Here is a 55,373-nt window from a genome sequence, read left to right on the forward strand (position 1 = left end):
ATCTGCCGGTGTGGTGCGACGGCTATGCCGCGCCGCCGTCGGTCGCGGGCCTGACCTTCGTCGGCTGGGGCGAGCCGATCGGCTGCGGCGGCGTTGCCGTTTTCCCGAATGACATTGTGGTCGCCGACCAGGACGGCTGCGTGCTGATCCCGCAGGCGATGCTCGAGCACGTGCTCAACGAGGGCGTCGAGCAGGAGCGGATGGAAGCCTGGATCGTCAACGAGGTGAACAACGGCGCAGCGTTGCCCGGCCTCTATCCCATGAACGCCGAAACCAAGGCGCGCTACGCCGCCAGCAAGAAGTAACAGGCAAGGAAAGAGGACCCCATGGACATCACGCTCGCAGGCAAGCGGCCGACCCGCCGCGCGCCGAAGGAAAATTTCACCGGCACCGTGCTGCAGGATCCCATCAACATGGCCCCCGCGCCGGCGCGGCTGAACGTCTCACGCGTCGCGTTCGAGCCGGGCGCCCGCACCAACTGGCACCATCATCCGCTCGGCCAGACACTCTACGTGATTTCAGGCGTCGGCCGCGTCCAGACCAAGGGCGGCCCGGTGCAGGAAATCCGTCCCGGCGACACCGTCTGGATTCCGCCAGGCGAAGTGCACTGGCACGGCGCCTCGCCTGAAAACAGCATGTGCCATATCGCCATGCAGGAAGCGCTCGACGGCGTCTATTCGACCTGGCTGGAGCCGGTGACGGACGCGGATTATTCGGCGCCGCTGGGCTGAGGCTGCGTGTCCCCGGACAAGACGCATCGCCTTCAGGCGATGCGTCGCCGATCCGGGACCCAGAGCTGCCTTGCATGAAGAATGCTGGGTCCCGGCTCTGCGCGGCAGCGTTGCACGCTGCAGCGCGTCCGGGACACGGCTCCTACATCTTCTCCGCCGTCCACGTGCCCGTGCACAGTGCGCCGCGCCACGTGCCGGAGCCGGACGAGCCGCTGAGCCGGCCGAAGCCGACGGCGCGCTTGATGCCGGTGCTCAGGGTGACGTTGATGCTGCCGGCGTCCGCCACGCGGCCCGATGCCGACACGGCCGAGCTGCTCGAGGCGATCTGTCCATTGTTGATGCCGATCGCGACGGTCGCGCCGTTGCCGCAGGTCTCGCTCGACGAGGAGATGCGGACATTCCATGCGCCATCGAAACTGCTCGTCGCAGCATCAGCCTGCGCGAGCGGGATTGCGATGGCGGCGAGAGTGGCGAAGAAAGCTTTGCGACAACCGTTCATGACACGCCCCTTTGGGTGACCGTGCGGGGAACGTGCCACGGGTCCGGGACCGGCGATGTGAGGGAACTCACGCGAGCCGGTAGCTCTGTGAGGCCGCGCACGTCGCAGCGGATCGCGGGGCAAAAGCAAAGGGGCCCGGATCGCGGGCCCCTTTCAACGGAAGTCGGTGTCGAAGCTCAGTTCACCCGTGTCCAGGTCTGGCCGCCGCAGAACATGCCGCCGAAGGCGCAGCCCTGCACGCGCAGGCGATCCGTCCCCTTCATCGCGATGGTCGAATCGTAGGTCGAGCCGGAGTTGGGGTCGAGGATGCGGCCGGACCATTTCTGGTCCTTGCTGGGCTTCATGTTGATCAGAACCTGCTCGCCGTTCTGGTTCGACTTGCTGTCGACCGAATAGCCGCAGAGATTGCTGCCGCATTGCTCGATCCGGACCTTGCCTTCCTTCTCCTCGGTGAGCCAGACGCCGAGCGGTGAATTGAGATCGCGTGTCGCCCCTGTCGCCGGGGCAGGCGGCGCGACGGCGGCTGCCTGGACCGGGGCGGGCGCCGGGGCCGGAGCGGGCGGCGGAGGCGGTGCCGGAGGGGCCGCGGCCACGGTGGGGGCCGGCGGCGGTGCCACGGCGGGAGCGGCCTGCTGTTCGGCTGGAGCGGGCGCAGGAGGAGGCGGGGGCGGCAGCACCGCGGTCTCGGCCGGCGCATTGCTGGCGGTCGCCGCCGGGGGCGGAGCAGGCGGAGGCGCGACGGCCGCGGGGGCAGGCGCCTGCGCGGCCGCTGGCGGCGGGGCGGCCGGCGCTGGTGCGGGAGCAGCGGGAGCCTGCGGCTCGACGGTGGCCTGCTGCGGCGGCTGGCCCGGCGCCGTTTCGTTCTTCTTGGCCTTCTTGGCCTTGGGCTGGCCGGTGTTGTCGTAGACGCCGGGAATCTGCACCGTGCCGCGGTCGGGATCGATCCGGATGGTGCGCCCGCCATACTCGAAAGTGTACTGCGCCTCGGCAGCTGTGCTCGCCAACAAAAGCAATGCGGCCGTAGCCAACAGCTTCCTCATGTCGCATCTCCTGAACAGATGGTCCCCGCACCGACGCATACGCATCGGATCGATCCCCAAAAGTGATCTAGATCACTGTTGTCCGTATGAGTCGTGCTTCGGTAGCTCCGGGTTCAATACGCCCGGAACCGGTCCACAATTTGGCGTGTCAATGGGACACTCGAAGTCCGATCACGCGTGGATCGGCGGCTTACCACGCGTAGCGTATCACGCCCTTGCCGGCGTATGAGCGCGTGAGATTTGAGAACTCGCCCTCAAAGATTCCCGCTGCCGACCAGCCGTTCAGCCATCTTTTCTCAACGGCTGCGGTCACGAGCGCGGAGTCGGACGCCATCGCTGCGCCGTTCACGACAAAGCTCGCGCCGGGTAACGACTGGAAGGTTGCGCCGATGGCGCGGCCCGGATTGAAATCATGTGCCCAGGCCACCCGGCCGCGCAGCGTCACGATTCCATCAGTCTGGGCGAAGGCCTTGTCGGTGCGCAGGCCGAGCTCGGAACGGCTCTCGGTGATGCTCCTGGCGCCATAGGCCAGCGCAAACTGGTTACTGCCCGCGACCACCTGCTCGGCGTAGGCGGGCAGGTCGAATGTCGTGAACTGCGCGGCAGCGTAGGGCGTCCAGCCAAAGCCTTGCGTGACCAAACGATAGCCGCCCTCGAGCCGGCCAGAATAGGCGTTGGCATTGAACTCGGCGCGCAGCCGGTCGCTGCCGGCGACCGTCACGGTGCGATCGGTGACGATGTCCTGCCAGCCATAGGCTAGGGCGCCCGTGATGTAGGCGGGGCCGGCATTGTGCCGGAAGAACGCGCCGGCCTGGAACAGGTCCGAGCGGCCGCCGCCGAGCGCATTCGCCACCGTGAAATTGGTGCCGCCGCCCGCGAGCGCAAAACCAACCAGCGTGTCGCGCGAGATTCGATAATCGGCACCGACGGCGGTGCTGTAGAGATTGCTGGTCGTATTGCTGGAGCCGATGACGCGATTGCCGTCGGTCTGCTGCGCGCCGCCGAAGCCGGCCGCCCAGACGCTCCAGCGCTGCACGAAAGCCGGCTGGGCCGGCGGCGCCTTGGTGTAGAGCGCAGCATAGGAATCGCGCGCGCCGATTGATCGGCCCGCATCCTTGGCGGCGAAGGCCAGGCTCTCATCCGCGAACGCGTTCGGCACGCCGCCTGCGCTGATGGGATCGCCGCGCCCGGAGATGAAGGGATCGGTCATCAGGCCCAGAAACTGGTTCATCGCGTTGAACGTGGCCTGCTGCGGTGCGCTTCCGACCTCGCCGGAGAGCTGCGTCAGACCCGCCGGGGTCAGCGCGCCGAACACCAGCGGAATGCCGCCGGTGCCGTTGAAGAAATTGACCAGCGTGTTGGCGACGTTCTGCTGGTTGACGGACAGTCCGCTGCCGCTCGGCGCCAGGAAGGACAGCGACAGGTCGAGATAAGCGTGGGTGGCGTCATAGCTCAGGCCTGTCTTGAAGTTCGACGGCAAATTGGTGCTCGCCACCGCCGGGTCGAAGGTGCCGCTGATGCTGCCCGCGGTGAGGATAGTGTACTTCTTCTCGACATAGCTGCCGCTGGCGAATGTCGCGCCGACGGTCGCCCCACCGAGCGTTGCGTTGCCCGTCACATTGGCAAAGCTCGACGTCGCCGGATTGATCTGCACCTGGTATCGCGCACCCGCTTGCAACGTCAGGCTCGCCAGCGTCATCGTGGTCCCTGGCGTGCCGTCGCCGGGCGCAATCGCGCCGCCTGCGTCGATTTGCGTGGCACCGACCGTGCCGGTGCCCGTCAGCACGCCGCCGTTGTTCACGGTCAGCGCCGACGAATTGATCGAGCCCAGCACCTCTAGCGTGCCGCTCACAATGGTCGCGCCGCTGTAGGTCTCGTTGCCGGCGAGAATGACCCTGCTGGCCGAGGCCTGCGTGATCAGCAGCGAGCCGCCGGCGCCTGAAATGTTGCCATCCAGCCGCAGGTTGCCGCCACCGCCGACGCCGGAGCTGAGCGTCAACTGGTTCGCACCGAGATCGACTGCGTTGGCGATCGTTACGCTGGTTCCGCCGGTGTTGGAGAGCGTCGCGTTGCCTGTCACGGCCACGGAGCCGCTTCCGAGCGCGGTGTTGTTGCCGACTGCAATGGTGCCGGCCGCGAGCGTCGTGCCGCCGGTATAGGTGCTCGCGTCCGTGAGCGTCACCGTTCCGGCCGTGGTCTTGCTGACTGCGCCAGCGCCGGTAAGGGTGGCGCTCACCGTTCCGCTCTGGAGGTCAAAGGTTCCGGACGACGCCAACGTGCCGTTCTGGATCGTGCCGCTTTGGAGCTGGAGGCCGCCATTCTGGGTGACTGTAAGGCCGCCGAGATCGAGCACGCCGCCGGCCACCGTGACAGTGTTCGAGCTGCTGCCGAGCGCGGCGGCATTGCCGAGCGTGAGCTGGCCGGCGGTGACCGACGTGCCGCCGGAATAGCTGTTGGCTCCATTCAGCGTAACGGCACCACTGGTCGTGAGCGCGCCAGCCCCCACAAGAGTGTCGCTGACGGTCACGCCGCTCAGGTTGAACGCCGTCGCCGCCGATATCGTCACGCCTGTTGCCGTGCCGCCAGTCATCGTGAAGGTATCGACGTTGAGCAAGCCGGATCCTGTCAGTGTGCCGGCCGATTGCTGGAAAAGCCCCGTTTGCCCGCCGCCCGTCGCGACGTTGAGCGTGCCGCCTGCCTGAATGGTGAGCGTATTGGCACCGGTCATGCTGACAGCGCCGACGCTCAGATTCTCGCCGCCAAGAACGGTCGGCTGATTGGCGCCGCCCGCACCCGTCAAGCTCGCGCGGTCACCCGTGAGCGGTGCTGTGGGGGTGGTGTCCCAGTTTGCGCCTGCGCTCCAGGACGTGCCAGCAGTGCCCGTCCACGTGGCGTCGATAGCATAAGCCGGCCCGGACGCGGCCAGCGCGACCAGCGCAGTGCTGCCGAGCAACAGGCCGATGCGGCGCTTGCCCAACCCGCGGCTCACCATCGTCGAGCGTTTGAACGTTGCCTCGGCGCGCCGCAGTGCGCCCACCGTCTTTGCCATCAGCGATCCAGTCCCATTGCGCGCCGATCGCCCGCGTCACGCAGTTCGCGGACGAACATGCGCTGGGCGTGCGAAAGGCCATCGGGAAGGGTAGCGAGCGGTATCCGGCTGCGCCTCAACCATACGGTTGAAGACAGCACGTTCGGTCAAAAAGTGTGTCTGGGCGGACACATGTCGCGTATGGGCGTCCCGTCTCAGTGCCTGTCGGTTTCGCCGGGCCGCCTGCTAATCGAACCAGGCGGCGTAGATCTTCCTGTAGCTGCCGTCTTCCATGGCGATGTGCAGCCACTGGTCGACGAAAGCCTTCAGGGCCATGTCGCGCTGGAGCCAATAGGCCTTCTCGGAGAAGTCGAACGGCTTTTCGGGATGCACCGCGCAGAGCACGCCCTGATGCTGTTTCTGCTGGTAGCGCGTCTCCGAGGCGTCGGTCATCATCAGGTCGGCGTTGCCCTTGGCGATCTCGTCGAAGATCACGGTGTTGTCGGGGAAGACGTTGATCTCGGCGTCCTTGATGTTGGCGCGCGCGAAGCGCTCGTTGGTGCCGCCGGGATTGACGATCACGCGGGTGCCCTTCTTGTCGATGTCGGCGATGCTCTGGTACTTGCCGACGTCGGCGCAGCGGGCGATCGGCGTCTTGCCCTCGCGCATGATCGGCGTGGAGAAGAAGCCCTTCCTCTGCCGGTCGAGCGTGACCGAGACGCCGCCCATGGCGATGTCGAACTGGTCGGCCTCGAAATCCTTCATCAGCTTCGGCCAGGCCGTGGGCACGAACTCGACCTTGACCCCGAGGGCCTTGCCGAGCGCTTCGGCCATGTCGACGTCGAAGCCGGTGAATTTCTGCGTCGTCTTGTCCAGATAGGTGAAGGGCTTGTAATCGCCGGTCATGCCGACCCGCAAGGTGCCGCGCTTGACGATCTCGTCCAGGCGCGAGGCCGCCTGCTGGGCATGGGCCGAAATGCTAGCCGACAACGCCACGGCCAAGGCTAACGCGATTCGCGAGATCATCTCTTCTCCACCCCTGCGCAAGCTGTCATTGTGCAGCTCTATACGGCGTGGATTTAGACCAGATGCGCGCGTCTGGCGAGGCGGAATTGGAGGGAATTGCGACGTGACGATCTCGATGCACGAGGCCTCGGTCGGCCTCTTCGTACCGTATTTGCGTAACCTGTCGGTCCTGCTCGACAAGGGCGTCGCCTATGCGGAAGCCCGCAAGTTCAACCCGACGGTGCTGCTCGGCATGCGCCTTTCCCCGAACATGTACGATCTGGCGCAGCAGGTCGGCGAGGCCTGCCGCCATGCCGTGGTCGCGCCTGCCTTGCTGGCCGACTGCGAGCCGGCGGCGCTGCCCCCGCTCGAGCACGACATGGCCGGGCTCCAGGCGCGCATCGCGACGTCGATCGAGTTCATCGAAAGCCTGCCGCGCGCCGAAATCGACGCGGCGGCGGAGCGACATGTCTTCTTCAAGCTGAAGAACGGGACCGAGCTGCCCTTCACCGGGCGGACGCTGCTGCTGACGTTCAGCGTCCCGCAATTCTTCTTTCATGTCACGACCGCCTACGACCTGTTGCGGCACGCAGGCGTCGAGCTGGTGAAGCGGGACTTTTTGGGAAGGAAGTAGTTGGCGGGGCTCGATGCTCACCTCTCCCCGACGGGGAGAGGTGTAAAGCAATCCGACTTGATTACGCTTCGCCCTTGCGCTCGTAATCGGCCAGCGAGCTGCGGCCGGCAATCTCGCTGCGCAGCAGCTCGAAGCGCCTTTGCGCCTCGCCCTGCTGGGTGTCGACGAAATGCACCGCGGCCTCGCTCGTCATGGGGCCGCTGACCACGGGGGCGGATTGCTCGCCGATGGTCTCGTGGACGTAGAACTGGCCGTCGTCGCCGCGATGGACCGTCCATTTGAGGCGGATCGCAACCATGGGGCCGGGCCCGACCTTGCTGTATCCGTCGGCATCGGTGTGCTCCGGGACCAGCGGCTGCTCCTCGACGACAGGATGCTCTTCCAGAGCCGGATGCTCTTCGAGCGCCGGATATTCGTCCACGACCTGATGCTCGTCGGCGTCAACGTGATCGCGCTCTCCAGCCACCACGATCTCGGTTTCGGTCTTGCGAATGACCAGAACGGGCTCGGGGCGCTCCAGAATGCTGGCGATGGTCGCCAGCGCGTGGTCGGTCGGGTCGATCTCTGACAAGGTCCATCCTCCAGCTCGACGCGGCTCGCTAGTTTGTCCCACTGCCGCCCCGCCAGGGAACATTAGGCGCGTTCGATTAAGGCTGAGTTGGGGCTCGATCTGCACCAAAATGGGACGTATTCTGGCCTTCCGAAGGCGGGCGGATTGCCCGCCCGCCTCGGGTCGCGTCAGGCCAGCACATCCTGATTGATGACGTTCTGCGTGATGGGATCGCCGTCCAGCACACTCAGGATGTTGCGCGCGGTCTGCTCGCTCATGCGCTGGACCGCCTCGACCGTGACGCCGGCGACGTGCGGGGCGATGATGACGTTGGGCAGTGCGAACAGTGCGTTGCTGACCGGCGGCGGCTCCACCTCGAACACGTCGATGCCGGCGCCGGCAAGCCTGCCGGAAGTGAGCGCGTCATGCAGCGCGGCTTCCTTCACGATGCCACCGCGCGCGGTGTTGATGAGATAGGATTTCGGCTTCATCCGACCGATCCGCGCGGCGTCGAACAGGCCGACGGTTTCCGGCGTCTTCGGGCAGTGGATGGTGACGAAATCGGCATGGGGCAGCGCCGCGTCGAGGTCGGTGACGGGCTCGCAACCGGCAGCCTTGATGTCGGCGGCAGGTTTGTAGGGATCGTAGACCTGCACCTTCATTTCCATGGCGAGGCACCGCTTGGCGGTGCGGCTGCCGATGCGGCCGAAGCCGATGATCAGCACGGTCTTGCCGTAGAGATCGAACGGCAGCATGCCGAGCCGGTCGGCCCATTTGCCGTCCTTGACGCAGGCGTGCAGCTCCTGCGCGCGCTTGGCCAGCGTCAGCATCATGAACAGGGCCTGCTCGGCGACCGAGGGCGAGTTGGCGCTGCCGGCGACCATCAGCGGCACCTTGCGGCGGGAGAGGGCGGGCACGTCGACGGCGTCGTAGCCGACGCCGATGCGCGTCACCACCTTCATGTCCTTGGCGGCTTCGAGCTCGGTCTCGCCGAAGGCGGTCGCGCCGAGCGCGACGCCATGGACCGGCGCATGGCTCTTCAGCAAGGCCTCGAAGTCTTTCGCCGAGATCAGGTTCGCGAACTCGACGAGCTCGATATCGTCGCGCTGGGTGAGGAGGGCGCGTGCCCCTTGCGACAAAGTTTGCGTAACGAAAATCTTCTTCTTGTTGGTCGCCATCGTCCCCTGCCTGCGCGAGTTTCTTGAGCCGGCGTCATAACACGACGCCGGTCGCCTCGTTTAGCAGGTGCATGTTGTTGAGGTCCATCGCCAAACGCATGGGAGCCCCGTCCGTAGCGCCGGCATTGGGATCGACGCGGCCGCAGACCGGCGTGCCCTCGAGCCCGAAATAGACCAGGGTCTCCATGCCCATCGGCTCGGTGACGTCGAGCACGGTGTCGAAGGATTCGACGCCAGGTCCGAGATGCGCATGCGACTCGGTGAGATGCTCGGGGCGGATACCGAGCAGCAGCTTCTCCGTGCGCGGCAGCGCGTTGTAGCGCGCGGCGCGGGCCGGCGGCAGCGCAAACGCGATGCGGTCGGCGAGGCGGATCTGCAGCGCGCCGCCGACGTCCTCGAGCCGGCACGGGATGAAGTTCATCGCGGGCGAGCCGATGAAGCCGGCGACGAAGCGCGTCGCAGGCTTGTGGTAGAGTTCGTTGGGCGTGCCGATCTGCTCGATGCGGCCCTTGTTCATCACCACGACGCGGTCGGCCAGCGTCATCGCCTCGACCTGGTCGTGGGTGACGTAGACGGTCGTGGTGCGCACCTTCTGGTGCACCTTCTTGATCTCGATGCGCATCTGCACGCGGAGTTTCGCGTCGAGATTGGACAGCGGCTCGTCGAACAGGAAGACCTTCGGGTTGCGCACGATGGCGCGGCCCATCGCGACGCGCTGGCGCTGGCCGCCTGAGAGTTGCTTCGGCTTGCGGTCGATCAGGTCGGTGATGTCGAGGAGGCGGGCGGCTTCCGTCACCCGCGCCTTGATCTCCGCCTTGGGATAGTGCTTCAGGCGCAGCCCGAACGACATGTTCTCCGCAACCGTCATGTGCGGGTAGAGCGCGTAGTTCTGGAACACCATCGCGATGTCGCGATCCTTCGGCGGCACGTCGTTGACGACGTCGCCGCCGATCATGATGTCGCCGTCGCTGATGTCCTCGAGGCCCGCGATCATGCGCAGCGTCGTGGACTTGCCGCAGCCGGAGGGGCCGACCAGCACGATGAACTCATGGTCGGCAATGTCGAGGTCGATGCCGCGCACGGCCTCGACGTCGTCGTAACGCTTGACTACCTTCCGCAAAGCAACGTCAGCCATCGAACTTCAGCTCCTCGCCATCAACCCTTTGTCGCGCCGGCGGTCAGGCCGGCAATGTAGTAGTCCATCAGGAAGGCGTAGATGATCAGCGGCGGCGCCGCGCCGAGCAGGGCGCCGGTCATGATCTGTCCCCAGTTGAAGACGTCGCCCTTGATCAGCGTGGTGGTGATGCCGACCGGCAGCACCAGCTGGTCGACCGATGTCGTGAACACCAGCGGATACAGGAACTGGGCCCAGGATACCGTGAAGGCGAAGATGGTCGCGGCGATCAGCCCGGGCAGCGCGACCGGAATGAAGATCCGCGTCAGCGTCTGCAGCCAGGAGGCGCCGTCGATCAGGGCGGCCTCATCCAGCTCCTTGGGGATCGAGGCGAAATAGCCGATCATGATCCAGGTGCAGAACGGCACCGTCAGCGTCGGATAGATGAACAGCAGCACGTACCAGCGATTGAGCAGCGTGATGCCGGTGATGTCCTGAAAGACCGCGAGCATCTTGAACAGCGGAATGAACAGCAGGCTGTCCGGGATGAGGTAGGTGAGGAACACTCCGGTCGCGAGCGTGGTTGAGCCCCAGAATTTCATCCGCGCCAGCGCGAACGCCGCGGGAATGCTGATCAGCATCGTGATCGTCACCACCACGATGGAGACGATCGCGGAGTTCCAGAAGAAGCGCAGAAACTGGTTCGAGGTCAGAAGCTCGACATAGTTCGCCAGGGTGGGATGAAACACCCACCAGGGATTGGTCGCCGCCGAAATCTCCGCGCTGCTCTTGAGCGATGTGATCAGCATGTAGATCGGCGGTGTCAGCGAGAAGATCGCAAACAGCACCAGGAAGAAGTAGGACCAGCGCAGCGCCCAGGCGCGATCCCGGCTCATGCTCCGGTATTTGACCTTGCGCGTGGGGCCGCCCTTGTCGATTGCCAGCGTGCTCATCAGGCTTCGTTCCCACGTTTGTTGACATCGCGCAGAATGAAGATCGCCGCGACTGCGAGGATCGGCACCATGAACAGCGAGACGCAGGCGCCGAGCGGAATATCGCTGCTCTGGATGCCCACCTGGAACGCCCAGGTCGCGAACAGATGCGTCGAATCCAGCGGGCCGCCGGAGGTCAGGATGCGCACGATGTCGAAATTGGCGAAGGTCACAATCAGCGAGAACAGCGTGGTGATGGCGATGATGTTGCGCATCATCGGCAAGGTGATGTGCCAGATCTTCTGCCACCAATTGGCGCCGTCGATCGACGCGGCCTCGTAGAGCTGGTCAGGCACCGATTTCAGCGCGGCGAGGTACATGATCATGAAAAACGGCGCGCCGTACCAGACGTTGACGAGGATGACGGAGAAGCGCGCCCAGAATGTGTCGCCGAGCCAGGGAATGGGCCCGATGCCGAAGAAGGACAGGGTGTAGTTGAAGGCGCTGTAAGAGGGGTCGAACAGCCACAGCCAGGCCAGCGTGCTCATCGCCGGCGGGATCACCCAGGGCACCAGCAGCATGCCGCGCCATTTGCGCTGGCCCTTGGCCGGAAGGTTGTGGACGAAATGGGCGACGATGAAGCCCATCAGCGCCTTGAAGAACACGGCGGTGAGGGCAAAAATGCAGGATTGGCGGACCACCATCCAGAACGTGTCGCGTTTGAACAGGAACGTGAAGTTGCCGAGGCCGACGAACTTCTGCATCGACTTGTTCAAGGTCGCCAGATGCATGGAGTAGAAGGCGGGATAAAGCACGAGCAGCGCGATCAGGAGGATCAGCGGCAGCGTCAGGAAGAACGCCATCGTCGACTTCCGCCTGAGCGCATTGCGGAGGCTTGTGCGCTTGCGCGGGGCAGCAACCCGGATGGAGCGACCTTGCTCAACGACGACATCGGCCATGGTCAAACTTTCTGACGGAATGTTCAACGGAAGCCGGCCGCACGGGTCGGCTTCGTCGGAGCGGACGGAACGGGGAATCCCCGGCGGCTCACGCGCGAACGCGTGAACCGCCATGGCATTGACCCGGCATCAGCTCCGCATGAAGCCTTCGCACTCGCCCTCGGCCCAGGAGAGCGCCTGCTCCATGGTCTCGCCACGGGCGTAGCGCAGCGCCAGTTTGGTCAGCGTCGCCTGGTTGTAGATCTGCTGCGCGATCTTGGGCGGCGCCGGCGAGGCCGCGATCGACATGGTCTGGCGGCCGTGCGGGTCGGGATAGCTATAGAGCGTGCCCTTCGGCGGCCCTTCCTCGGCCCAAGTCTTCAGCTTCGTCATGTTGGCGAAGGCCGGGAGATCGTAGCCACCGCTCGCCGCGACGAACTTTTCGATCGACGAGGGTTGCGACAGATGGGTCAGCAGGCTCTTGGCGGCTTCCTTGTTCTTGCCGAAGGCCCATACGCCCCAGAAATAGGGCAGGAACGGTGCGAAGCGGCCCTTTGGACCCGCCGGCATGCCGTGAGTCCAGCATTGCTCGGCGACCTGGGGGGCGTCGCGCTTGGCAACGGCCCACGAGCTCGGCGGATTCAGGATCAGTGCACCGCGACCCGAGATGAGCCATTTGTTGTTGGACGCGTCATCCCAGGAGGGCGCGTCCGCCGGAAGCACCGCGATCAGCTTCTTGTAGAATTCGAGGGCCTGACGCACGTTATCACTCTTCACGGTGATGTCGCCCTTGGAATTCACGAGCTCGGCGCCGAAGGACTGGAAGATCGCGCCGGCGGTATCGACGCTGTCGGTGGTCTCGCCGAGGCCGATCCCGAACGGGAAGCCGGCCTTGTTGCAGGCTTCCGCAGCCTTGAGAAAGACGTCCATCGTCCAGTTCTCGTCCTTGGGCGTGCTGCCCGCCGGATACATTTCCTGGACGTCGATGCCAGCATGCTTCTTCATCAGGTCGATGCGCGAGCAGGGGCCCTTGATCTGGCTGCCGACGGTGGCGGGAACGGCAAGCCATTTGCCGCCGGACTGGCCGAGATATTTGGTCGTGCCGTTCACCTCGCCGTTCTGCTTGACGATCGCCTCCATGATGTCGCTGACCGGCTCGAGCTGGTCCGCATAGGCGTGCGGCCACCAGGTCGGCATCTGGAGAATGTCGTGGCCGGATTTCGCTTGCGCTTCGGCGGCGACCGTCAGTTCGAGCTTCTTGTTGTTGCTGGTGATGTAGTCGATCGAGACTTCGACCTTCTCTTTCGCAGCCCATTCGTTGACGAGGTCGGTCGAGGCCTTGTTGGCGCCGGGGACCCAATGGTCCCAGAAACCGATCGAGAGCTTGCCGGCGGCGTAGGCGCCCCGGACGTAGGGCGCCGTGATCAGCGCCGCGGAGGACATTGCAGTGGCAGCTACAAATTGACGTCGCGTCAGTGCCTTGCGTGACATCTCGTTTCCTCGCTTGGGTGTTTGTTGTTGGAGTTTCCTCTAAGACTTCTTTTCCGAGTTCTTGTTGTTCGATTTTCTTCTTGATGCCGTCGGCCCGATGGCAATTCATCGAGGCCGCAGCAAATTGGTAGCGCGATCAGATCATGATTGATCGCGTCTGTCGAGAAAACCAAAGGGCTCGCGCATAGAACTAACGTTGCGTGCAGGAACGCGGCAGTGCTGCGTTCCTCGTCTGCTGCGATCGCTTGTTTTTTGCGACGCACACTTGGGCAAGGCCGGCCTGAACGTTCCGTGCGCAATTACGCCGCAGTTTCGATTAAGCCTGCATAACCGCTTCGCGCGAAAGACTTTTCGGACGTGGACAGCACCCCGCTGCGTCTGGACCGCCGCGCGGCGGAGACGATAGAGTTGCAACTGGCGGAGGCTCCCGCCCCAACAGGCCAGTCCGATCGACAATGGAGACGAGAATGAACAACCCGGCGCCGTCTGCGCGGCTTCACAAGCGACGATGGTTCGCGCTGGGGTCAGTGCTCGCGCTGCTGCTCGGCGCCGGCGCAGTGGCCAATGCCCAGGGCTTGGTCAAAGGCGTGCAGGACGGCGCTGCGGCCGGAAACAAGGCGGCGGGGCCGGTCGGTGGCGTGCTCGGCGGCGCGATCGGCGGTGTGGTCGGCGTCTTCACCGGCGTGCTTGGCGTCGGCAACAACAACGGCAATCAGGGCGCGCCCGCCAGGGATACTGCAAAGGACGCTGGCAAGGACGCCTCCAAGGACGCGGGCAAGGATGCCAAGCAGGGCGCCAAAGATAAGGATGCCAAGGATAAGGACGCCAAGAGCGCCAAGGGAAGCAAGGGCGCCAAGGCGAGCAAGGAGGCGAAGAACGCGCCGCAGGGTAAGGACAACAAGGATGTCACGGTCCTCACCCAGTCCGGCGCGCCGCAGCAGACCGCCGAACAGATCGTTGCCAACAGCGATTCCTATATCGAGCGGATCAAGACCGAGCTGAACCTCACCCCCGATCAGGAGAAGCACTGGTACGGCTTCTCGAGCGCGATGCACTACCTGGGACATAATGGTGCAGAGCGGCTCAACTTGCGGGTTGCCCGCGCCAAGCGGGATCCGCCCGACGATATCGTCGAGCAGATGCGCAACGAAGCGCAGTTCCTGATCGATCGCGCTGCCGACCAGCGCAATGTCGCCGACGCCGCCGAGCCGCTCTATTCCAGCTTGGATGACAAGCAGAAGCAGGTCTTCATCCAGGAGATGGTGCGTCTGAGCCACGAGCGCGGACTGGATTGATCAAGTTGAATCGGATCGGGCGCCAGCGAATTAACGGCGCCCGCCACGAATTCGTGAATCCTCCCCGCAATTGAGGTATGATTATCTTCGCAAGCTGACTGCGGGGTTGATATGGCGGACGGACTCTCCGTTTTCCTGGTCGAAGACGAGGCGCTGATCCGGATGATGATCGCGGACATGGTGGTGGAACTCGGCCACCACGTTGTCGCGGAAGCGGACAACGTCCGAGATGCCAGCGCATTCGCGATGACCGCGCAATACGATATGGCCATCCTCGACATCAATCTCATGGGCGTCTACGTCGATCCGGTCGCCGACCTGATCGAACGTCGGGGAAAGCCGTTCATGTTCGCAACCGGCTACGGGCCAGAGCTGCTGCCGTCCTTGCTCCGGCGCAGGCCGATCCTGCGCAAGCCGATCGCAATGGATCAGCTCAAGGCGATGATTGATTCGATGTTTCCGGGAGCCCCGGCCCAAACGCCGCACTGAGCGGCGCGGACGCGCCAAATTGACGACGCCTTCAACGAAAATGGCCGCCCGTCGGGGGCGGCCATTCGGCAACAGAATTCGTCGCGATCTTAGATCAGGCCAGCGCTGAGGTCGATGCCACGCGCCATCAGGCCGAACGAGGCGACAAGGCCCGTGCAGCAGAACGCCAGGATGGTCTTGAAGGTCAGATCGGCGAAACGCGTTTCGACGGCGGCCGGCACAGCGGTAAGCGAAATCATGCTCATGTTCATTCCCCCCTTTGTTGATCCTGAATTGCATCAGGTGAGGGAACTTCTAGCGCAAAAAGTTTGACACGAGATTGCCAGGCGTCCTTAACGGAATCGCAATCGGATCGCCCGTTCGCAGTGGCGGCGGGGGAGTTGCAAGCCTTAGTTGCGGCCGTTCTTCAGCACGGTGGCGATGGTTTGGGCCGTCATGGCCGCGCGGTCCGACGCGCGCTGGGCGGCCAGCCGCTCCCGCGCCTTTTCCTCGATCAGGAGGTCGATCAGCGCCATCCGCTTGTCTTCGTCATCCGCCTCGCAAAGCAGGCGATGATAGCGGTGATAGTCGAAACCGAAATCTTGCTTACGCATGTCACGCCCCCGCAACTACGCCACACATACACACGGCAGGATTGTTTCCGATCTGAAACAGGGGCGCAAGCAAGATCGCGTCCGAAGCCGCGCATGCGCCGCAATCAGCTGTGCATGACGGGAACCCGCAAGCTGCCGGGGCAGCCGGGCCTCAACCAGCTTGGGAATCGGCAAACATCTTCAGGCCGACGAAGCTCGCATCGGGCTTGATCACGAGCCGGGTCGGGATGTTGCGCAGATAGTCCTGGAAGCGTCCCTTGGCTTCGAAGCGAGCCCTGAACGCGGAGGCCAGCAGGAACTCGGGAAAGCGCGGCACGATTCCGCCGGCGACATAGACGCCGCCGCGCGCGCCGAACGTCACCGCGAGATTGCCCGCGACCGAGCCGAGGATGGCGCAAAACATGTCCAGCGTCGCGCGGCTGATGGGACAGCTGCCTTCGAGCGCGGCCTTGGTGATGGCGGCAGCGTCGCGATGCGGCACCTGGGCGCCGTCAACCTCGGCCGTGGCTTCGTAGAGGTTTTGCAGTCCGAAACCCGAGAGCGCGCCACGCTCGATGGAGACGTGGCCGAGACGCCGGCGCAGGCACGCGATCACGCGTTCCTCGCGCTCGTTCTCCGCCGGCAGGGTCGCGTGTCCGGCCTCGGTGACGACGGCAAGGCGCGCGCCATGGCGCTCGACCAGGCAGGAGACCCCAAAGCCGGTTCCAGGTCCGACCACCAGCAGCGGCTCTCCGGCCAAGCCGTCCTGTCCGCCGAGCGGAATCAGATCGGCAGGCTGCAAGGCGGGCAGGGACCAGGCCACCACCTCGAAGTCATTGAGCACGTGAACGCTGTCGAAGCCGAGCGCCGGTTGCAGCTCGTTGCCGTCGATGACCCAGGGACTGTTGGTCATGACGCAGCGGTTATTGGTGACGGGACCGGCCACGGCCAGCACGGCTCTCCGGGGCTGCCGGCCGCCGGCCCGGCGCGCCAGGACGTCCGCGATGGCTTCGCGGACGGTCGGAAAGTCGGCGACCTTTACATAGTCGATGGGGCCGGGCTGATCGCGTTGACCGGAATCAGGATCGCTCTGGCTCAGCGCGAAGCGCGCATTGGTACCGCCGATATCGGCGAGAAGAATCTGTCCTGTCTTGCCGATATCCATACCGATATTCATGACCTCATGGTGCTGCCGCCCGCCGGCCGCGGCACCCGCGCTTCGACCCGATCCGTCTGTCGAGAATCCGCCCACGGATGCGCCTAGTCAACACGGACGAGGCCAAACCGTTGCATGCTGGCGGCCGTCCCGTGACCAATTCGCGCTGCACGGCGCCGGTGGTTGCGAAGCAGCGCGGGAAGACCGACACTATGGGGGCTGGTCCGACGCCGACGCGTCTGGCCGATCGAATGAGACCGGTGATGAAGATTTCCGACCGCGACGTGCTGCTAGTGATCGACGTGCAGAACGACTTCTGCACCGGCGGAGCGCTGGCCGTTCCCGGCGGCGAGAAGGTCATCCCCGCCATCAACCGCATCGCCCAAAGATTCGGCAATATGGTGCTGACCCAGGACTGGCATCCGGGCGACCACGTCTCGTTCGCGTCGAACCATACGGGCAAGCAACCGTTCCAGACCATAGAACTTGACTACGGCACCCAGGTGCTCTGGCCGCCGCATTGCGTGCAGGGCAGCTCAGGCGCCGAATTCCATCGCGACCTCGATGTCACCCGCGCGAGCCTCGTGGTGCGCAAGGGCTTTCGCCGCGGCATCGATTCTTATTCGGCATTGGTCGAGAACGATAAGAGGACGCCGACGGGCCTGCTTGGCTATTTGCGCGAGCGCGAGTTGAAGACCGTCTTTGTCGCCGGGCTCGCGCTCGACTTCTGCGTCCGCTTCTCGGCGGAGGACGCCCGCAAGGCCGGGTTCGAGGTTGTCGTTATCGAGGAGGCCTGCCGCGGCATCGATCTCGACGGCTCGGTGGCCGCGGCCCATCGGAGCTTTCGTGACCTCGGCATCTCCATCGTTGGCGCCGAGGCGTTTCTTTAGGGGACCGTGAGAACGTCATGGTGCACAAGATCGGCAAACAGCCGGGCGGACCGGACCATTCTTCCGACGAGCCGCTGCTGTGGCCGCTGACGGCGGCCCGGCTCGCCATGGATGCGTGTTTCTGGTGGGTCGAGCGCGGCCAGGCGGAGCGGGACGAGGCCGATCTGCCGTGGACGACGTCCAACAATGTCACGCTGGAGCTCGCCGCGATGCGCCTGCGCGATTGCTCGCGAGGCGGCTCCGGCCAGCCGGCACTGGTCTGCGCGCCCTACGCACTGCATCGGGCCCTGATTGCCGACTTCGCGCCCGGCCACAGCGTGGTGGCGTCCTTGCGAGATAACGGCATCGAGCGGATCTATCTCACCGATTGGCGCTCGGCCACACCAGACATGCGCTATCTCTCGATCGACAGCTATCTCAGCGATCTCAACGTCGCCATCGACGAGATCGGCGCGCCGATCGATCTGGTCGGCCTGTGCCAGGGTGGCTGGCTGTCGCTGCTCTATGCGGCGCGCTTTCCGGCCAAGGTGCGGCGGCTGGTGCTGGTCGGCGCTCCCGTGGATCTGTCGATCGATTCCGCGTTGTCCCGGCTCACCCGCAACGCGCCCGAGATGGTCTACGACCAGCTCGTCGCGCGCGGCGGCGGCAATGTCAGCGGCGGGGAGATGCTCCGCCTGTGGTCCAAGGCGCCCAGCCGCGACGACATCGTCGCAGCTCTGCAGCGAGACCTGTCGGACGAGGAGGGCGCGGCTCTGCTCGCGCGCTTCGACCGCTGGAACGCGGAGACGCTCGATCTGCCTGGCAAATACTACCTGGAGATCGTCAACCGCATCTTCCGGGAGAACCAGATCGCCGGCGGCCGTTTCGTCGCGCTTGGCCGCACGATCGATCTGAAGCACGTCAAGGCGCCGGTGTTTCTGCTGGCCGGGCTCGACGACGAGGTCGTGCCGGCCGAGCAGGCGCTTGCCACCGCGGGGCTGCTCGGCACCCCGCCGGCCTTGATCGCCGCGGCCTCCGAGCCGAGCAATCACCTCGGCCTGTTCATGGGCGCGCGCACCCATGCGCATGCCTGGCCGCGGATCGCCGAATGGCTGCGCGGCGAACTCTCCGGCGTGCTGGCCCGCAGCGCCTGAACTCGCGCGGGCGTTGGGTCAGCGGCCCTGCAAATCCGTTATGCATGACGGCGGATGGCCTGCACGGAGGGCGGTCGATGGGCTACATAGGGTCTGGAGCCGACGACTTTCGGCACGAAGAGATTTGGGGTACTGCGCGCGATGAATTTTCACTCGATCTACGCTCACGGATTTGCGCGCGTCGCGGCCTGCGTCACCACCTCCCATGTCGCCGATCCCTCGGCCAACGCAAAGGCCGTGCTGGCGGCAGCCGCGGCCTGTCACGAGCAGTCGGTGGCGGTCGCCGTGTTTCCCGAGCTGTGCCTGTCCGGCTATGCGATCGAGGATTTGGTCAAGCAGGATCCGCTGCTCGATGCGGTCGAGCGCGGCCTTGCAGGCATTGTCGAGGCGTCGGCGGGGCTGATGCCGGTCCTGATCGTCGGCGCGCCGCTGCGCTTCGGTCATCGCATCTACAATTGCGCCGTCGTCATTCATCGCGGCAACGTTCTCGGCGTGGTGCCGAAGTCCTATCTGCCGACCTATCGCGAGTTCTACGAAGGCCGGCATTTCGCCTCCGGCGCCGGCATGGCCGGAGAGACGATCGCGTTCGGCGGGCTGCATGCGCCGTTCGGCGTCGACCTTCTGTTTGCGGCCGAGGACGTTCCGGGCCTCACCATCGGTGTCGAGATCTGCGAGGACATGTGGATCCCGGTCACGCCGGCCTCGGAGCTCGCGCTCGCGGGCGCGAGCGTGCTGATCAATCTCTCGGGCAGCCCGATCACGATCGGCCGGGCGCGCTCGCGCGCGCTGTTGTGCCAGTCGACGTCGGCGCGCTGCCTTGCGGCTTACGTTTACGCGGCCGCCGGCGCCGGAGAGTCTACGACGGATCTGTCCTGGGACGGCCAGACCTCGATCTATGAGAACGGCGCGCTGCTGGCCGAGGGCGAGCGGTTCCGCCAGGGCGGCCAGGTCACAACTGCCGACGTCGATCTCGATCTGCTCCGGCAGGAACGCGCGCTGATGGGCACGTTCGACGACAACCGCAGGCAGCGCGAGGCGTTCTATCGCAAGGTGACGTTCGCGCTGAAGCCGCCTGCGGGCGACGTCGGCTTCCTGCGCAAGATCGAGCGCTTTCCGTTCGTGCCGAGCGACGAGAGCCTGCTCGAGCAGGATTGCTACGAGGCCTACAACATCCAGGTCGCCGGCCTCGTGCAACGCATGCGCGCCACCGGCACCAAGCGCGTCGTGATCGGCGTCTCCGGCGGGCTCGATTCCACCCACGCCTTGATCGTCGCCGCCAAGGCGGTCGATCTGCTCGGCCTGCCGCGGGAGAACATCCTCGCCTACACCATGCCGGGCTTTGCCACCGGCAGCGAGAGCAAGACCCATGCGCTGGCGCTGATGCAGGCGTTGCACACGAACTGGCAGGAACTCGACATCCGCACCACCGCGACGCAGATGCTGAAGGACATCGGTCATCCCTTCGGCCGGGGCGAGAAGATCTACGACGTCACCTTTGAGAACGTGCAGGCGGGGCTGCGCACGGATTATCTGTTCCGGCTCGCCAACCATCACGGCGGCATCGTGATCGGAACCGGTGACCTCTCCGAGCTTGCGCTCGGCTGGTGCACCTATGGCGTCGGCGACCAGATGGCGCATTACAACGTCAATTCCGGCGTGCCGAAGACGCTGATCCAGCACCTGATCCGCTGGGTGATCTCGTCGAAGCAGTTCGGCGACGACGTCAACCGCACGCTCGGCTCGATCCTGGTCGCCGAGATCTCGCCCGAGCTGGTGCCGGTGGAGCCCGGCCAGAAGCCGCAGAGCACGGAAGCCTCGGTCGGGCCGTACGAGCTGCAGGATTTCAACCTGTTCTATACGCTGCGTTTCGGCATGCGGCCGTCCAAGATCGCCTTCATGGCGCAGCACGCCTGGAAGGACGTCGCCAGGGGTGAATGGCCGCCGGCGTTCCCGGGCGATCGGCGCAGGGCTTACGATCTTCCGGAGATCCGGCGCTGGCTCGAGGTGTTCCTGCGCCGCTTCTTCGCCTTCAGCCAGTTCAAGCGCTCGGCCATGCCGAACGGCCCGAAGGTCTCGTCGGGCGGCTCGCTGTCGCCCCGCGGCGACTGGCGCGCGCCGTCGGATTCGAGTGCGGCGGCATGGCTCGAGGATCTCGAGCGGAACGTGCCGAACTGATCGGAGCGGCTGGATCGGTGGGGAGATGATCGGATGTCGGCGGGGGATCGGGCGGAAGCGGAGGAGGCCGGCGTCGTCAACGGCCTTTACATCTTCGACATCGAGATGCGCGACGGCAAGCGCGGTCAGGCGAGGGGCGTCGTCGTGCTCCACGACGGGCGCATCATGGGCGGCGACAGCTATTTCTACTACACCGGCAGCTACACCTTCCGGAACGGCAAGTGGCGTGGCGATATGATCGTCAACCAGCACACCGAAGCGGTCGGCAGAACGCTCGCCTTCGGCGGGCGGGAGGTCTCTTGCGGTTTTTCGGGCGACTATTCCGCCGGCGGCGCCGAGGTCGAAGGCATGGCCCTGGTCGGCAAGACCACCGTGACCTTTACAGCCCGTCTCACGCTCCAGGATCCCATGTGAGTCCCGGCGTATTCCGCTTCACGGGATCGCGCTCACGCCAGAGACTGTCTCGACCGGGGCCGCAGACGCGCTGACCGAAAAGCGAACGCTGAAACGACAACGCGCCGCCCGGATGCCCCATCCGGACGGCGCGAAGTTGCGTTCAATCTAAGAAAGCTTCGAGGTCCGGAGTGCCTAGGAGTCCGGACCTCGTCACTTTGCCCCAGCCTTCAATCCCCCGCCCCATGTGGTCCCCCAACCCCATGTAGCGCGATCAGAGGGTGATGCCCGTGGAAGTGGCCGCCGATCGATGTCCCGCGATGTACGCGAAGTATGGTTAGGATTCCATTCCGGATCACTACGGGCACAGATGCGGCTTGCCATGTGCTCGTTTTGCAACGCGCGCGTTCGGTATCGGCGCTGCGATCGCTGTTGTGCGGATCCCGACTGAACGATCGGCAGATGTCCACAGTTCGTCCGCACTGCGGAACCCGTGCTTCACGGGCCTGTCATTGAACTGGTCTAGCGCTGCTCTCCGTCATCGCTGACGGTCAAGGAGCAAGCCATGTCGAAGCCGGTGCTGGGCGCCGCATTGTCCATCAAATCGATTCCCGCGCATCGCGACTGGCTTCTGGACCGGCAGCGCGACCTCGAGATCCAGGACTTCTTCCGCGCCGATCTGCTCGACAGCGACTGGCGCAGCACGGCGGGCGAGATCAAGCAGATGCTCGCGGGCCATACCGGCCGACTCGGCATCCACGGCCCGTTCTGGGGCTTCAAGATCGACAGCCACGATCCCATGATCCGCCAGGCCGTGACCAAGCGCCTGCTGCAGGGCCTCGATGCCGCGGAATTCCTCGGGGCGACGCAGATGGTGATCCATTCGCCTTTCACGACCTGGGACCACAACAATCTCGATCTCTATCCCGACAACCGCGCCAACATCGTCGAGCGCGTCAAGGCGACGCTCGCCGAGGTGATCGCGCGCGCCGAGACCATCGGCTGCGAGATCGTCATCGAGAACATCGAGGACAAGGACCCGCGTGATCGCGTCCGTCTCGCCAAGGCGCTGGAAAGCGCCAAGGTCCGCGTCTCGCTCGACACCGGGCATGCCAACTACGCGCACATCTCCACCGGCGCGCCGCCGGTCGACTACTATGTCGAGACCGCCGGCGACATGCTGACGCATGTGCATCTGCAGGACACCGACGGCTTTGCCGATCGGCACTGGGCGCCGGGCGAGGGCAACATCCCCTGGGTCGCCGTGTTCCGCGCACTGGCACGGCTGAATTCCAACCCGCGGCTGATCCTCGAGCTTCGTAATCACGACAACGTCCGCGCCGGCGCAGCCCATCTGGCCGCGCTCGGTCTCGCCGAATAACCAGCATCATCCAGGGCAGGGGCTACCGCCATGAGCAAATTTACCCGTCGCACCATCCTGAAATCCGGCGGCGCTGCCGCAGGCACTCTGCTGCTGCCGCGCTTTGCGATCGGGCAGGCCGACAACCGGCCCTCCGTGACGATCGCGGTGCAGAAGGTCACCAATTCGAACGTGCTCGACGTGCTGCGCGAGCAGTCCAATGTCGGTGAGCGCGTGTTCTTCTCCTCGATCTGGGAAGGCCTGATCTCCAAGAACTGGCGCGGCAATCTGGAAGCCGTGCCGGGTCTCGCCACCGAATGGCGCCGCATCGACGACCAGACCGTCGAGGTGAAGCTGCGCCAGGGCGTCAAGTTCCACAATGGCGACGAGCTGACTGCAGAGGACGTCGTCTTCACCTTCAGCCGCGAGCGCATGTTCGGTGAGACCGAGGCCAAGAGCCGCTCGACCATCCAGGCCTTCGAGAAGATCCCGACGCCGCGTCCCGGCAAGGAACTGCCGCCGGACGTGCCTGCGGTTGCCCGCCGCATCTGGCCGGACCTCGTCCGCGTCGATGCCGTCGACAAGTACACGGTGCGCTTCTACAACGCGACGCCCGACGTCACCATCGAGGGCCGGCTGTCGCGCTACGGCTCGGACATCGCCAATCGCCGTGCCTGGGCGGAATCCGCAAGCTATCTCGACTGGGCCCGCAAGCCGATCACGACCGGCCCCTACAAGGTCGTGGAACTCAAGCCTGATGTGTCGCTGACGCTGGAAGCTCACGACGAATATTGGGGCGGCCGTCCGCCGCTCAAGCGCATCCGCTTCCTCGAAGTGCCTGAAGTCGCGAGCCGCATCAACGGCCTCCTGTCGGGCGAATACCAGTTCGCCTGCGACATCCCGCCGGACCAGATTGCCGGCATCGAGAAGAACACGGCATTCGAAGTGCAGGGCGGCACCATCCTCAATCACCGCCTGACCGTGTTCGACAAGAACCACGCCGTGCTCGCCAATCCGCTGGTGCGTCGCGCCTTCACTCATTCGATCGATCGCCAGGCCATCGTGGACAGCCTGTGGGCCGGCCGCACCCGCGTGCCGAAGGGCCTGCAATGGGAATTCTACGGCGACATGTTCAACGCCGACTGGAGCGTGCCGGCCTACGATCCCAAGCTGGCGCAGGATCTCCTCAAGCAGGCCAATTACAAGGGCGATCCGATTCCGTACCGCCTGCTCAATAATTACTACACCAACCAGGTCGCGACCGCGCAGGTGCTGGTCGAGATGTGGAAATCGGTCGGGCTCAACGTCCAGATCGAGACCAAGGAGAACTGGTCGCAGATCATGGAGCGTGCGCCGAGCCGCGCCGTGCGCGACTGGTCGAATTCGGCCGCCTTCAACGATCCGGTGTCCTCGCTGGTCGCCCAGCACGGCCCGAATGGTCAGCAGCAGCAGATCGGTGAGTGGACCAATGTCGAGCTGAACAAGCTCTCGGAGTTCCTGGAGACCTCGACCGACCGCGCCGCGCGCAAGAAGGCGTTCCTCCGCATGCTGGAGATCGCCGAGCGCGAGGATCCCGCCTACACGGTGCTGCACCAGAACGCGACCTTCACGGCCAAGCCGAAATCGATCAAGTGGAAGGCCTCGCCCGCCTTCGCGATGGATTTCCGCGCCGGCAATTTCGAGGCCTGAGGTGTCGTCGCTGGTCAGCATCCGGGACCTGCGCGTCGCTTTCAGCGGCGTGCCGGTCCTGCGCGGGGTCGATCTCACCATGCGGAAGGGCGAGGCCGTCGGCCTCGTCGGCGAATCCGGATCGGGCAAGTCGGTGACCTGGCTTGCCGCGCTTGGGCTCCTGCCGCGACATGCGAAAGTGTCGGGCTCGGTTCGGCTCGACGGCCGCGAGCTTCTCGGCGCGCCCGTATCGGAGCTCGACCAGGTCAGGGGCGGGCGCATCGCCATGATCTTCCAGGATCCGGCGAGTTCGCTCAATCCGGTGCTGACCATTCGCAGGCAACTCTCCGAAGCTCTGGTGCTGCATCGTGATCTCCAGGGCAATTCCGTGAAGGCGGAAGCGCGGCGGCTGCTCGATCTCGTCGGGATCCCCGACGCGGGCCGGCGGCTGGAGGCCTATCCGCACGAATTTTCGGGCGGCCAGGTCCAGCGCATCATGATCGCGATGGCGCTCGCCGGGAATCCGGACCTGTTGATCGCGGACGAGCCGACCACCGCGCTCGATGCCACGATCCAGGCGCAAATCCTGGAGCTGCTCTCCACCATCCGCCGCGAGATGAGCATGGCGATGGTGCTGATCAGTCACGATCTCGGCGTCGTCGCCGAGAACTGCGACCGCGTCGCGGTGATGTATGCCGGCCGTATCGTCGAGCAGGCCCCCAGTAACCAGCTCTTTGCCGATCCCGTCCATCCCTATGCCCAAGGTCTGATCGGCGCGCTGCCGCCGCTCGACGGCCCGCGCCGCCGCCTCACGGCCATTCCCGGCACTGTGCCCGATCCCGCGCACATGCCGGGTGGTTGCGCCTTCGCGCCGCGTTGTGCGCTGGCATCCGATCCCTGCGGGCTCGCCGCACCCACTTTGGCGCCGATCGCGAACGACCGCAGCGTTGCCTGCATCCGCGCCGAGGCCTCGCGCCGCGCGCTGCTCGGGATCGCCGCCGAATGAGCCCGCCGCTCGTCGAGGTGTCCGCGATCTCGCGCAGCTATGCGATGCGTTCTGGCATGTTCGGCCGAGCGACGGCCGTCCATGCCGTCGATGGCGTGTCGCTGACCATTCCAAAGGGCGAGACGCTCGGCCTCGTCGGCGAGTCCGGCTCGGGCAAATCCACCACCGGCCGCATCGTGCTCGGCCTCGAGCCGCCCGATCGCGGCGAGGTGAAGTTCGACGGCAAGCCGATGGCTGCGCCGGGCACGCCGGCATGGCGTGCGCAGCGCGCGCGCATGCAGATGATCTTCCAGGATCCGCTGGGTGCGCTGGACCGGCGTTTGCCGGTCGCAACGCAAATCCGCGAACCTCTGGACATCCACAATCTCGGCACGCCCGCCGAGCGCGAGGACCGCGTTCGCGAATTGCTGCGCGCGGTCGAACTGACACCGGCGCATGGCGCGCGCTATCCAGGCGCGCTGTCCGGCGGCCAGCGCCAGCGCATCGTGCTGGCGCGAGCGCTGGCGACGAAGCCCGACTTCCTCGTTTGCGACGAGCCGGTCAGCGCGCTGGACGTCTCGATCCAGGCGCAGGTGGTCAACCTGCTCTGCGATCTCCAGGCGCAGCTTGGATTGACTCTGCTGTTCATCAGCCACGATTTGCGCGTCGTCAGGCAGATCAGCAATATCGTCGCGGTGATGTATCTCGGCCGCATCGTCGAGATCGGCAGTGCCGACGATCTGTTCGCACGTCCCGAGCATCCCTATACGCAGGCGCTGGTCTCGGCATCTCCCGCGCCGGGCCGCCGCAGTGCCGGCCGGATTGTGCTGGCGGGCGATCCGCCGAACCCGGCAGCGCGCCCCACAGGCTGCGCTTTCCATCCGCGCTGCCCGCGGGCCATCGCGCGCTGTGCGAGCGAGGTGCCGGCGCTCTCGGCGGTCGGCGGCGGCAGGCAGGTGGCCTGCCATCTCGTCACGGGTGCCGAGACGCGGGACGCCGCCTGATGGGACGCTATCTCGCCATCCGCATCGGTCGGGCCGCGCTCACCATCGTGCTCGTCGTCACCTTCGCTTTCGTCGTGCTGCGGCTGTCGGGCGATCCCGCGCTGATGATTTTGGGACCCGAGGCTCCGCCCGAGGTGCTCGCGGCGTTCCGCAAGGCCTGGGGCCTCGACGATCCCATCTGGTTCCAATATCTCGACTACTTCCATGCCATCGCCAAGGGCGAGCTCGGCCGCTCCATGCGCGACGGGCGCCCCGCGATCGAGCTGGTGCTGGAGCGCATTCCCGCGACGCTGGCGCTGACCTTGCCGGCGTTTGTCTTCAAGGTCGTGCTCGGGATCCCCGCCGGGATCTACGCCGCGCTGCATCGCGGCTCCGCCATCGATCGCGCCGTGATGATGACGGCGGTCGCCGGTTTCACCGTGCCGAGCTTCGTGCTGGCGCTGATCCTGGTTCTCGTGTTTGCCGTGCAGCTCGGTTGGCTGCCCTCGGGCGGGCAGGACAGCTGGCGCCACGCCATCCTGCCGATCGCAACGCTGAGCCTCGGCGGCGCCGCCGTGCTGGCGCGCTTCACCCGCAGCGCCATGCTGGAGGTGCTGGGCCAGCCTTATATTCGCACCGCATCCGCCAAGGGCGTACCCTGGCGCAAGGTGGTGACGTCGCACGCGCTGCCGAACGCGGCGATCCCGACCGTCACGATTCTCGGCTTCATGGTGGGCACGCTGATCGCCGGCGCGGTCGTGGTCGAGAGCGTATTCTCCTGGCCGGGAGTAGGGCGCCTGCTCGTCGTCGCCGTCGCCAACCGCGACCTCGCCGTCGTGCAGTGCATCCTCTTGCTGGTCGCCATGACCATGGTCACGTCGAATCTGGTCGTCGATTTCCTCTACGGATTCCTCGATCCCAGGCTGCGTGCCAAAGGAGCGCACGCATGACGGATGCCACGCTGAAGGACACGTCCATCCGTCGCCGCATCAGCCTTCCTGCGGTCCCGGTCCCGGTCTCGGTCGTGCTCGCGATCAGCTGGATCGTCGCGATGCTGGTGATCGCGGCTTTCGCCGAGAAGATCGCGCCCTACGGCTACACCCAGCTCGACCTGCGCAATCGTCTGGCGGCGCCCGGCAACGTGGCGCACTGGCTCGGCACCGACGAGCTCGGCCGCGACGTGCTGTCGCGTCTTCTGGTCTCGATCCGCATCTCGCTGCTGATCGCTTTCGGCGCCACCGCGATCTCGGCCGTCGTCGGCACCACGCTCGGTTTCCTCGCCGCGCATTTTCGCGGGGTCGTCGAGCAGCTCGTGCTGATGCTGACCGACTTCCAGGCCAGCATGCCGTTCCTGATCATGGCGCTCGCCGTGCTCGCCTTCTTCGGCAATTCGTTGCCGCTTCTGATCGGCCTGATGGGCCTGTTCGGCTGGGAGCGCTATGCCCGCATCTCCCGGGGCCTCGCCATCTCTGCCAATGCGCAAGGCTACGCCGCCGCGGTGCGTCAACTCGGCGCCACGCCGTCGCGGATTTACCTGCGGCATATCCTGCCCAACATCGCCTCGACCCTGATCGTCTCGACCACGCTGGTCTTCCCTGAAGTGATCTTGATGGAGTCCGGCCTGTCCTTCCTCGGCCTCGGCGTCCAGCCGCCGATGACCAGCCTCGGCAACATGGTCGGCTATGGCCGCGAGTACCTGACCCGGGCCCCCTGGATCATGCTGGCGCCGGCGGCCACCATCGTCGTGACCACGCTGGCGGTATCCGTGATCGGCGACTGGCTGCGGGATCGGCTGGATCCGACGCTGCAGTAGTCCGCAGGCCCCGTGTCCCGGACGCGGTGCGGCGCGCAGTGCCGCTCCGCAGAGCCGGGACCCATCTCTCCGCATGTTCTGGGCCCCGGTTCTGCAGCGCACCGCTGAAGAAGCGCTGCGCTGCGTCCGGGGCACGGGAGAGCCCGCGCCGGGAGCAGGGGAGCCCTGTCCGCCCCAAGTTCCCGTTGCGCGCGTTCCCCGCGTGCGCTATCCGGCCACAAAGGCCTGAGGCGGCACCACATTTTCCCGCCCGGCCCAAACCCGAGGACGGAAACCGCCATGCCAGCCTATCGCTCCCGTACCACCACCCACGGCCGCAACATGGCGGGCGCTCGCGGCCTCTGGCGCGCGACGGGCATGAAGGACGGCGATTTCGGCAAGCCGATCATCGCGGTCGTCAACTCCTTCACCCAGTTCGTGCCCGGTCACGTCCACCTCAAGGACCTCGGACAGCTCGTGGCCCGCGAGATCGAGCAGGCCGGCGGCGTCGCCAAGGAATTCAACACCATCGCGGTCGACGACGGTATCGCCATGGGGCATGACGGCATGCTCTACAGCCTGCCGTCGCGCGAGCTGATCGCCGACAGCGTCGAGTACATGGTCAACGCGCATTGTGCCGACGGCATGGTCTGCATCTCCAACTGCGACAAGATCACGCCCGGCATGCTGATGGCCGCACTGCGCCTCAACATCCCCGCCGTGTTCGTCTCGGGCGGTCCGATGGAAGCCGGCAAGGTCACGCTGGCCGGCAAGACCAAGGCTGTCGACTTGATCGACGCCATGGTCGCCGCTGCCGACTCCAAGGTCAGCGACGAGGACGTCAAGGTGATCGAGCGCTCGGCATGTCCGACCTGCGGCTCCTGCTCGGGCATGTTCACCGCCAACTCCATGAACTGCCTGACCGAGGCGCTCGGCCTCGCGCTGCCCGGCAACGGCACGGTGGTTGCCACCCATGCCGACCGCAAACGCCTGTTCGTCGAGGCGGGCCACACCATTGTCGATATCGTCCGCCGCTATTACGAGCAGGACGATGCGAGCGTGCTGCCACGCAAAGTCGCGAACTTCAAGGCGTTCGAGAACGCGATGACGCTCGACATTGCGATGGGCGGCTCGACCAACACCGTGCTGCATCTTCTCGCCGCCGCCCACGAAGGCGAGGTCAAGTTCACCATGCAGGACATTGACCGGCTGTCGCGCCGCGTCCCCGTGCTGTGCAAGGTCGCGCCGTCGGTCGCCGACGTTCACGTCGAGGACGTGCATCGCGCCGGCGGCATCATGGGCATTCTCGGCGAGCTCGACCGCGCCGGGCTGATCGATACCTCGGTCTCGACCGTGCATGCGCCGACCATGAAGGATGCGCTGGAGCGCTGGGACATCACGTGCTCCAAGAGCGAGACGGTCCGCACTTTCTATCGCGCCTCGCCCGGCGGCATCCCGACGCAAGTCGCCTTCAGCCAGGAACGCCGCTACGACGAACTCGACGCCGATCGCGAGAAGGGCGTCGTGCGTAATCTCGAGCATGCCTTCAGCAAGGACGGCGGCCTCGCCGTGCTCTACGGCAACCTCGCGCAGGACGGCTGTATCGTGAAGACCGCCGGTGTCGACGCCTCGATCCTGAAATTCTCCGGCCCCGCGCGCGTGTTCGAGAGCCAGGACGCGGCTGTCGAGGGCATTCTCGGCGGCAAGGTCGTCGCCGGCGAGGTCGTGGTCATCATCTATGAAGGCCCGCGCGGCGGCCCCGGCATGCAGGAGATGCTCTATCCCACGAGCTATCTGAAATCGATGGGCCTGGGTAAGGCCTGCGCGCTCGTCACCGACGGACGCTTCTCCGGCGGCTCGTCCGGCCTGTCGATCGGCCATCTGTCGCCGGAAGCGGCGGAGGGCGGCAACATCGGTCTGGTGCGCACCGGCGACATCATCGCCATCGACATCCCGAACCGCGGCATCACGCTGGAGGTCTCCGACGAGGAACTCGCCAAGCGCCGCGCCGCGGAGGAGGCGAAGGGGGACGCCGCCTGGCAGGCCGTGGGCCGCAAGCGCAACGTCTCGACCGCGCTGCAGGCCTACGCCGCACTCACCACCAGCGCCGCGCGCGGCGCGGTGCGCGAGGTGAAGCGCCGCGGGAAGTAAGCTTTGCATCGTCCGCGCGAGGCGCGGATGGTCAACGAGTCCTGAACGGCCGGCGAAAGCCGGCCGTTCGCATTAAGGATGCCCTGATGAACTTCAGCAGCCCTGGATTTTGCGGCGTATAATGTGGCCACCTTCGCAAATCCATTTCGGGCAATTGGGGCACCACATAATGTCGCGTACTCTTGCTGTTGTTTTCTCGACCGCCGTCGCCGCGATTTCCATGACGGGCGCAGCTTCGGCCGGCTGCTACAATTGCTACGCGCCGCCGCCGTGCCAGACCTGCTACCAGCAGCAATACGTGCAGCCGCAGTACCGCACCGTCGATGAGACCGTGATGGTGTCGCCGGGCGCCGTCGTCGCGCACCGCACGCCCGCGCAATATCGCACCGTGATGGTGCCGCAGACCGTGATGGTCGCGCCGCCGAGCGTCCAGTACCAGCGCATCGCGCCGCAATACGCCACGCGCCAGCGCGTCGAGATGGTGTCGCCCGGCTATTCCTATTACGCCCCGGTGCAGATGGGCTGCGCGTCCTGCGGCTACTGAGCCTGACGCAACAACGAACGGATCTGGCGCGGCGCTCGCAACGGGCGCCGCGTTTTCTTTTTCCCTGAAGTCCTTGAGGCGGTCTGGATGGACTAGGGGAGGGCGACCAACCAGTTTCGCCAACTTCGCGTTGCCTTGCGCGGCCGACTGCGTTAAGCGACAGCCGTTCCGGACTTGGAAGGGTGGCCGAGTGGTTTAAGGCACCGGTCTTGAAAACCGGCGTGCCCGCAAGGGTACCGTGGGTTCGAATCCCACCCCTTCCGCCAGTTCTCCTCTCATGCAGCTGATATTACAGCTAAACTGTCGTCATCTGCCCCCCGAAACCAGCCTTCAGGGCAGGGGCCATGTAATTTTACTGGCGACGTCATGCTGCGGCACCCGCTGAGCGGAGCTTTTCGGCCAGCAGTGGGATCAGATCGAGCACATCCATCCCCACAGTTCGGGTTCGGCGGCTCAGAAGCCGACAAGAAACGGTCAGCAACGGATGGCGCTGAAGGCTTCATGGGCTTATGCGGGCAGCCGCGGTCACGTCTTGACCCCGTTACCCCTGCAATCTTAATTGGCATCTGATGTGGACAATAAGTCCTCGGCAGGATGATGCGATGTTCAACCGTTTTTTGGCTACGAATGCGGTGATCTTGCTCGCAGTCGTAGGTGGCACGACCACAGCATTTGCCGCGCCAGCTTCGGCACAACATGTCGCGACTGCGACGGGACAGGTGCTTTGCGACGCGAGAGGATGTCGTCCGGTAAAAAGTGGATGCCGGCTGGAATATCGGACCGGCATCGCTGGAGGTGCAGTACCCACGGGCGGAAACGTTGAGATTTGCCCTCGCCAGTCGGCTCGATAGACAGGCGCGCGCTGCTTCAGGCTGACGGGCCTGTAGCAAGATGCGTCAACCTGCTTCTTCGACCGAAAACGATCGTGTCCTTGGGCCAAAAAACTATTGGGGCTCGGCTGGCTTATCGCGCTCATGGCTTTCGGCTTCAGCGGCCGCGCACGCATCCATGCCATGGCACCTGCTTAGATAGTACCGAGCGCCCGCCACGATCGAGCCAACAGCGAGCACGCTAACCAGCAGGATGATCGTCCACCGTCTCTTCGACATTCCATGTCCTTCTGTAATGACAGCCTTCTACCAACCGCAGTCTGATATCCCGATCGTGAAGGCAAGGAGGAGGTGTGGTGGCCTTCCGTCAGTCTATCCGACCACGATCCATTGGCCATGCTTCCCAGACAGGTAATCCGTGAACCCGACCTCCACTCCCGCCTCCCTCGACAAGCTCAGGCTCCGCATCCAGGCGTTGCGCGCCAAGACGATCGCCAATGGCTGTACCGAGGACGAGGCGCTGTCTGCGGCCGCCAAGGTCGCCGAACTGCTGGATCGCCACGATTTGTCGCTCTCCGACGTCGAGCTGCGCGCCTCGCCGTGCGAACGGAGGGCCTTCGAGACCCATCGCAAGAAGCGAATTCCCCTGGACGACTGCGTCGGCGCGATCGCTCATTTCTGCGATTGCCGGGTCTGGCGCGAGAAGAGCGCGGCCGGCGAGAGCATCTATGTGTTCTTCGGTCTCGGTGCGGATGTCGAGGTCGCGCATTATCTGGCCGAATTGATCGACGGCGCCGTGCGCAGCGAACTTGGCCGCTTCAAGACCTCGGTCGACTATGGCCGGTTCCGGCACCAGGAGCGGCATCTGGCCAATGCCTCCTTCGCGCTCGGAATGGTGGCCTCGATCGCGGACAGGCTGGTGGCGATCAAGGCCAGCCGCGATCAGGTCAACGAAAGCACCGGCCGCGGGCTGGTCGTGCTCAAGACCTCGGTGGTCGATGCGGAATTCGACAAGCTCGACCTCAAGCTCCGGACCCAGCGCAGCGCCGGTCGGACGGTCTCGATGACCGCCTATGAAGCCGGCGGCGCCGCCGGCGCGTCGCTGGCGATCAATCCCGGCCTTGGCGGGGCGCAGCCAGGGACGACTCCCAAGGGTGGCTGAATGCATGGGCGAGGGAGGGCGCCTATGGTGACCGTGCACTGGCCACGCCGACGCGTCCGGTTCCGACCGACGAGCAGAAACGGCGTTTCAGGCTCAATAAAAAGACATTGTGTCTGAAAGACTTAGCTACTGTGCATGGGGTTGTTTTTCGATCTTTTGTGCCGGCTACCTCCAGGGGAGGAACAGACGGTCAAATTGCCGGTTGGAGGCTCAGGTTCTCCCAGGCGGTAAGGTCCTGAACCAACGAACGTTTCGCCGGGCTCCGGTCACTCGGGGGCTCAAAGTGTGGAACTCTTTCCTCACGGCGGCGTTATCTCGGCATGACTGAAGACCTTTCATACCGACGCAAACCCCTGACCCCTGAGCAGCGCCAGGCGCGCGATGCGACACGCCGAGTCGAGGCCGAAAAGGCCATGCGCGACCATGAAGAGGCGCAGAAGGCGTTTTACGCCAACAAGGAGCGGCTAAAGGCCGAACGGCTCGCGCGCGAAGCCGCGGAGACCAAGGCCTGACCCCAACGGCAAGGCAAGCGAAGGCGCGGCGGCGGGTCATCGTCGCCGCGTCGCCTTTAATGCCGGTTGGACATTCGCGTTGTGCTCAAGGCCAGTACCAGCGATTGGATGGCGATGACGAAGGGCCGCCGGGGCAATTGTGCCTCGATGGCTTCGGCTGCGACCCGACAATCGTCGGCGACCTTGAGCAGCCCGCTTCGCGTCAGGTCCATGGTGGAGAGGGCGGCTTGTTCCAGGCAGACCCGCTCCAGCCGTCGAAACTCCCGCAGCTCTTTGTTCATGCGTCAGCTCTCGATGTGCCCGAACCCATGCGGCGCTGAGTCTGCTTAATGAATAGTTAACAATAGCAGTCTGATCGAGCTGGCTGGCTCGGGGCTTGTGCGCGGCCACAGCCAGGCCCGGTCACACCGGCAGGCTTGACGACGTCCGGCTTCCGCCGGAAGCTTCAAATGAACCTAAACTGACATGAACCCGCGGAGACGTTTGCCCAGCCAGTCCGACCCCTATCAGCGATAAGCGCAATGGAGCTGACCATGACCACGTTCGACAAACGCGAGCAGGGCTTCGAGGCCAAGTTTGCCCACGACGAGGAGCTCATCTTCAGGGCCACGGCCCGATCCAACAAGCTGCTCGGGCTCTGGGCTGCCAGCCAGCTCGGGTTGAGCGGCGATGCCGCCGCGAGCTACGCGACGTCGCTGGTCACGGATCATCTGCAGAGCCAGGCGATGGACGAGGTGGTGGACAAGGTGTCGGGCGATCTCGCCGGAAAAGGCGTCGAGCGCGCGCAGGTCGCGCAGAAGCTCCAGGAGTGCCTGCATCAGGCGCTCGCTCAGCTCGAAGCAGACAAGCAATAGACGGCGATCTGCTGCGCCTCACTCCGCGTGCTTGCGCGCGCCGGCATCGCCGAGCCTGTCGACATAGGCAATGCCGATCGCCGAGACCACGAAGGTGAGGTGGATCAGCACCTGCCACATCACGCCGTTCTCGGTGTAGCCCGCGCGGTTCGAGCCGAGATTGCCGGCCTCGATGAAGGTGCGCAGCAGCGCGATCGAGGAGATGCCGATGATGGCCATGGCGAGCTTAATCTTGAGCACGCTAGCATTGACGTGGCCGAGCCATTCCGGCTCGTCGGGATGGCCCTGCAGGTCGAGCCTCGAGACGAAGGTCTCGTAGCCGCCGACGATCACCATCACGAGCAGATTGGAGATCATCACGACGTCGATCAGCGCCAGCACGCTCATCATGATCTGCTGCTCGGTGAGATCGAGCGCGTGCCAGGAGAGGTGCCAGAGCTCTTTCAGGAACAGCGCGATGTAGACGCATTGCGCCACGATCAGTCCGAGATAGAGCGGCAGCTGCAGCCAGCGCGAGCCGAAGATGATCATCGGCAGCAGGCCCAGGCGTGGCACGGGCAGGCTTGGCACAGGCTGGCGTGGCTCGGTGCGAGGGGCCGATTGGGGTCCAGGCTCAACCGACATTCAGGCCGCATCCTCGCAATCGAAACGTCTCGCTCTCCTCTAGCCCGACAAGACGGCCGGCGGAAGACGCCGCGCGTCTCGCCGTCGGTGGACGCGCCAATTCGTGCTAGAGCGTGCTAGAGCGTGCTGGGCGGGCGTCGCGAGACGGTCCGGATCGGGGGAGGCAGGTCGTGACGGGGCGTGGTTTCGGCAGATGGTCCGGCGGGATCTTGCTCGCTGGCGCGATCATGATGGGCGCCAGCATCGCGGAGGTCTCGGCGACACCCCTGACGCCGTTTCGCTACGAGGCGCAGGCGCAGCGTCATTGCCCGAACGACAAGGTGGTCTGGCTCGATTTCCGCAAGGGCCTCTACTACCGCAAGGGTCAGAAGCGGTACGGCCAGGGCTTCGAAGGCAGCTTCGTCTGCCAGACCGAGGCCCGCGATGGCCGCTATCGCCGCTCGCTGATGGGCCTGCGCTGAACCGCGGGCGATGCGCGCGAGGACCGATCGGCTAGGTCGGGCGCGGCACCTTCACCGGGACGTGCGGAGAGGTGCTGATGACCCGGGGGCTGCCGTCAGGATAGGTGCGGTCGCCGCGGATCAGTGATTCCAGAACCAGGAAGAATTTCTCGGCAAGCATGTGCGTCACCCCTGTCGGTGATGGGCCTCTTGAAATTAAGTCGAGGCGCCCAACGCGAAAATTCAATCAACTGAACGAGAGCGGCAGCGTTGCCTGCTGCGCCGCATCTGGAAGATCGCAAGAAGAGGAAGGGGGCTCAGGCGAAGGCCAGTGCCATGAGGCTCGAGCAGAGCAGAACCAAGCCGCCCGCGGTCAATGCCAGGAAACCGTCAGATACCAGGTCATGGTTGCGCATGGGACACCTGCCGCTCTCGTCTTCGATGCTCGTTCGGATTGATTAAAATTGTCCGAACGTGCCGCCGTGAAGGAGGTGATGCTTGCCGTGTGCGCGAGTGCCCTCAGGCCCTCGTGCGGTAGCCTTCAAACGCATGGGCCAGGAAGATCCCCGCGCTTACCAAACCCATCAGTGCCGAAACCGTCTCGATCATCGTTAAATTCCAAATCCCGCCCTTGCACGCGAGAGAACGCGGGCGGCCTTGCACAGTCAAAAGAATTCCAAGGAGACCAATGACAATGGGGGTGGAGTGAGGATTCGGCGCAACAGAATCCCGGGGATGCCCCGTAGAACAACGGAAAAATGCGAACGTCCTGTTTACCATCCCGGCGGCATCGCTGCGGGCTCCCCATTTCCGCCGCGTTCGGGTTGCGTTATCCTTAGTGCATCCGAGGCGGTGGTGGGCCGGTTCGGATCACAGTTGCGGACAGGCTGCCCGTCGCGAAGCGGATTGGGCAGACATCCCGCGGAATGGTATTTGGGGCGAATGGGGATCCGACGGTCAGATTCGGTTTTGCGAGCCGCGCGCGGTGTTGCTGCGGTCGCGACCTGCGTTGTGCTTGCCAATTGCGCCTCCTCCAACAAATTCGCCAGCCGCGTCGATCCTAAATACGGCGTGTCGTCGAGCCCCCGGGTTGTGGCTCTCGGCGATCCGGTCCCCAAGGGCGGCGGCACCTACCGTATCGGCAAGCCCTATGTCGTGGCGGGCAAGACCTACGTGCCGGAAGAGGACGTCAACTACCGTGCCGAGGGCATGGCGTCCTGGTACGGCGATGACTTCCACGGCCGCCTGACCGCCAATGGCGAGGTGTTCGACATGACCTCGCTGACCGCGGCGCATCCGACCCTGCCGATGCCGTCCTACGCCCGGGTCACCAACGTCTCGAACGGCAAGTCGCTGATCGTCCGCGTCAATGACCGTGGGCCCTATCACGGCAACCGCCTCATCGATGTCTCGAACAAGGCCGCCGAACTCCTTGAATTCAAAGGAAATGGCGTCGCCAAGGTCCGTGTCGAATACGTCGGCCGGGCGCCGCTGGAAGGCTCTGACGACCGCCAGCTCCTGGCGACCCTGCGCACCGGCGTTCCAGCGCCGTCGCCCTCGATGGTCCGGGTCGCCTCGGCCAAGCCCTTCGTGCCGGAATTGCCGGGATCGAGCCGCGGAACCATCCGCGGCGACGTGCCGATGCCGGAGGGGCGGCCCTATAATCTCGGCAACACCTCCGCCGACATGGCCTCGCTCAATGCGACCTCGGAAATGTCGGCCTCGAGCCGCAGCCGGGGCCGGGCGCTCCAGAATGCCCGCGCGGTGTCCTACGACGAGGACGGCCGCTATGCCGCCGACAACGCGCCTTCGTCGGCCGACGGCGCCGCCGAGGCCCGCAGCATCCTGAGCGGCCGCGGCCTCTACTGAGCCGCGCTCTCCTTCAAGAACCTCACCAGCGCCGCATTCACCTCGTCGGGCCGCTCCTGCTGCACCCAATGGCCGGCGCCCTCGAGGATGAGCTTGCGCGTCAGATTGGGCAGCACGCGCTCGAGCTCGTTGACGCGCTTGGCCCCGATCAACCCGGTGATGACCGCATCCCTGGAGCCGGCAATGAACAGCGAGGGCTGACGGATCTGCGCGTCCTGCCAGGGCGCCGTCAGCTCCCAATTGCGGTCGAGGTTGCGATACCAGTTCAGCCCGCCGCGAAAGCCGGACTTGCGGAAGCTCTCGGTGAAATAGGCGAGGTCAGCCTCGCCGAGCCAGGCCGGCAGCGGCTCCTCGACGGTCGCGTGGCCGAGAAAGCCCTTGCCCTCCTGCACGAACATTGCGGCTGAGGGATCGGCAAGTCCTCGGCCCCCGAGCACGACGCGCATGGTGAGGGCGACGTCGCGCTCGAACTCGGCCTCGGCGACGCCCGGGGTCTGGAAATACTGCCAGTAGAAATTGGTGATGCCGCCCTGACGCAGCAGGTCGAGCGGCTTGCCGCGGCCGCGGAACGGCGGCGGCACGCTGAGGCCCGCGACCGCCTTGAAGATGTCGGGCCGGAACAGCGCCGCATGCCAGGCCACCGGCGCCCCCCAATCGTGCCCGACCACCATCGCCTTGGTTTCGCCGAGGGCCTGCACCAGGCCGACAATGTCGCCGACGGTGTCGAAGATCGAATAAGCGTTCACGTCAGCCGGCGCCGCGCTCTGGCCATAGCCGCGCATGTCGGGGGCGACGACGTGAAACCCGGCGTCCGCCAGGGCCGGGATCTGATGGCGCCAGGAGTAGGACAGCTCCGGCCAGCCATGGCACAGCACCACCAGCGGACCCTGGCCGGCTTCGCGGACGAAGAGATCGATGCCGTTGGCCTTGATCACGCGGGTGGAGGACATCGCTTTTCCGCCTTGTTTCAGGGGTTTGGTCGAGAAACATGAGGTGCCACGATAGGGGCGCGGCGAGAATCGTGCAATCTCTGCGCAGGCGCCCAACCTCGCGTTGTTCGCGCCAATTCCAGCTGTTAGAACGCTGCTCTCAGGGCTTGGCCATGGCATGTCGTCTTCCTTCGCACCGTCCCACCCGGTTCACCGCCGGAGCGTTGGCGCGCGGCCTGATCGCGATGGTTCTGGTGGCAAGCGTCGGCTGGAGCGGGGCGCTTCTGGCCGCCAACCAGAGCGTCCAGGGCGCCAAGAAGACGGAGGAGTCCGGGTTCGACGGTGACGCCCCGACCGCGATCCTGATCGAAGCCTCCTCGGGCAGCGTGCTGTTCGAGAAGAACGCCGACGAGCTGCGCGCCCCCTCCAGCATGATGAAGCTGATGACCGCGGAGGTCGTCTTCAACGCCATCAAGAAGGGCGACATCAAGCTCACGGACGAATACCGGATCAGCGAGAACGCCTGGCGCCGGGGCGGCGCCCCCTCGGGCGGCTCGACCATGTTCGCCGCCATCAACAGCAAGGTCTCGGTCGACGATCTCCTGCATGGCGCCATCATCCAGAGCGGCAACGACGCCTGCATCGCGCTTGCCGAGGCCATGGCGGGGAACGAGAAGATCTTCGCGGCCGATTTCATGACCAAGCGCGCCCGCGAACTCGGCATGACCAAATCGACCTTCGGCAATTCCAACGGGCTGCCCGATCCCGCCAACAAGATGACCGTGCGCGAGCTCGGCGTCCTCGCCCGCCACATCATCCTGGACTTTCCGGAGTTCTACAAACTGTTCGGCGAGAAGGAGTACACCTGGAACAAGATCCGCCAGCCCAACCGCAATCCGCTGCTCAATTCGATGGAAGGCGCTGACGGATTGAAGACCGGCTACACCAAGGAGGGCGGCTACGGCATGGTCGGCTCGGCCGTGCAGAACGGCACGCGCTTGATCGTCGTCGTCAACGGGCTGGAAGACCCCGAGGATCGCGCCACGGAAGCCAAGAAGATGCTGGAATGGGGCTTCCGCAATTTCGAGACCCGCACGCTGATCGCGGCCGACCAGCAGGTCGGCTACGCCAAGGTGTTCGGCGGCGAGAGCCGTTCGGTCAAGCTCGTCGCAAAGACCCCGGTGAAGGTGATGGTGCACAAGAACGGCAGCGACAAGCTGATCGCGCGCGTCGTCTATAGCGGGCCGGTGCGGGCGCCGGTCGAGGCCGGCCAGAAGGTCGGCGTCGTCAAGGTCTGGCGCAGCGGCAACATCGCGGTGGAGACGCCGGTCTATGCGGCCGAAGCCGTCGGCACCGGCTCGACCGTGCGACGCGCGATCGACGGCGCCAGCGAGCTCGTGATCGGCATGTTCCGCGCAGGCGCCGAGAAGCTCTGACGATGAGTGAGAGCGCGGCACAACGGCCGTCCGGACGCGGACGCTTCATTACCTTTGAAGGCGGTGAGGGCACCGGCAAGTCGACCCAGATCAAGAAGCTCGCCGATCGGCTCAAGGCGGCCAAGCTGCGTATCCGCGTCACCCGCGAGCCGGGCGGCTCGCCGGGCGCCGAGATCATGCGTCATCTGGTGCTGTCGGGGATGGGCAGGCTGCTCGGCCCCGAGGCGGAGACGCTGCTGTTCGCCGCCGCGCGCGACGACCATGTCCGCACCGTGATCCTGCCCGCGCTCAACCAGGGCACCTGGGTGCTGTGCGACCGCTTCGCCGATTCCACGCGGGCCTATCAGGGCAGCCTCGGCCGCGTGCCTGAAGGCTTGATCAACGCGATGCAGCGGGTCACGATCGGCGATCTCAAGCCCGATCTCACCATCATCCTCGATCTACCGGTCGAGATCGGCCTGCAGCGCGCCGCCGTACGCCGCGGCAGTGGCACGCCCGACCGCTTCGAAAGCGAGCAGCTCAGCTTCCACCAGGGCCTGCGCGAGGCCTATCGCCGGATCGCCGCGGAGGATCCGGCGCGCTGCGTGCTGATCGACGCCAATTCCGACCCCGAGACGGTCGCGGGCCGCGTCTGGACAGCGCTACGGGATCGTCTGCTTCCGACGCCCGCTTCGGTGGTGTCCGCATGAAGGCGCGTCAATCCGAGCGCGAATCCGCGATTCCGCATCCGCGCGAGACCAGCCATCTGTTCGGCCATCGCGAGGCGGAGGCGGCGCTGCTGACGGCCTATCGCAGCGGGCGGATTCCGCATGCCTGGCTGATCGGCGGGCCACAAGGCATCGGCAAGGCAACGCTGGCCTATCGCATGGCGCGCTTCGTGCTGGCCCACGGCCAGCCGCTGGCGGAAGCCGTTCAGCGCGCCGAGGATCTCGCGATCGATCCCGATCATCCCGTGGCGCGGCAGGTTGCGGCGAACTCGCATGGCGGTCTGCTGACGCTGGAGCGAACCGCCAACGACCGCGGCGTGATGCGCACCGTGATCACCGTGGACGAGACGCGCGAGACGATCAGCTTCTTCGGCTCGACCGCGGCGGCGGAAGGCTGGCGTGTCTGCATCGTCGACACCGTGGACGAGCTCAACCCCAATGCGGCCAACGCGCTTCTGAAGATCCTGGAGGAACCGCCGCAGCAATCGCTGTTCCTGCTGGTGAGCCACGCGCCCGCGCGCGTGCTCGCCACCATCCAGTCGCGCTGCCGCAAGCTGCGCCTGCGGGCGCTCGCAACGGATGACGTGATCGCGGCGGCGGCGACGGCCGCTGATCTCGACCAGGGCGACCCTGCGCTGCGCGAGGCGGCGGAGGCTTCCGAAGGCAGCGTCGCACGGGCGCTCAAACTGCTCGGCGGCGACGCGCTGAAGCTTCAGCAGCGCACGGCGGCGCTGCTTGCGCGCCTGCCGCAGGTCGATCCGCGCGAACTGCACACGCTCGGCGATTCGCTTCCCACCAACGACCGCGTCGCGCTCGCCGCCTTCGTTGACGGCATCGATCGCTGGATCGCGGAACGGCTGCATGCGGACGAGGCCAATGCCAACCAGAACCTGCCGCGCCTTGCGCGACTAGCTGAGGTATGGGAAAAGATCGTCCGCGCCGCGCGCGACACCGAAACCTACAATCTGGAGCGAAAGCCCTTGGTTTTCTCGGTGTTCGGCTGGCTGGCGGACGCAACGCGCTAGAGCATGATCCGGAAGAGCGCGGCGCGATTTTCCGAAAAGGATCATGCCCAGATCAATAATCGAACCCAGGTTCGTTTCCAGATTTCGAAAAGCCGGTAAAGGAATTCGTCGTGGCCACGCGAGCTAAGAAAACCGCCAAGGGCAAGAGCAGCAAGAAGGCTGCGAAGAAGGCCGTCAAGACAGCCGCGAAGAAGGCCACCAAGGCGCCCGGGCGCAAGACCGCCAAGAAGGCAACGAAGGCTGCTGCCAAGAGGGGCGTGAAGAAGGGTGTGAAGAAGAGCGCCGCGAAGACGGTCAAGAAAGCCGTCAAGAAGGCCGTCAAGAAGCAGGCTGTTGCCAAGAAGGCGGTGAAGAAGCCCGCCAAGGCTCCGGCGAAGACCAAGGCTCCGGCAAAGAAGTCAGCCAAGAAGGCGAGGGTGATTGCACCTGCGGCGACCGTCGCGTCGCCGAAGGTCGCAACGCCCAAGGCGACCGCGACCAAGGTTGCCGTGACCAAGGCCGTAACGCCCAAGGCTGCCGCGCCTAAGGTGTCCAAGCCTAAGGTGACCAAGCCTGAGGCTGCGCCCGCGCCGAAGCCGGCCGCGGCTGCGCGATCCGCAACGCCGGTCGCTATACCGAAGCCTGCGGCGCCCGTCGCCGCTGTCGCGCGCGACAATGTCTTCTACATCACGACTGCCATCGCCTATCCGAATGGCGTTCCGCATATCGGCCACGCCTATGAGGCGATCGCGACCGACGTTCTGGCGCGGTTTGCGCGGCTCGACGGCAAGGACGTGTTCTTCCTGACCGGCACCGACGAGCATGGCCTGAAGATGGTCCAGACCGCGCAGAGCGAGGGCATGACGCCGGCCGCACTTGCGACCCGCAATGCCGGCCGTTTCAAGGAGATGGACGAGCGGTTGAACGTGTCGTTCGATCGTTTCATCCGCACAACCGAGGAACAGCATCATCGCTCCACCCAGGAGATCTGGCGGCGCATGGAGGCGAACGGCGACATCTATGCCGACACCTATTCCGGCTGGTACTCGGTGCGCGATGAAGCTTATTACGCCGAGGACGAGACGCGCCTGAACGACGACGGCGTGCGCCTTGGACCGCAGGGCACGCCGGTCAATTGGGTCGACGAGAAAAGCTATTTCTTCCGCCTCTCGTCCTATCAGGACAAGCTGCTGAAGCTCTACACCGACAACCCCGATTTCATCGGCCCGGACTCGCGTCGTAACGAGGTGGTCAGCTTCGTCAAGGGCGGCCTGCGCGACCTCTCGATCTCGCGCACCACGTTCGACTGGGGCGTCAAGGTGCCCGGCGACGAAGAGCACGTGATGTATGTCTGGGTCGACGCGCTGACCAATTACATCACCGGCGTCGGCTTCCCCGACGAGAGCGACAAGAACTGGCGCTACTGGCCTGCCGACGTGCACATCATCGGCAAGGACATCATTCGCTTTCACGCCGTGTACTGGCCGGCGTTCCTGATGTCGGCGGGCATTCCCGTGCAGAAGCGGGTCTATGCCCACGGCTTCCTGTTCAACAGGGGCGAGAAGATGTCGAAGTCGGTCGGCAACGTTGTCGATCCCTTTAACCTCGCCGACCAGTATGGCGTCGACCAGATGCGCTATTTCTTCCTGCGCGAGGTGCCGTTCGGACAGGACGGCAACTACAACCACGAGGCCATCGTCGCGCGCATCAACGCCGATCTCGCCAACGATCTCGGCAATCTCGCACAGCGCTCGCTGTCGATGATCGCCAAGCAGCTTGGCGGCGTGCTGCCCGAGCCCGGCGAGTTCAGCGACAACGACAAGGCGATCCTGGCGATGGCCGATGGCATGCTGGCCGCCTCGCGCGAGGCCATGGCAACGCAGCAGATCCACCAATGGCTCAACGCCGTCTGGGCCGTGGTCGCGGAGGCAAACCGCTATTTCGCGGGCGAGGCGCCGTGGGCGCTCGCCAAGACCGATCCGGCCAGGCAGAAGACGGTGCTCTACGTCACCGCCGAAGTCGTGCGCCAGATTGCGATCCTGGCCCAGCCGGCGATGCCGACCGCGTCCGGCAAGCTGCTCGACAGCCTCGGCGTCCCCGAAGGCGAGCGCGATTTCGCGATGCTCGGCGGCGGCAAGCGGATCGCGCCCGGCTCGACGTTGCCGGCGCCGACGCCGGCGTTCCCGCGCTACATCGAGCCGGCGGCTTAAGGCGGCTGGATAGATGCTGGTCGACAGTCACTGCCATCTGGATTTTCCGGACTTTGCGGACGATCTCGACGGGATCGTGTCGCGGGCCCGGGCTGCCGGCATCGGGCGCATGGTCACGATCTCGACGCGGGTGAAGAAGCTCAATCAGCTTCTCGCCATCGCCGAGCGGTTCGACGACGTCTACTGCTCGGTCGGCACCCATCCGCACCATGCGGACGAGGAAGACGGGATCGCGCCGGACGAGTTGATCGCGCTGACGCAGCATCCCAAGGTGGTCGCACTCGGCGAGGCCGGGCTCGACTATTTCTACGACAACGGCTCGCCGGAGGCGCAGGCGAGGGGCTTTCGCGCCCACATCGCCGCCGCGCGCACCACCGGCCTGCCGCTCGTGATCCACACCCGCGAAGCCGACGAGGACTGCGCCCGTATCCTGGAAGACGAGGTGGCCAAGGGATCGTTTCGCGCGGTGCTGCATTGCTATACGGGCGGGCGCGAGCTGGCGCTGAAGGCGGTGTCGCTCGGGCTCTATGTCGGTTTCACGGGCATCCTGACCTTCAAGAAGTCGGAAGCCTTGCGGGCGCTCGCGGCCGAGCTGCCGTCCGATCGCATCCTGGTCGAAACGGACTCGCCCTATCTCGCGCCGGGCAAGTTCCGGGGCAAGCGCAACGAACCGGCCTATGTGGTCGAGGTCGCAAAAGTGCTGGCCGAGACGCGCGGCGTGTCGCTCGACGAGATCTCGCGCCAGACCAGCGAAAACTTCTTCCGCCTGTTCTCGAAGGTGACAGCTTGAAACCGGGAGCCGCATGACGCTGACGCTGACGATCCTGGGCTGCGGCTCTTCCGCCGGCGTGCCGCGCCCCGCGCTCGGCTGGGGCGCCTGCGATCCCGGCAATCCGAAGAATCGCCGGCGCCGCTGCTCGCTGCTGGTCGAACGGGCCTCCGAGCATGGCACCACGCGTATCGTGATCGACACCTCGCCGGACCTGCGCGAGCAATTACTCGCGACCAATGTCGACCACATCGACGCGGTGTTCCTGACTCACGAGCACGCCGACCAGACCCACGGCATGGACGATTTGCGCTCGGTCGTGATGAAGATGCGCCGCCGTATCCCGACCTATTTGAACCAGTCGACGGCCAAGGACATCCTGTCGCGGTTCTCCTACTGCTTCATCTCGCCGGAGGGCAGCGATTATCCGCCGATCCTGACGCGGCATTCGATCGAGGCGGGCGAGAGCCAGACAATCCTGGGGAAGGGCGGCGCGGTGACGATGACGGCTTTCCTGGTGCAACATGGCGCCATTCCTGCGCTCGGCTACCGTATCGGGGACGCCGCCTACACGCCCGACCTCAACGACATCCCGCGCGAGAGCTGGGGCGCGCTGGAAAATCTCGACCTCTGGATCGTCGACGGCCTGCGCTACACCAACCATGTCAGCCATTTCAGCATCAACGACGCGCTGTCCTGGATCGAGCGGTTCAAGCCGAAGCGCGCCGTCATCACCAACATGACGGCCGACGTCGATTACGAGGTTCTCCGGCAATCGCTGCCCGCGGGCGTCGTGCCCGCCTATGACGGGCTGCGTCTGGAGACGCATTGAACCTGCAGTAGAAATTCCGCCGCGGGGCGGGCTTACTCCTTGCTTGCATCGGCTGCATCGTGTTGATCTAACGTCTGAAAGACAGGCGGTTGGCCAGGGGCGATAGTGGGGCAGGACCGGCGGCGAGCGATCTGTGATCGCCGGGTCGGCTTCAATCGCCTCGTGTGACGATGGGGTTGGTGTGGCAGGGGACGACGTAACGACTGCGGGACCGGTGCGCCGCGCGCTGGATCTCCTTTATCTCGGGGCAGGCTACGCCGCTGGCGTCTTCATGGTTGCGATCTTTGCGATCATGATGGTCATGTCGGTCGGGCGCCAGTTTGCGGTCAACATTCCTGCCGGTGACGATTTCGCGTCCTGGTGCATGGCCGCGATGGCGTTCCTCGGCCTCGCGCACACTTTCAAGCGTGGAGAGATGATCCGCGTCGGCCTGCTGCTGGAGCGCCTGCACGGGCGGACCAAGCAGATCGCCGAGATCGTGGCGCTCGGGATCGCGACCGCCTTCATTCTCTATTTCACCCGGCATGCCGTGCAGATGACCTACGATTCCTGGCGCTTCAACGATGTGGCGCAGGGCGTGGTCGCGCTTCCGCTCTGGATTCCGCAACTCGGGTTTGCCGGCGGTCTTGCGATCCTTTCGATCGCGCTCATCGACGAGATGGTCAATGTCATCGGCGGCCACCGGCCGAGCTACGAGAGGGGTTCGCCGGACGAGACTCCGGAGGAGTTCGTCGAACGCATCTCGCAGGGCGGAGGCGGTTGACCATGGCCAATCTCGGCATGATCGAGCTCTCCTTCATCCTCCTCGGGGTCATGATCCTTCTGCTCGGCAGCGGGATCTGGATCGCGGTCTCGCTCGGCCTCGTCGGCTTCGTGGCGATGGCGCTGACGACGAGCCTGCCGCTCGGCTCGGTGCTTGCCACCACCACCTGGAGCGCAAGCTCGTCCTGGACGCTGGCCGCATTGCCGCTGTTCATCTGGATGGGCGAAATCCTCTTTCGCACCAAATTGTCGGAAGAGATGTTCCGGGGATTGTCGCCCTGGGGTCAGTGGCTGCCGGGACGGCTGACGCATGTCAACGTGATCGGTTGCGGCATCTTCGCGGCCGTGTCGGGCTCGTCGGCGGCGACCTGCGCCACGATCGGCAAGATCGCGCTGCCCGAACTCGACAAGCGTGGGTATGACAAGGGCTTGAGCCTGGGCTCGCTCGCGGGCTCGGGCACCCTCGGCCTGCTGATCCCGCCCTCGATCCCGATGGTGGTCTACGCGGTCACGGCGAATGTGTCCGTGCTGCAGGTGTTCCTCGGCGGCTTCCTGCCGGGCGTGCTCGTGATGGTGCTCTACTCCGGCTACATCATCATCTGGTCGCTGCTGAACCCCGGCAAAGTGCCTCCGCGCGATCCGCCGATGTCGTTTCGCCGAAAGCTGCAAGAGTCCGCCAAGCTCGTACCCTGCTTGCTGCTGATCTTCGCGGTCTTCCTCTCGCTGGTGCTCGGCTTTGCGACCGCAACCGAATGCGCGGCCTGGGGGGTCTCCGGGGCACTGCTGCTGGCGTGGTGGAGCGGCACGCTCACGCGCAAGAATTTCCTCGAAAGCATCATGAGCGCGACGCGCCTGACCTGCATGATCATGCTGATCCTGGCAGGCGCGGCCTACACCACGGCGGCGATGGCCTATACCGGAATCCCCGCGGCGCTCGCGACCTGGGTGCAGGGGCAGGAGCTCACGCCCGGCATGCTCGCGCTGTATCTGAGCATCATGTACATCATTCTCGGATGCCTGATCGACGGCATCTCGATGATCGTGCTGACCGCCGTCATCGTGCTGCCGATGGTCAAGCAGGCCGGGCTCGATCTGGTCTGGTTCGGCGTCTATCTCATCATCCACGTCGAGATGGCGCAGATCACGCCGCCGGTCGGCTTCAACCTGTTCGTGCTTCAGAACATGAGCGGGCGCGATACGTTCACCGTCGCGCGGGCGGCGTTTCCGTTCTTCGTTCTGCTGCTCGCCTCCGTGTTCATCATCACGGAGTATCCGCAGATCGTGATGTTCCTGCCCAAGCTCGCTTTCCCAGATTGAGCGTATTCAAATTGACAGTGAGGAGAAGTCCGATGATCTCTCGTTTATTCCGCGCATCGCTGATCGCGGGTATCATGGCGGCTGCGACCCCCGCTTTGGCTCAAACCAAGTGGAATCTGCCGGCCGGATATCCTGCGGATAACCCGCACTCCGAAAACCTGGTCGCCTTCGCCAAGGACGTCGAAGCCGCGACATCAGGAAAACTCCAGATCACGGTCCACCCCGGCGCCTCGCTGTTCAAGGCACCCGACATCAAGCGCGCGGTGATGACCGGGCAGGCGCAGATGGGCGAGGTGCTGCTCTCGATCCATGAGAACGAGGATCCGCTGTACGGCATCGACGTCGTGCCGTTCCTGGCGACCAGTTTTCCGGACGCGATGAAGCTGTACCAGGCCTCCAAGCCCGCGATCGCCAAGAAGCTCGATGCACAAGGGCTCAAGCTGCTGTTCGTCGTGCCGTGGGCGCCGCAGGGCGTCTATGTCAACAAGCCGCTCGCCTCGATCGAGGACATGAAGGGCCTGAAGTGGCGGGCCTATAACGTCGGAACCGCGCGCATCGGCGAACTGGTCGGCGCCCAGTCGGTCACCATCCAGGCGGCCGAGCTGCCGCAGGCGCTCGCGACCGGCGTCGTCAATTCCTTCATGTCGTCGGGCGGCACCGGCTACGATGCGAAGGCTTGGGAGTCGCTGAAATATTTCTATGACGTGCAGGCCTGGATTCCCAAGGACTACACCTTCGTCAACAAGGCCGCGTTCGACGCGCTCGACAAGCCGACCCAGGAGGCCATCCTCAAGGCCGCCGCGACGGCGGAAACCCGCGGCTGGAAGGCCTGGCAGGACAAGAGCACCTGGTACATCGACCAGCTCAAGGCGAAGGGCATGACCGTCGAGGCGCCGAGCCCGACGCTGAAGTCCGGCTTCCAGAAGATCGGCGAACAGCTCACGGCCGACTGGCTCAAGAAGGCAGGGGCCGATGGTCAGGCGGTGATCGACGCCTACAAGAAGATGTAAGGATGGGTAGCTTCTCGCCCGGCGTCCTCCGGCGCCGGCGGAAGCCGCTTTCCCGATGCCGGGGCAGGGTCACCACGCGTAACGCAACGTGGCCCTGCCGGTATACGAGCGCACCAGCTCCGACACTTCGCTGTCGAAATTTGCGGTGGCGGACCAGCCGTTGAGGTCGCGCAGCTCGACCGCAACGCCTGCCAGCGCCGCATTCGGCGCCAATGCCGCGCTCCCTGCGACAAGTCCCTGACCCGGCAAGGATTGGAATGCCGCCGGAATGGATTGCCCCGCGCTGAAATCATGAGCCCAGGCGAGCCGTCCGCGCAGGTTCAGCACGCTGCCGAACAACGCAAGCGGGGTGCTCGTGCGCAGGCCGAGCTCGGTACGGCTGTCGGTGAAGCTGCTGCTGCCGGGGGCCGCCGCGAACCTGTCTGCTCCTGAGGAGGCGGCCTGCGCGGCAGTGGAGGGCAGGTGGAAGGTCGTGACCTGCGCGGCCGCATAGGGCGTGATGCCGAGCCAGCGCACGGCGATGCGATAACCACCTTCGAGGCGGCCCGAATAGGCGTTGGCGTTGACCGCCGCGTTGAGCGGGTCCGTGCCGGCCGGCGTGACCTGATAATCGCCAGTGATGGCCTGCCAGCCATAGGCGAGGGCGGTGGTGACATAGGCCGATCCGAACGCGTGCCTGACGAAGCCGCCGGCCTGAAACAGGTCGGAGCGGCCGCTCGAGAAATTGTTGGCGAAGCCAGTGCCGCCGCCGGCGAGGGCAAAGCCCATACGCGTCTGTGGCGAGAGAGAATAATCGGCGCCGGCCACCGTGCCGAAACTGCGGCTGGCCGATCCGCTGCCGCCGGTCGACATTTGCGAGCCGCCAAAGCCGGCCGCCCAGACGCGCCACTGCGGCGCCGCGAGCGAGGGCTTGCCGTAGATCACCCCATAGGCCTCGCGCCCGATGCCGCCATGCGTGGGATCGTTGCCGACATCGGCGTAGGCCGTGAGTTCTGCATCGACGCCGGCGGGCCCGACGCCGCGGCCGTCGATGGCGGGATCGAGCAGGGTCTGCGTGAACTGCGTCATGGCCAGAAATGTCGCCTGGGCGGTCTCGGGCTACGAGGTCCGGTCGGCGCCGCCAAAAGCCTGCTGCTGGCCGAAGCGTGCCGCGCCGGCAATGCCGGGCGGCTCGGCATTCCAGCCATGGACCTGCATGCCGCCGCCGCCATTGCCGAACGATGCTCCCGGCGCCATCGGGGGCGGGCCGCCATAGGGTCCTGCGAGATTGTTGAAGCCTTGGGCGTTCGGACCTGCAGGCCCAAATCCTTGGGCACCGGCAAACGCACCGAACTCGCGCGTGCTCTGCGCCGCCGCCGCGCCGGGCAGCAGCAGTCCGGCCGCCAATAGCAGCAGCGCCAGACGCACACGCACGTCCGTGCTCACGACAGCAACCGCATGAAGCGCCCCAACCGCGCCGGTCGCCGGCCGCGCAGCCCGCGCGGCGAATCATTTGGAATCAGCGAATCCGGTGAAGTGGAATCGTAAATGCGTCTCTAACGTTTTCCAATCTTTTCCTGCCGTGTCCCGATATCGCGGAAGGCGCGCAAACGATTTCGGGCGACGCTCCTTTGCCGCGAACACGCGGCTTTTGTTTCCGGATATTTCTGCGGCCGGACTTGCGCTCAGGCCGAGATCGCTTTCGCGGATCCGACCTCGTTGCGCAGCAGGAATTTCTGGATCTTGCCCGTGGACGTCTTCGGGATTGGTCCGAACACGATCGCCTTCGGTGTCTTGAAGCCGCTCATATGCGAACGGCAGAACGCGATGATGTCGGCTTCGGTTGCGCTCGCGCCGTCCTTCAGCTCGACGAAAGCGCAGGGCACCTCGCCCCATTTCGGATCGGGCTTTGCAACCACGGCGGCGAACAGCACAGCGGGATGCTTGTAGAGGATGTCCTCGACCTCGACGGAAGAGATGTTCTCACCGCCGGAGATGATGATGTCCTTGGAGCGGTCCTTGATGGTGACGTAGCCGTGCTCGTCGAGCACGCCGAGATCGCCGGTGTGAAACCAGCCGCCGGCGAACGCTTCCTTCGTCGCCTTCTCGTTCTTGAGATAGCCCTTCATCACGATGTTGCCGCGGAACATGACCTCGCCGATGGTCTCGCCGTCGCGCGGCACTTGCCTCATGGTCTGCGGATCGATGACGGTGACGCCTTCCTCGAGCGGGTAGGGCACGCCCTGCCGCCGCTTCATGCGCGCGCGCTCCGCGGGCGGAAGCTCGTCCCAGCCGGGTTGCTCGGCGCAGACGGAGGCGGGGCCGTAGACCTCGGTCAGGCCGTAGACATGCGTCAGCTTGATGCCGATGCTCTCGGCGCCTTCGAGCACCGCGACCGGCGGCGCAGCGCCGGCGATCAGGCCGACGACGCGGCGCGCGGTGCTGCCTTTGGGCGCATCGGGGGCGTTGATCAGCACATTATACACGATCGGCGCGCCGCACATGTGGGTGACGCCGTGGGTCTCGATCAGCTCGAAGATCTTGGTCGGCTCGACCTTGCGCAGACAGACATTGATGCCGGCGGATGCCGCAATCGTCCACGGGAAGCACCAGCCGTTGCAATGAAACATCGGCAGCGTCCAGAGATACACCGGATGCTGGCCGAGATTGCCGGCGAGGATGTTGCTAACGGCGTTGAGATACGCGCCGCGATGATGGGTGACGACGCCCTTGGGATTGCCCGTCGTGCCCGAGGTATAGCTCAGCGCGATCGCATCCCACTCATCGCCTGGCGTGATCGCCGCGAAGTTCGGATCGCCTTGCGCGACGGCGGTCTCATACTCGATCTCGCCGATGCGACTGCCGCCCTTGAACGAGGCATCGTCGACATCGACCACCAGCGGCTTCGGGCCCGTCATCTGCACCAGCGCTTCGGTGATCACGCCGGAGAACTCGGGATCGACCAGGATGATCTTGGCGCCGCCGTGGTCGAGCTGAAACGCGATCGAGGGCGCATCGAGGCGGATGTTCAGAGCGTTGAGCACCGCGCCGGTCATGGGCACGGCGAAATGCGCCTCGTTCATCGCCGGAATGTTCGGCAGCATCGCCGCGACAGTGTCGCCGATGCCGATGCCCTTGCCGGCGAGCCAGGACGCAAAGCGCCTGCAACGCTCATAGGTCTGCGCCCAGGTGAAGCTGCGGCCTTCATAGACCGTGCTGACGTGGTCGGGATAGACGGCGGCGCTGCGCGCGAGGAAGCTGAGGGGGCTCAGCGGCACGTAATTGGCGGGGGTCTTGTCGAGGCCGATATCGTACTGGTTCTGCCGCTCGCTCATCGACACCCTCCGTCAAACGCCTCAAAGGAATCCAATCGAGATCCACGGGAAGATCGCGACGATGATCAACCCCACCAGCAGCGCCAGCAGATAGCCCCAGATCGGCCGGATGCCCTCGGCAGGATCGACGCGCCCGATGGCGCAGGCGGCATAATAGCCGACGCCGAACGGCGGCGCGAATAGCCCGATACCCATGGCGAGGATGATCACCATGGCATAGTGCACCTCGTGCACGCCGACGGCACGGGCAATCGGAAACAGCAGCGGCCCGAACAGCACGATCGCCGGAATGCCTTCGAGCACGCTGCCGAGAATGGTGAAGGCCAGGATGGACACGGCGATGAAGGTCGCAGCGCCCCCCGGCAGTCCGGTCATGGCCGCGGCCAGCGAGCGCGAGAAGCCGGATTGCGTCAGGCCCCAGGCCATGCCGGTCGCCGTGCCGATGATCAGCAGGATCGCGCCGGACAGCGCCGCGGTTTCGACCAGCATCGGAAACAGCCGCCGCCAGTCGAAGCGGCGATAGATCAAGAGGCCAACGATCGCGCCATAGACGATGCCGATGGTGGAGACCTCGGTCGCCGTCGCAACGCCCTCGACCACGGCGTAACGGATCACGAAAGGCAGCGCGAGCGCGGGCAGGGCGACGATGAAGGTCTTGCCGATCTCGCTGCCGGTTGCGCGGCGGACGTGGCTCATGTCCTCGTGGCGGTAGCGCCACCACACCAGCATGCAGAGCGTGATCGCGAGCACGACGCCGGGCAGCAGGCCGCCGGTGAAGAGGGCGGCGATCGACACGCCGGTGACCGAGCCGATCGTGATCAGCACGAGGCTTGGCGGAATGGTCTCCGTCTGGGCGCCGGTCGCCGCCAGCAGCGCGACGAGATCGCCGGGCTTGGCGCCGCGCTGCTTCATCTCCGGAAACAGCACCGGCGCGACGGCCGCCATGTCGGCGGCCTTGGCGCCCGATATGCCGGAAACCAGATACATCGCGCCGACCAGCACGTAATGCAGGCCGCCGCGGACATGGCCGAGCAGGCTCGCCAGGAACGCCACCATGGCCCGCGCCATGCCGGTCATTTCGATCAGCAGCCCCAGGAATACGAACAACGGCACCGAGAGCAGGATGAGGTGGCTCATGCCCTCGTCCATCCGCCCGACCAGCACCATCACGGGCGTGCGCGTGGTCAGCGCGAGATAGCCGAAGATCGCAAGGCCGAAGCCAAATGCAATGGGAACGCCGGCGAAGACACAGAAGCCGGCAACGCCGACGAAGAAGATGACGAGGTTGAGATTGCCGAGCGGCCGCAGCGAGGGCTCCGCCAGCCAGAACAGGCCGATGATGATGGCAACGCTGACGACCGCGGCGCCGACCATCCGCCAATCGGCCGCGCGCAGCAGCCGCAGCAAGGCGAAGACCGCCATCATGCCGATGCCGGCCGGCAGCGCCGCGGCGCGCCACATGTTGGAGATCTGCAGCGCCGGCGTCGTGATGTAGCTTTCCTCATAGGCGTAGTCGCAGGCCGGCCAGACGATCAGGACCAGAAACGCGAGGGCCGCCGAGGTTGCGACCAGATCGAGATAAGCCCGCATGGCCGGCCGCGCGCTGGCGACGATCGCGGTCATGCGCATGTGCTCGGAGCGGCGGAATGCGACCGCCGCGCCCAGCATGGCGAGCCACAGGAACAGGATCGAGGCGAGCTCGTCCGACCAGATCAGCGGCCGGTGCAGGCCGTAGCGCGCGACCACGCCGGCAAACAGGATCACGATCTCGGCGACGACCAGGATCGCCGCCGGGATTTCGACGGCGAGACCGATCACGCGCTCGAGCGAAGCCAGCAGCGAAGGTCGGCGAGGGGACTGATGCGCCACCTCGCCCACCACTTCTGTCACCTCGATCCCGACGTGAGCCATCTCAATACTGACCTCGACGGCCCCAACGCGTTACGACAGCTTGCCGACGGCCTTCTCCAGGAGGTCCCAGGCCTGATCGCCATATTTGCCCTTCCACTCGGCATAGAAGCCGGCGGTGCGGAGCTTGTCGCGGAACGGCGCCACGGCGGGCTGGTTGAAGGTCAGGCCTTTGCCCGCGAGCTCCTGCTGCAGGCTGGCGTTGAGCTTGGCGGTATCGGCGCGCTCGTTGATCGCAGCGGCGTTGATGTGCTTGGCAACAACCGTGCGCACGTCCTGCGGCAGCTTTTCCCAGGCCCTGCGGTTGGCCAGGAACCAGAAGCCGTCCCACATGTGGTTGGTCAGCGAGCAGTATTTCTGGACCTCGTAGAGCTTGGCGGTCGAGATGATCGCCAGCGGGTTCTCCTGGCCCTCGACGATCTTGGTCTGCAGCGCCGAATAGACCTCGCTGAAATTGATCGAGGCGGGCGCCGCGTCGAACGCCTTGAACATCGAGGTCCACAGCGGCGACACCGGCACGCGGATCTTGAAGCCCTTGAGGTCGTCGGGACCGGTGATCGGCTTGCTCGACGACGTCGTCTGGCGGAAGCCGTTGTCCCAGATCTTGTCCATGACCTCGAGGCCGGCCTTCTTGATCTCGCCGCGAACATGGGCGCCGAGATCGCCGTCCATGGCCTTCCAGACCGTGTCGTAGTCCGGGAACGCGAAGCCGATGCCGTTGATGGACGCCGCCGGCACCAGGGTCGACAGGATCAGGCCGGACAGCGTGAAGAACTCGACGCCGCCGGAGCGGATCTGGCTCAGCATGTCGGTGTCGGACCCGAGCTGGTTGTTCGGGAAGATCTGGAGGTCGAACTTGCCGCCTGTCTCGCTCTTGATCGCCGCGGCCATCTCCTTGGCGCGGACGTTCAGCGGATGGGTGTCGGGCAGGTTATTGGCATACTTGTATGTGAACTCGGCGCTCTGGGCGCGGGCCACATGGGGCGCACCGATGCCGCCCAGGACCGCGGTCGCGGCGGAGGCCTTGAGAAGCGTGCGTCGGGAAAAGCGCGTCGAAAAGACCATGGGTCTGCTTCCTCGGAAAGTTTGTTGTTGTTCTGAGACGCAAACCTATACGGACGGAAGGCCTGAAGGTCATCTGCGATCTCGCGGAAGCTTCGCTTATTGCAGCCGGACAAGGTCACGGCAATATCGGCTTTCGGAGACATCGGCAGGATTCAAAATCTGCAAAACAGCCCCATGCACCGTAGCAAGCCGACGACCGGGGTGAGCGCCGATGGCCTGAGCCAAAACAGCCGGAAGCGAAGGCGTGATGGCAGGAGTTTCGCCTAAATATTTGATCTGATTGTATATAAATATATTCCATAATATACCTTATGCGAATTACGGATATGGCCGTAGCCAAGCGCGGCCGGTCGTTCGGACGGCACTCGAATAGCGCTGGTTGCGCTCATTCCTGCTGCTGCATTGCTGTCCAAGGACCCGGCGCCACTGCCCCCGGCGGAGTTGCCCTGCGCCTGACGGTGGACAGCGATTTGACTTGAGGCCGGCACGTCTCCGAGACGGCCGGCAGCGCGTCAAGCCGCCGCGAGCGAGCGCAGCCAGGCCAGACGCGAAATCGCGCGCTCGGCGAGGTGCTGCAGGCTTTCGAGCTGGGCGGCGTCGTTCGAGCGCTCGGCGCCGTCGAGGTAGCCGTCGACGAGTGCTTCGGCGATCTCCAATGGTCCCTTGTCCTCCATGGACGCTGGAAAGCTCCCGAGGCCCACAGCGGCGTCCGCCATTTGGAGGGTTTGCTGGCGAATGTCGTGGGTCCGGACCGCCGCTGGTCCGCTCAGGCGTTGCTCCATGTCGCCGATCTGCGCACCCAGGCGCAGCTCGAGCCGCTGCGCATCGACGGGCGGTGACCTTGGCGCTGACGACGCGGCGGCGCTGGTCCGGTCGTGCTCTTGATGATAGGCGCGGCGCCTCTCCTTTCGCAGCGTGGCAACGTGGCCCAGCTCTTCCCTGGCCATTGCCTCCGCCGCCTTCTTGATGTCGGCGTCACGGGAATAGGCGGCCAGATAGGACCAGAAGGCGAAAGCGCGCTCCTCGTTGCGGACGGCCATGGCGAGCGCACGGTACGGCGTCATCAACCGTGATGTCTTTGCCTCGGCAGCAG

At 65.2% G+C, this 55,373-nt stretch carries 54 protein-coding genes and 1 tRNA gene (2 of these 55 cut by a window edge); 32 read left to right on the top strand and 23 right to left on the bottom strand.

What is annotated here, in order from left to right; genetic code table 11:
• On the top strand, positions 1–305 hold the final stretch of the coding sequence (locus QRQ56_RS06345; RefSeq protein ID WP_438738433.1) for a ribonuclease activity regulator RraA. The gene continues 394 nt to the left of window position 1, outside the view; the window shows 305 of its 699 coding nt (coding positions 395–699); its start codon lies off the left edge, out of view; its stop codon occupies positions 303–305.
• A gap of 21 nt (positions 306–326) precedes the next feature.
• Positions 327–731, top strand: a complete 405-nt coding sequence (locus QRQ56_RS06350; RefSeq protein ID WP_438738435.1) for a (R)-mandelonitrile lyase — start codon at positions 327–329, stop codon at positions 729–731.
• Positions 732–873: 142 nt separating this feature from the next.
• Here the strand turns inward: QRQ56_RS06350 and QRQ56_RS06355 are convergent, their stop codons facing one another.
• From QRQ56_RS06355 to QRQ56_RS06370, 4 genes are all read right to left on the bottom strand, one after another.
• Positions 874–1,230 carry a hypothetical protein gene (locus QRQ56_RS06355; protein WP_438738437.1) on the bottom strand — a complete coding sequence of 119 codons (357 nt, stop codon included), beginning with the start codon at positions 1,228–1,230 and terminating at the stop codon, positions 874–876.
• Between the two features lie 176 nt (positions 1,231–1,406).
• Positions 1,407–2,270 (bottom strand): DUF2147 domain-containing protein, encoded by an 864-nt coding sequence (locus tag QRQ56_RS06360; RefSeq protein WP_438738439.1) that lies wholly within the window; start codon positions 2,268–2,270, stop codon positions 1,407–1,409.
• A gap of 190 nt (positions 2,271–2,460) precedes the next feature.
• Positions 2,461–5,319 (bottom strand): autotransporter outer membrane beta-barrel domain-containing protein, encoded by a 2,859-nt coding sequence (locus QRQ56_RS06365; protein ID WP_438738440.1) that lies wholly within the window; start codon positions 5,317–5,319, stop codon positions 2,461–2,463.
• Between the two features lie 225 nt (positions 5,320–5,544).
• Entirely contained in the window at positions 5,545–6,324 is a 780-nt protein-coding gene (locus tag QRQ56_RS06370) for a transporter substrate-binding domain-containing protein (protein WP_438738442.1), read from the bottom strand.
• A 115-nt stretch (positions 6,325–6,439) separates the two neighbouring features.
• Between QRQ56_RS06370 and QRQ56_RS06375 the strand changes: the two genes are divergently transcribed.
• Positions 6,440–6,937: a DUF1993 domain-containing protein gene (locus QRQ56_RS06375; RefSeq protein ID WP_438740090.1), complete on the top strand. Its 498-nt coding sequence runs from the start codon at positions 6,440–6,442 to the stop codon at positions 6,935–6,937.
• Positions 6,938–6,998: 61 nt separating this feature from the next.
• Here QRQ56_RS06375 and QRQ56_RS06380 read toward each other — a convergent pair whose 3' ends face one another.
• The 6 genes from QRQ56_RS06380 to QRQ56_RS06405 form a co-directional block, all read right to left on the bottom strand.
• Positions 6,999–7,508, bottom strand: a complete 510-nt coding sequence (locus QRQ56_RS06380) for a hypothetical protein (RefSeq protein ID WP_438738444.1) — start codon at positions 7,506–7,508, stop codon at positions 6,999–7,001.
• Between the two features lie 167 nt (positions 7,509–7,675).
• The gene (locus QRQ56_RS06385) at positions 7,676–8,665 is read right to left on the bottom strand and encodes a hydroxyacid dehydrogenase (RefSeq protein ID WP_438738446.1); all 990 of its coding nucleotides are present in this window, start codon (positions 8,663–8,665) and stop codon (positions 7,676–7,678) included.
• Positions 8,666–8,699: 34 nt separating this feature from the next.
• Positions 8,700–9,800: an ABC transporter ATP-binding protein gene (locus QRQ56_RS06390; RefSeq protein ID WP_438738448.1), complete on the bottom strand. Its 1,101-nt coding sequence runs from the start codon at positions 9,798–9,800 to the stop codon at positions 8,700–8,702.
• Positions 9,801–9,820: 20 nt separating this feature from the next.
• A complete protein-coding gene (locus QRQ56_RS06395) occupies positions 9,821–10,732 on the bottom strand; it encodes a carbohydrate ABC transporter permease (protein ID WP_438738450.1) in 912 nt (303 codons plus the stop codon).
• Positions 10,732–11,670 (bottom strand): carbohydrate ABC transporter permease, encoded by a 939-nt coding sequence (locus QRQ56_RS06400; RefSeq protein ID WP_438738452.1) that lies wholly within the window; start codon positions 11,668–11,670, stop codon positions 10,732–10,734. The genes QRQ56_RS06395 and QRQ56_RS06400 overlap by 1 nt, the downstream gene beginning before the upstream one ends.
• A 129-nt stretch (positions 11,671–11,799) precedes the next feature.
• Positions 11,800–13,140: an ABC transporter substrate-binding protein gene (locus tag QRQ56_RS06405; protein ID WP_438738454.1), complete on the bottom strand. Its 1,341-nt coding sequence runs from the start codon at positions 13,138–13,140 to the stop codon at positions 11,800–11,802.
• A gap of 467 nt (positions 13,141–13,607) precedes the next feature.
• On the opposite strand from QRQ56_RS06405, the gene QRQ56_RS06410 reads away from it, so the two are divergent.
• Together QRQ56_RS06410 and QRQ56_RS06415 are read left to right on the top strand one after the other, a co-directional pair.
• Positions 13,608–14,435 carry a Spy/CpxP family protein refolding chaperone gene (locus tag QRQ56_RS06410; RefSeq protein ID WP_438738455.1) on the top strand — a complete coding sequence of 276 codons (828 nt, stop codon included), beginning with the start codon at positions 13,608–13,610 and terminating at the stop codon, positions 14,433–14,435.
• A 111-nt stretch (positions 14,436–14,546) separates the two neighbouring features.
• Positions 14,547–14,924: a response regulator gene (locus QRQ56_RS06415; RefSeq protein ID WP_438738457.1), complete on the top strand. Its 378-nt coding sequence runs from the start codon at positions 14,547–14,549 to the stop codon at positions 14,922–14,924.
• Positions 14,925–15,013: 89 nt separating this feature from the next.
• Here the strand turns inward: QRQ56_RS06415 and QRQ56_RS06420 are convergent, their stop codons facing one another.
• From QRQ56_RS06420 to glk, 3 genes are all read right to left on the bottom strand, one after another.
• The gene (locus QRQ56_RS06420) at positions 15,014–15,169 is read right to left on the bottom strand and encodes a hypothetical protein (RefSeq protein ID WP_438738459.1); all 156 of its coding nucleotides are present in this window, start codon (positions 15,167–15,169) and stop codon (positions 15,014–15,016) included.
• A gap of 144 nt (positions 15,170–15,313) precedes the next feature.
• Positions 15,314–15,517, bottom strand: a complete 204-nt coding sequence (locus tag QRQ56_RS06425; protein WP_438738460.1) for a hypothetical protein — start codon at positions 15,515–15,517, stop codon at positions 15,314–15,316.
• A 151-nt stretch (positions 15,518–15,668) separates the two neighbouring features.
• Complete coding sequence (gene glk, locus QRQ56_RS06430; protein WP_438740092.1) at positions 15,669–16,661, bottom strand: glucokinase; 993 nt, start codon at positions 16,659–16,661, stop codon at positions 15,669–15,671.
• A gap of 242 nt (positions 16,662–16,903) precedes the next feature.
• Between glk and pncA the strand changes: the two genes are divergently transcribed.
• The 15 genes from pncA (at position 16,904) to QRQ56_RS06505 (ending at position 33,230) form a co-directional block, all read left to right on the top strand.
• Positions 16,904–17,542, top strand: coding sequence for a bifunctional nicotinamidase/pyrazinamidase (gene pncA, locus QRQ56_RS06435; RefSeq protein WP_438738462.1), 639 nt, complete (start codon positions 16,904–16,906; stop codon positions 17,540–17,542).
• 17 nt (positions 17,543–17,559) lie between these two features.
• Positions 17,560–18,675 (top strand): alpha/beta fold hydrolase, encoded by a 1,116-nt coding sequence (locus tag QRQ56_RS06440; protein WP_438738464.1) that lies wholly within the window; start codon positions 17,560–17,562, stop codon positions 18,673–18,675.
• A 141-nt stretch (positions 18,676–18,816) separates the two neighbouring features.
• The gene (locus QRQ56_RS06445; RefSeq protein WP_438738466.1) at positions 18,817–20,850 is read left to right on the top strand and encodes an NAD(+) synthase; all 2,034 of its coding nucleotides are present in this window, start codon (positions 18,817–18,819) and stop codon (positions 20,848–20,850) included.
• 33 nt (positions 20,851–20,883) lie between these two features.
• Positions 20,884–21,264, top strand: coding sequence for a GrlR family regulatory protein (locus tag QRQ56_RS06450; protein WP_438738468.1), 381 nt, complete (start codon positions 20,884–20,886; stop codon positions 21,262–21,264).
• Between the two features lie 544 nt (positions 21,265–21,808).
• Positions 21,809–22,624, top strand: a complete 816-nt coding sequence (locus QRQ56_RS06455) for a sugar phosphate isomerase/epimerase family protein (protein ID WP_438738469.1) — start codon at positions 21,809–21,811, stop codon at positions 22,622–22,624.
• Positions 22,625–22,654: 30 nt separating this feature from the next.
• The gene (locus QRQ56_RS06460; protein ID WP_438738471.1) at positions 22,655–24,292 is read left to right on the top strand and encodes an ABC transporter substrate-binding protein; all 1,638 of its coding nucleotides are present in this window, start codon (positions 22,655–22,657) and stop codon (positions 24,290–24,292) included.
• 1 nt (position 24,293) lies between these two features.
• Positions 24,294–25,277: an ABC transporter ATP-binding protein gene (locus tag QRQ56_RS06465; RefSeq protein ID WP_438738473.1), complete on the top strand. Its 984-nt coding sequence runs from the start codon at positions 24,294–24,296 to the stop codon at positions 25,275–25,277.
• Positions 25,274–26,260 (top strand): ABC transporter ATP-binding protein, encoded by a 987-nt coding sequence (locus QRQ56_RS06470; protein WP_438738475.1) that lies wholly within the window; start codon positions 25,274–25,276, stop codon positions 26,258–26,260. The genes QRQ56_RS06465 and QRQ56_RS06470 overlap by 4 nt, the downstream gene beginning before the upstream one ends.
• Positions 26,260–27,189: an ABC transporter permease gene (locus QRQ56_RS06475; RefSeq protein WP_438738477.1), complete on the top strand. Its 930-nt coding sequence runs from the start codon at positions 26,260–26,262 to the stop codon at positions 27,187–27,189. The genes QRQ56_RS06470 and QRQ56_RS06475 overlap by 1 nt, the downstream gene beginning before the upstream one ends.
• Entirely contained in the window at positions 27,186–28,052 is an 867-nt protein-coding gene (locus QRQ56_RS06480; RefSeq protein ID WP_438738480.1) for an ABC transporter permease, read from the top strand. Before QRQ56_RS06475 ends, QRQ56_RS06480 begins: the two co-directional genes overlap by 4 nt.
• Positions 28,053–28,331: 279 nt before the next feature.
• Positions 28,332–30,182 (top strand): dihydroxy-acid dehydratase, encoded by a 1,851-nt coding sequence (gene ilvD, locus QRQ56_RS06485; protein ID WP_438738482.1) that lies wholly within the window; start codon positions 28,332–28,334, stop codon positions 30,180–30,182.
• A gap of 220 nt (positions 30,183–30,402) precedes the next feature.
• A complete protein-coding gene (locus QRQ56_RS06490; protein ID WP_438740094.1) occupies positions 30,403–30,726 on the top strand; it encodes a hypothetical protein in 324 nt (107 codons plus the stop codon).
• A 176-nt stretch (positions 30,727–30,902) separates the two neighbouring features.
• A tRNA-Ser gene (locus QRQ56_RS06495) sits at positions 30,903–30,992 on the top strand.
• 982 nt (positions 30,993–31,974) lie between these two features.
• Positions 31,975–32,718: a DUF7168 domain-containing protein gene (locus QRQ56_RS06500; RefSeq protein WP_438738484.1), complete on the top strand. Its 744-nt coding sequence runs from the start codon at positions 31,975–31,977 to the stop codon at positions 32,716–32,718.
• Between the two features lie 320 nt (positions 32,719–33,038).
• A complete protein-coding gene (locus tag QRQ56_RS06505) occupies positions 33,039–33,230 on the top strand; it encodes a hypothetical protein (RefSeq protein ID WP_438738486.1) in 192 nt (63 codons plus the stop codon).
• Positions 33,231–33,286: 56 nt separating this feature from the next.
• On the opposite strand, the gene QRQ56_RS06510 is transcribed toward QRQ56_RS06505, so the two are convergent.
• The gene (locus tag QRQ56_RS06510) at positions 33,287–33,511 is read right to left on the bottom strand and encodes a hypothetical protein (protein WP_438738487.1); all 225 of its coding nucleotides are present in this window, start codon (positions 33,509–33,511) and stop codon (positions 33,287–33,289) included.
• Between the two features lie 252 nt (positions 33,512–33,763).
• Between QRQ56_RS06510 and QRQ56_RS06515 the strand changes: the two genes are divergently transcribed.
• Complete coding sequence (locus QRQ56_RS06515; protein ID WP_438738489.1) at positions 33,764–34,084, top strand: DUF1476 domain-containing protein; 321 nt, start codon at positions 33,764–33,766, stop codon at positions 34,082–34,084.
• A gap of 18 nt (positions 34,085–34,102) precedes the next feature.
• On the opposite strand, the gene QRQ56_RS06520 is transcribed toward QRQ56_RS06515, so the two are convergent.
• The gene (locus QRQ56_RS06520) at positions 34,103–34,708 is read right to left on the bottom strand and encodes a TIGR00645 family protein (protein WP_438738490.1); all 606 of its coding nucleotides are present in this window, start codon (positions 34,706–34,708) and stop codon (positions 34,103–34,105) included.
• A 170-nt stretch (positions 34,709–34,878) separates the two neighbouring features.
• On the opposite strand from QRQ56_RS06520, the gene QRQ56_RS06525 reads away from it, so the two are divergent.
• Positions 34,879–35,169, top strand: coding sequence for a hypothetical protein (locus tag QRQ56_RS06525; RefSeq protein ID WP_438738492.1), 291 nt, complete (start codon positions 34,879–34,881; stop codon positions 35,167–35,169).
• A gap of 31 nt (positions 35,170–35,200) precedes the next feature.
• On the opposite strand, the gene QRQ56_RS06530 is transcribed toward QRQ56_RS06525, so the two are convergent.
• Positions 35,201–35,329: a hypothetical protein gene (locus QRQ56_RS06530; RefSeq protein ID WP_438738494.1), complete on the bottom strand. Its 129-nt coding sequence runs from the start codon at positions 35,327–35,329 to the stop codon at positions 35,201–35,203.
• 761 nt (positions 35,330–36,090) lie between these two features.
• Between QRQ56_RS06530 and QRQ56_RS06535 the strand changes: the two genes are divergently transcribed.
• Positions 36,091–37,017 carry a septal ring lytic transglycosylase RlpA family protein gene (locus QRQ56_RS06535; RefSeq protein ID WP_438738497.1) on the top strand — a complete coding sequence of 309 codons (927 nt, stop codon included), beginning with the start codon at positions 36,091–36,093 and terminating at the stop codon, positions 37,015–37,017.
• Here QRQ56_RS06535 and QRQ56_RS06540 read toward each other — a convergent pair.
• The gene (locus QRQ56_RS06540) at positions 37,011–37,967 is read right to left on the bottom strand and encodes an alpha/beta fold hydrolase (protein ID WP_438738499.1); all 957 of its coding nucleotides are present in this window, start codon (positions 37,965–37,967) and stop codon (positions 37,011–37,013) included. The two genes, QRQ56_RS06535 and QRQ56_RS06540, sit on opposite strands and share 7 nt — an antisense overlap.
• 152 nt (positions 37,968–38,119) lie before the next feature.
• On the opposite strand from QRQ56_RS06540, the gene QRQ56_RS06545 reads away from it, so the two are divergent.
• From QRQ56_RS06545 to QRQ56_RS06585, 9 genes are all read left to right on the top strand, one after another.
• The gene (locus tag QRQ56_RS06545) at positions 38,120–39,382 is read left to right on the top strand and encodes a D-alanyl-D-alanine carboxypeptidase family protein (RefSeq protein ID WP_438738501.1); all 1,263 of its coding nucleotides are present in this window, start codon (positions 38,120–38,122) and stop codon (positions 39,380–39,382) included.
• Between the two features lie 2 nt (positions 39,383–39,384).
• Positions 39,385–40,071, top strand: a complete 687-nt coding sequence (gene tmk / locus QRQ56_RS06550) for a dTMP kinase (protein WP_438738503.1) — start codon at positions 39,385–39,387, stop codon at positions 40,069–40,071.
• A complete protein-coding gene (locus tag QRQ56_RS06555) occupies positions 40,068–41,114 on the top strand; it encodes a DNA polymerase III subunit delta' (protein WP_438738504.1) in 1,047 nt (348 codons plus the stop codon). Before tmk ends, QRQ56_RS06555 begins: the two co-directional genes overlap by 4 nt.
• 110 nt (positions 41,115–41,224) lie before the next feature.
• On the top strand, positions 41,225–43,303 hold the full coding sequence (gene metG / locus QRQ56_RS06560) for a methionine--tRNA ligase (RefSeq protein WP_438738506.1): 2,079 nt from the start codon (positions 41,225–41,227) through the stop codon (positions 43,301–43,303).
• A 13-nt stretch (positions 43,304–43,316) separates the two neighbouring features.
• Positions 43,317–44,093: a TatD family hydrolase gene (locus tag QRQ56_RS06565; RefSeq protein WP_438738508.1), complete on the top strand. Its 777-nt coding sequence runs from the start codon at positions 43,317–43,319 to the stop codon at positions 44,091–44,093.
• A 13-nt stretch (positions 44,094–44,106) separates the two neighbouring features.
• Positions 44,107–44,904 (top strand): MBL fold metallo-hydrolase, encoded by a 798-nt coding sequence (locus tag QRQ56_RS06570; RefSeq protein WP_438738510.1) that lies wholly within the window; start codon positions 44,107–44,109, stop codon positions 44,902–44,904.
• Positions 44,905–45,118: 214 nt separating this feature from the next.
• Positions 45,119–45,667: a TRAP transporter small permease gene (locus tag QRQ56_RS06575; RefSeq protein WP_438740095.1), complete on the top strand. Its 549-nt coding sequence runs from the start codon at positions 45,119–45,121 to the stop codon at positions 45,665–45,667.
• A 2-nt stretch (positions 45,668–45,669) separates the two neighbouring features.
• Complete coding sequence (locus QRQ56_RS06580) at positions 45,670–46,983, top strand: TRAP transporter large permease (protein WP_438738513.1); 1,314 nt, start codon at positions 45,670–45,672, stop codon at positions 46,981–46,983.
• 32 nt (positions 46,984–47,015) lie between these two features.
• Complete coding sequence (locus tag QRQ56_RS06585; RefSeq protein WP_438738515.1) at positions 47,016–47,993, top strand: TRAP transporter substrate-binding protein; 978 nt, start codon at positions 47,016–47,018, stop codon at positions 47,991–47,993.
• 69 nt (positions 47,994–48,062) lie between these two features.
• On the opposite strand, the gene QRQ56_RS06590 is transcribed toward QRQ56_RS06585, so the two are convergent.
• The 6 genes from QRQ56_RS06590 to QRQ56_RS06615 all read right to left on the bottom strand — a co-directional run.
• A complete protein-coding gene (locus tag QRQ56_RS06590) occupies positions 48,063–49,061 on the bottom strand; it encodes an autotransporter outer membrane beta-barrel domain-containing protein (RefSeq protein WP_438738517.1) in 999 nt (332 codons plus the stop codon).
• Positions 49,062–49,091: 30 nt separating this feature from the next.
• Complete coding sequence (locus QRQ56_RS06595; RefSeq protein WP_438738519.1) at positions 49,092–49,406, bottom strand: hypothetical protein; 315 nt, start codon at positions 49,404–49,406, stop codon at positions 49,092–49,094.
• Between the two features lie 251 nt (positions 49,407–49,657).
• A complete protein-coding gene (locus tag QRQ56_RS06600; protein WP_438738521.1) occupies positions 49,658–51,307 on the bottom strand; it encodes an acyl-CoA synthetase in 1,650 nt (549 codons plus the stop codon).
• Between the two features lie 21 nt (positions 51,308–51,328).
• Positions 51,329–53,218 (bottom strand): TRAP transporter large permease, encoded by a 1,890-nt coding sequence (locus QRQ56_RS06605; RefSeq protein ID WP_438738523.1) that lies wholly within the window; start codon positions 53,216–53,218, stop codon positions 51,329–51,331.
• Between the two features lie 30 nt (positions 53,219–53,248).
• On the bottom strand, positions 53,249–54,280 hold the full coding sequence (locus QRQ56_RS06610; protein ID WP_438738525.1) for a TRAP transporter substrate-binding protein: 1,032 nt from the start codon (positions 54,278–54,280) through the stop codon (positions 53,249–53,251).
• Positions 54,281–54,792: 512 nt separating this feature from the next.
• Positions 54,793–55,373: the 3' portion of a ferritin-like domain-containing protein gene (locus QRQ56_RS06615; RefSeq protein ID WP_438738528.1), read on the bottom strand. The gene runs 298 nt beyond the window's last position; 581 of the gene's 879 nt are visible here — the last part of the coding sequence; its start codon lies off the right edge, out of view; it ends in the stop codon at positions 54,793–54,795.

The organism is Bradyrhizobium sp. U531 (genome assembly GCF_051710265.1).
GTDB lineage: Bacteria > Pseudomonadota > Alphaproteobacteria > Rhizobiales > Xanthobacteraceae > Bradyrhizobium.

What these genes read in the sequence shown, in the direction of transcription:
- QRQ56_RS06570 (WP_438738510.1), top strand. Translation starts at nt 44,107, where the DNA reads ATGACGCTGACGCTGACGATCCTGGGCTGCGGCTCTTCCGCCGGCGTG.
- QRQ56_RS06405 (WP_438738454.1), bottom strand. Translation starts at nt 13,140, where the DNA reads ATGTCACGCAAGGCACTGACGCGACGTCAATTTGTAGCTGCCACTGCA.
- QRQ56_RS06565 (WP_438738508.1), top strand. Translation starts at nt 43,317, where the DNA reads ATGCTGGTCGACAGTCACTGCCATCTGGATTTTCCGGACTTTGCGGAC.
- QRQ56_RS06510 (WP_438738487.1), bottom strand. Translation starts at nt 33,511, where the DNA reads ATGAACAAAGAGCTGCGGGAGTTTCGACGGCTGGAGCGGGTCTGCCTG.
- QRQ56_RS06515 (WP_438738489.1), top strand. Translation starts at nt 33,764, where the DNA reads ATGACCACGTTCGACAAACGCGAGCAGGGCTTCGAGGCCAAGTTTGCC.
- ilvD (WP_438738482.1), top strand. Translation starts at nt 28,332, where the DNA reads ATGCCAGCCTATCGCTCCCGTACCACCACCCACGGCCGCAACATGGCG.
- QRQ56_RS06415 (WP_438738457.1), top strand. Translation starts at nt 14,547, where the DNA reads ATGGCGGACGGACTCTCCGTTTTCCTGGTCGAAGACGAGGCGCTGATC.
- QRQ56_RS06360 (WP_438738439.1), bottom strand. Translation starts at nt 2,270, where the DNA reads ATGAGGAAGCTGTTGGCTACGGCCGCATTGCTTTTGTTGGCGAGCACA.
- QRQ56_RS06535 (WP_438738497.1), top strand. Translation starts at nt 36,091, where the DNA reads ATGGGGATCCGACGGTCAGATTCGGTTTTGCGAGCCGCGCGCGGTGTT.
- QRQ56_RS06440 (WP_438738464.1), top strand. Translation starts at nt 17,560, where the DNA reads ATGGTGCACAAGATCGGCAAACAGCCGGGCGGACCGGACCATTCTTCC.
- QRQ56_RS06520 (WP_438738490.1), bottom strand. Translation starts at nt 34,708, where the DNA reads ATGTCGGTTGAGCCTGGACCCCAATCGGCCCCTCGCACCGAGCCACGC.
- QRQ56_RS06505 (WP_438738486.1), top strand. Translation starts at nt 33,039, where the DNA reads ATGACTGAAGACCTTTCATACCGACGCAAACCCCTGACCCCTGAGCAG.
- QRQ56_RS06580 (WP_438738513.1), top strand. Translation starts at nt 45,670, where the DNA reads ATGGCCAATCTCGGCATGATCGAGCTCTCCTTCATCCTCCTCGGGGTC.
- QRQ56_RS06585 (WP_438738515.1), top strand. Translation starts at nt 47,016, where the DNA reads ATGATCTCTCGTTTATTCCGCGCATCGCTGATCGCGGGTATCATGGCG.
- QRQ56_RS06605 (WP_438738523.1), bottom strand. Translation starts at nt 53,218, where the DNA reads ATGGCTCACGTCGGGATCGAGGTGACAGAAGTGGTGGGCGAGGTGGCG.
- QRQ56_RS06400 (WP_438738452.1), bottom strand. Translation starts at nt 11,670, where the DNA reads ATGGCCGATGTCGTCGTTGAGCAAGGTCGCTCCATCCGGGTTGCTGCC.
- QRQ56_RS06530 (WP_438738494.1), bottom strand. Translation starts at nt 35,329, where the DNA reads ATGCTTGCCGAGAAATTCTTCCTGGTTCTGGAATCACTGATCCGCGGC.
- QRQ56_RS06375 (WP_438740090.1), top strand. Translation starts at nt 6,440, where the DNA reads ATGCACGAGGCCTCGGTCGGCCTCTTCGTACCGTATTTGCGTAACCTG.
- QRQ56_RS06445 (WP_438738466.1), top strand. Translation starts at nt 18,817, where the DNA reads ATGAATTTTCACTCGATCTACGCTCACGGATTTGCGCGCGTCGCGGCC.
- QRQ56_RS06460 (WP_438738471.1), top strand. Translation starts at nt 22,655, where the DNA reads ATGAGCAAATTTACCCGTCGCACCATCCTGAAATCCGGCGGCGCTGCC.
- QRQ56_RS06490 (WP_438740094.1), top strand. Translation starts at nt 30,403, where the DNA reads ATGACGGGCGCAGCTTCGGCCGGCTGCTACAATTGCTACGCGCCGCCG.
- glk (WP_438740092.1), bottom strand. Translation starts at nt 16,661, where the DNA reads ATGGATATCGGCAAGACAGGACAGATTCTTCTCGCCGATATCGGCGGT.
- pncA (WP_438738462.1), top strand. Translation starts at nt 16,904, where the DNA reads ATGAGACCGGTGATGAAGATTTCCGACCGCGACGTGCTGCTAGTGATC.
- QRQ56_RS06475 (WP_438738477.1), top strand. Translation starts at nt 26,260, where the DNA reads ATGGGACGCTATCTCGCCATCCGCATCGGTCGGGCCGCGCTCACCATC.
- QRQ56_RS06610 (WP_438738525.1), bottom strand. Translation starts at nt 54,280, where the DNA reads ATGGTCTTTTCGACGCGCTTTTCCCGACGCACGCTTCTCAAGGCCTCC.
- QRQ56_RS06365 (WP_438738440.1), bottom strand. Translation starts at nt 5,319, where the DNA reads ATGGCAAAGACGGTGGGCGCACTGCGGCGCGCCGAGGCAACGTTCAAA.
- QRQ56_RS06420 (WP_438738459.1), bottom strand. Translation starts at nt 15,169, where the DNA reads ATGAGCATGATTTCGCTTACCGCTGTGCCGGCCGCCGTCGAAACGCGT.
- QRQ56_RS06455 (WP_438738469.1), top strand. Translation starts at nt 21,809, where the DNA reads ATGTCGAAGCCGGTGCTGGGCGCCGCATTGTCCATCAAATCGATTCCC.
- QRQ56_RS06470 (WP_438738475.1), top strand. Translation starts at nt 25,274, where the DNA reads ATGAGCCCGCCGCTCGTCGAGGTGTCCGCGATCTCGCGCAGCTATGCG.
- QRQ56_RS06355 (WP_438738437.1), bottom strand. Translation starts at nt 1,230, where the DNA reads ATGAACGGTTGTCGCAAAGCTTTCTTCGCCACTCTCGCCGCCATCGCA.
- QRQ56_RS06480 (WP_438738480.1), top strand. Translation starts at nt 27,186, where the DNA reads ATGACGGATGCCACGCTGAAGGACACGTCCATCCGTCGCCGCATCAGC.
- QRQ56_RS06540 (WP_438738499.1), bottom strand. Translation starts at nt 37,967, where the DNA reads ATGTCCTCCACCCGCGTGATCAAGGCCAACGGCATCGATCTCTTCGTC.
- QRQ56_RS06425 (WP_438738460.1), bottom strand. Translation starts at nt 15,517, where the DNA reads ATGCGTAAGCAAGATTTCGGTTTCGACTATCACCGCTATCATCGCCTG.
- QRQ56_RS06390 (WP_438738448.1), bottom strand. Translation starts at nt 9,800, where the DNA reads ATGGCTGACGTTGCTTTGCGGAAGGTAGTCAAGCGTTACGACGACGTC.
- QRQ56_RS06410 (WP_438738455.1), top strand. Translation starts at nt 13,608, where the DNA reads ATGAACAACCCGGCGCCGTCTGCGCGGCTTCACAAGCGACGATGGTTC.
- QRQ56_RS06590 (WP_438738517.1), bottom strand. Translation starts at nt 49,061, where the DNA reads ATGACGCAGTTCACGCAGACCCTGCTCGATCCCGCCATCGACGGCCGC.
- QRQ56_RS06350 (WP_438738435.1), top strand. Translation starts at nt 327, where the DNA reads ATGGACATCACGCTCGCAGGCAAGCGGCCGACCCGCCGCGCGCCGAAG.
- QRQ56_RS06370 (WP_438738442.1), bottom strand. Translation starts at nt 6,324, where the DNA reads ATGATCTCGCGAATCGCGTTAGCCTTGGCCGTGGCGTTGTCGGCTAGC.
- QRQ56_RS06450 (WP_438738468.1), top strand. Translation starts at nt 20,884, where the DNA reads ATGTCGGCGGGGGATCGGGCGGAAGCGGAGGAGGCCGGCGTCGTCAAC.
- QRQ56_RS06395 (WP_438738450.1), bottom strand. Translation starts at nt 10,732, where the DNA reads ATGAGCACGCTGGCAATCGACAAGGGCGGCCCCACGCGCAAGGTCAAA.
- QRQ56_RS06385 (WP_438738446.1), bottom strand. Translation starts at nt 8,665, where the DNA reads ATGGCGACCAACAAGAAGAAGATTTTCGTTACGCAAACTTTGTCGCAA.
- QRQ56_RS06555 (WP_438738504.1), top strand. Translation starts at nt 40,068, where the DNA reads ATGAAGGCGCGTCAATCCGAGCGCGAATCCGCGATTCCGCATCCGCGC.
- QRQ56_RS06600 (WP_438738521.1), bottom strand. Translation starts at nt 51,307, where the DNA reads ATGAGCGAGCGGCAGAACCAGTACGATATCGGCCTCGACAAGACCCCC.
- QRQ56_RS06545 (WP_438738501.1), top strand. Translation starts at nt 38,120, where the DNA reads ATGGCATGTCGTCTTCCTTCGCACCGTCCCACCCGGTTCACCGCCGGA.
- tmk (WP_438738503.1), top strand. Translation starts at nt 39,385, where the DNA reads ATGAGTGAGAGCGCGGCACAACGGCCGTCCGGACGCGGACGCTTCATT.